This is a genomic window from uncultured Chitinophaga sp., assembly GCF_937898475.1.
In the GTDB taxonomy this organism is placed as follows: Bacteria; Bacteroidota; Bacteroidia; order Chitinophagales; family Chitinophagaceae; genus Chitinophaga.
In genome coordinates this window covers 1-57,671 of sequence record NZ_CALEJS010000042.1, presented here as the reverse complement: position 1 = coordinate 57,671, position 57,671 = coordinate 1, and the positions used below count along the sequence as shown (strand labels likewise).

The following is a 57,671-nucleotide window of genomic DNA, read 5'->3' as shown; positions in this document are numbered from 1 at the left end:
AGGTTCTGCCATGGGGATAGCACGCTTACAGAAAAGGTAAAAGCCTGCCTGGAAGAAGAAGCACAAACTCATCCTGACCATATTTATGCCGAGATCATACACCTGCCCGAAGCAAGGGCCGGGAACATCTTGCTACGGCCCAAACTGAGGGAGTATGAGATAGTATACCTTGGCAACGGCAGCGTAGACCCGGCACACCAGCTACCGGTAGCAGACCTCATGGTGAGCATACAGCCGGATAATACCATTATGCTCCGTTCAAAAAAGCTGAACAAGCGGGTCATTCCCCGTTTAAGCACCGCACATAACTACCGCGCCGGCGGCTTGCCCATCTACAAATTCCTGTGCGACCTGCAATTTCAGCAACTCAACACCGGTCTCGGATGGCATTGGGAGCACCTGGGCAATGAACCCTTTTTACCAAGGGTACGCTACGGAAAGATCATTCTCAGCAAATGCACCTGGGTATTGCAAAAAAAGGACTACCCTGAATTAACGACAAAAGATAAAAAAGGAGGTCCGGCCACTTCTTACGCTCCCCTGCTCCGTAAAATAAGGGAACAGTTGCAGTTGCCGCGCCACCTGGTAATTGCAGAAGGGGATAACGAGCTGCTCATTGATATGGACAATGAAGTCTGCTTGCAGATACTGGGCGCTACCCTCGTAAAGAAGGAACGGGTGGTATTACAGGAGTTCCTGCATACAGACGGTCAATGCTGGGTAGAAGGCGAAGGAGGCCGCTATACCAATGAAGTGATCATCCCGCTGAAAAGTACCCAGACCAGGTCACAACCCGCAGCCATTGTTCCTGCCCGTGTGGCACAGCTGCCTCAAAGACGGTTTGTTACCGGCAGCGAATGGCTGTACGTAAAAGTATACTGTGGCACAAGCAGCGCTGAAAGGATATTAAAAACCGCCATCAGGCCCCTGACGAAGGAGCTGGTTGAGGAAGGAATAATTGACAAATGGTTCTTTTTACGCTACGCCGATCCGGAACACCATATCCGGATCAGGTTCCATCATGCCAGCGATAAAGGATTCTGGAAAATAGTGCTGGAAAGGCTATACACAGCGCTCCGGCAGGACCTGGACAGCGGAGTGGCCTATAAAGTACAAACCGATACCTATGAGCGGGAGATTGAGCGTTACGGCGCCGCTACCATGGAATTAAGCGAGGATATCTTCTACTACGACAGTGAAGCCGTACTGGACACGATCGACCTGCTGGAAGGCGAAGAAGGCGAACATTACCGCTGGCTGCTGGCCACCAGGGGCATTGACATGCTCCTGCAGGATGCGGGCTATACGCTGAATACCAAAGCGGCATTGCTGAAAAGGATGCAGCAAAGCTTTTTCCAGGAATTTGGCGGCGACAAAGCCCTGCAGACTCAGCTGAACGATAAATACCGGGAACATATGCGGCAACTTGCCAGTTTCCTGGATCCGCAGCAAGACACAGAGAACAGCATAGAAGAGGTGACCGCCATTTTCACCCTACGCTCCATGCGAACAGTAAAAGCGCTGCAGGCGGCAGGCCTGCCCGTTCATGAGCAACTATCCAGCTATATCCACATGTTCCTGAACAGGATACTGCTCTCTAACCAGCGCAAACATGAGCTGGTGATCTATCATTGCCTGAGCCGGTATTACGAATCTCAGATCGCCATCCAGAAAAAACAACTACAGCAACAGCTCCGCAACCAGGGACTCCCTAATATATAAGCAGGCAGCCTAACCTGTTACCATCGCAGCCTGCATCCGGGTATACGAAAGAATATATCCGGAGCGGTGAAATATTGCATAATTTAGCAATTGCGGAAACGTTAATACATTGGTACGTTCATCTATTATCTAATCCATCACATTATGAAACTGAGGATAAAAAGGATCCTGATACTGGCCGCGCTCATTTTACCACAGGCATTGCAGGCGCAAACCAAGCTCACAGATGCGCTGATCAATGAATTTTCTGAAAAGGCGGCAGAGCGGTTCCAGCTGAAGAATGATCCTATACTGGTATTTATAACAGACCAGATGTCGCGTAGCGGGGCCGGCGGCCTGGAGGTAGACAAGACCATGGTAGAGCTGAAAAAAGACCCCGCTGCCCTGGATGCTGCATTGAAATACCTTTACCAGTATAGCGACTGTAACCGGCAACAACTGATTGCCAACCTGCGCTCCATGAATTTCGCCAGCAACAGCGTGTTTGCACTGGCTACCTATACTGTAAACAAGTTCAAGGGGGAAGCCAAAGACCTGATAGAGGAAAAGGCCACCCTGGCCAAAACCGGACAGATAGGCGCAACACCAACAGCCCCCGTTGTTCAAGCCGCACCGGCTGCCACAGCACCTGCTGCCGGCAATACCATTAGCACAGGCGCCAGTACGGCAGCAGCTACCACTTCCGCAACAGCCACCACCACTGCCGCAACACCGGCCCAGCCGGCGCCCGCAGAAGATCCTTACGACTGGGATGTACGTAATATATTCCCCATTACCAGCCAGGAACAGCTGGTAGCTAAATATGGCCAGGAAAACGTGGTTACCCGCGATGTATATGACCTGGAAGGTAATAACCTGGGCCAGGGCTACATTATTTTCCCGGATACGGATAACGAGATGGAGCTTTTCCTGGATGAAAACAAAGGGAAAGTGATCACCTTTACCAGGGAAAACTCTAAGTGGAAATCTCCCTTTGGTATCAAGGTGGGCGACCCGTTGGAAAAGATCGTAAAAGTTAACGGCCGCAACTTCCGCCTGAATGGCTTTGAGTGGGTGAACAGCGGTATGGTGTACAGCTGGGACGGCGGAGCCATGGACGGTAAAGGCGTGAGCCTAGTATTCAAGGCGTTTAACAGCGGCGACCCGAAATTATATGACCAGGTAACCGGTGATAAGAAAGTAAAAACCGATCAATCTGTATTAAAAAAACTGGGGGTTACAGTGGAAAAAGTTTCCTTTAAAACTACACCTCCCCAACCTTAACCGTTACCATCAGACTTGTTATTCCAGGTGCCGGCGCTATTGCAGCCGGCATCATTCATTTTAGCATGTTTTTGTCGTGTTTACTGACATAAACCTGAAAGGACTGAAAAGTTTCCTGCGTCCATTCTTCTTATCTAGCTTACCTGTTCTTGTTGGGTCCTCATCCTTTTCTAATCCCTCAATCGGTTGCAGGCATTATGCGGTATAACACTTATGTTGCATTTCCTGGGCTCCAGCCTACCTTCTGTCCATCATTATTTGCTAAATCGTTTTATGGTATATATATTGAGCAAAATTTTTTTCAACCAGTAATGCGTAAAAATTTCACTATGATTTAAACACGTCGGTAGTAAAAATTAAGGCAGATTTTCATTAAAAGTTAAAACTAAAACAAGAGAGACAAACACAGGGACAATTTGTAGTCAACCAATAATCTGGCGGAGCTGGGCCACGTTTTTAGCTTCCACCAGGATTTACTTTTTCTATCATTATTCTACAGCAATAGCTGCCATTATTCACTCTCAATCGTAAACAACAATCTATGAAAAGATTACTGATCTTTTTATGCCTGTTCTTATCTGCGTACCAAATGGTATCAGCTCAGGAGAAACGAGGCGTCACGGGTACTGTGAGGGACGCAGAAGGAAATCCCTTACCCGGTATCACTGTTCTTGAAAAAGGAACTAACAATGGCGCCGTATCAGATGGCGCCGGTAGCTTCAAATTACAGGTGAGCCCTGATGCCACCCTGGTATTATCAGGCATCGGCTTTGTAGCCCAGGAAATCCCTGTATCTGGCAAAACAAGTGTCGACGCAAGAATGGCGGTTGACAACAAGAACCTGGGCGAGGTGGTTGTAACCGCCCTGGGTATCAAACGTGAAAAGAAATCACTGGGCTATGCGCTCCAGGAAGTAAGCGGCGAATCGCTGACCAATGCCAGGGAAACCAACATTACCAATGCACTTACCGGTAAAGTGGCCGGTTTGCAGGTAGTACGCTCCAGCAATGGCCCTGCAGGGTCTTCCAAGATCGTGTTGCGTGGTTTTAATTCACTTACCGGTGATAACCAGCCGCTGATCGTGGTGGATGGTGTGCCTATTAACAACACTACCGGCGCTACCAACAATGACTACTGGAATCCTTCCAAGGATATGGGTAACGGCCTGCAGGACATCAACCCTGAAGATATTGAGAGCATGTCTGTGCTGAAAGGCCCCAGCGCGGCAGCCCTTTATGGCACCCGTGGTGGTAACGGCGTGATCCTGATCACTACCAAGACCGGTAAAAAACAAAACGGGCTGGGTATCACCTACTCTTCCCAGATAGGTTACTCAGAACTGTTTACTACGCCTAAAAAACAACGTTCCTTTGCACAAGGTACAGAAGGTGTATTTGACCCTGCTTCAGAAAACTCATGGGGCCCTCAGATCAGCGGACAAAATGTAACCGACTGGTCTGGCAAGCAGGTACAACTGCAGGCTTATGACAACACGGAGGCATACCTGAATAAAGGCCTTAATTTCAAAAACACCATCTCTTTTCAGCAGCAGGTAAGTAACGGAACTTCCATCTACACCTCCATTACGCACCTCACTGATAAGGGTATCATCCCCGGTAGCAAATTAGACCGTACCAACCTGACTGCCCGCGCGGTATCCCGCTTTGGCAAGGGTGACCGCTGGACAACAGATACCAAGATCCAGTACATCAATTCAAGGGCAAAAAACCGCCCGGCCACCGGTAACAACAATAGCAACGTGTTCAACACGCTGTATATGCTGCCTGTAAACCTGAATATCCGCGACTTCAGCGGTGCTACCAGGGACAACGGCAAGATGCTGTGGTATGGTTCCAGCCAGAAAGTGAATCCTTACTGGAGCCAGAGGTATGATCTGAATGAAGACGCCAGGGACCGTTTCATCATGAGCGGGTCACTGAAATATGACTTAACCTCCTGGCTGAATGCCGAAGTGCGTGCTGGTGCGGACATCTATACCACCAACTATGAAGCGAAGCTTTATTCCGGCAGCCCCTCTCCTGCCAATGGCAACTACAGCAACGGTAAGCAAACCTTCAACGAAACCAACTACAGTGCATTGATCAACGCGCGGAAAGATAACCTGTTTGGTAAATTAGGTGGATCTGCTTCTGTAGGTGGTAACCTGATGCGGCAAAAGAACAGCCGCCTGGACGCCAGCGCCGGGGAACTGCAGATACCCAACCTCTTTGCAATCAACAACAGCAAAAATAATCCTACCATCGACGAAAGGTATTCCGAGAAAAGGATCAATTCAGTGTACGGTACTGTTGGACTGAACTGGGATGCCTACTGGTTTGTGGACGCAACATTCCGCAATGACTGGTCATCAGCCCTGGCGCCTGCCAACCGCTCCTTCTTCTATCCTTCAGTGAGTACCTCTGTGATCGTAACTGATATGATAGACCGCTTAGGCGGCGAGGTTCCTGCCTGGATCAGCTATGGAAAGGTACGTGCTTCTTATGCACAAGCTGGTAACGACATGGCCCCTTATCAGTTGTACAACACATTCGAGGTTTCAAAAGACCCTAACGGTAACACCGTTATCAAAAGAAAGAATGTGCTGTTCGATGAAACTGTGAAAAATGAACTGATCAAATCCATTGAAGTAGGTGCTGAGATCAGGTTCTTTAACAACCGTGTAGGCCTGGACGCAACCTGGTACAAATCCAATGCTACCAACCAGCTGATTGACCTGCCGATGGACCCGCTGAGCGGCTATACCGCCAGGAAGATCAACGCGGGTAACATCCAGAATAAGGGTTATGAGATCATGTTGAACGGTCGTGTACTGGATCAGCCAACCGGCCTTACCTGGGATATGACTGTAAACTACTCATCTAACAAAAACACTGTTCTGGAACTGACTGACGGTATCACCTTATACCCGCTTGGTGGTTTTGATGATGTGCAGATCTACGGTTCTGCCGGTCAGAGATATGGTGAGATATGGGGTACTGCCTACCGTCGCGTAGAAGATGCAAGCAGCCCTTATTTTGGAAAAATCATCGTAGATGAGAATGGTTTGCCAACGTCTACAAGCGACAAAGTAAGACTGGGTAACCAACAGGCAAGCGGCTTGCTGGGTGTTACCAACACCTTCCAGTATAAAGGTATCTCCCTGGGCTTCCAGGTAGACGCCCGTTTTGGCGGAAAGATCTTCTCCGGTTCAATCAACTCTATGCAAAGAAGCGGCACATGGGAAGGCACTGTTGTGAACGGACAGCGTAATGAATTTGTGGTAGACGGTGTAACTTATGATGACAATACAAAAACCTATACTCCCAATACTACTGCCGTTGCTCCCCAGCAGTACTGGGTGAATGCCATTGGCAGAAACAACGTAGGTATCGTGGAAGCCAATCTCTATGACGCATCTAACGTGCGCCTGAGAAATGTGCAGTTAGGCTACTCACTTCCGGCTAAATTACTGGCCCGTACCCCCATTCAGCGTGCCAGCATCGGTTTCTCCTGCAACAACGTATGGATGATATCCAGCCATGCAAAAGGAATCGATCCGGAATCTGTATTTGCCACTAATACCAATGCGGTTGGTTTTGAAAATGGAAGCGCGCCAACTTTCCGCACCTTCCTGTTCAACTTAAACGTTACATTCTAATTGCTGAAAAAGAATCGTATGAAAAGTATCATAAAAAGTGCGTGTTTATTGCTTACAAGCGCCATGCTTGTGCAATCATGCTCAAAATTCGACGAGCTTGGCACAGATCCTAAATCTGCCAGTGAGAGCCAGTCAGAAGTAGAATATGCCCTTAACGGCTCCATTATAGGCGCTCAGATGAACCCTGACGTGGCCGAACGTTCCTTTGTACTGTACTGGAAAACTGCCGGCCGCCAACACAGGCAGGGTGGCTTATCCAGCGGCGGATATGATGACGGCTGGACAACCGCCTATTACAACCAGGTATCAGGCTGGCTGAATGGTGTTAACCTGGCTATTGAACTGGCGCAGAAAAAGGCCGCCAATGGTACCGCACAGCCTCACAATAACAACCTGCTGCAGGTAGCCCGCATATGGCGCGCTTACCTGATGAGTGAAGCTTCTGATAACTTTGGTCCTATCCCGATCCAGGGTTTCCAGGGAGTAAACCCTGAGTTCTCCAGCGTAAAGGATGTATACTATGCTATCCTGAAAGAACTGACAGAAGCGGTAGCTGCGCTGGATGAGAATGTCGCAAATCCCTCAGGTCTGGATGCCTACGATCCGGCCTACGGATATAATTACAACAAATGGAAACGCTACGGTAACTCTCTGCGTTTACGCCTGGCGATGCGTTTGTCTGAAGTAGATCCTGCCAAAGCCAAATCAGAATTCGAGGCTGCAGCAGCTTCCAATCTTCTGATCACTGATGCAGATCACACCTTCAAAGTACAGGAGAGAGATGGATGGAATGATCTGTCCGGAGTAATGAGCCGTGAGTGGAATGCGCAGCAACTGTCTACCACCCTTAACAACCTATACATAGGTTTAGGTGGTATTCCCTCTCAGAATCAGCTACCGGATTCACTGCATCCTTATATCAAACCTGCCAATTACCTGGGTTTAAGATTCGCCAACCACATCACTACTATGACCAACGATCCTGTTGCAGGATACTGGCTGGATGGTTTGCCAAATACAATAGACCCTCGTGCATATAAAGCATTCATTATACCCGGTCAGTTCAACAACCCGAATTTCTCGCTGTATCCTACTTATACCAATGATGCCAGGACTGTTAAACGTAACATGGAAGGCTATGGAGAAGTAGACGCAACTTTCACATGGAATGCAGCTACCAGCGGCGACTGGGGTGACAAAGGCGCGAGGAACTTCCTGTACAGCTATATTGGTACCAACCCCAGGCTGAGCCAACAGTTCAGGAGGAGCAACAGTCAGCGTATCTTCTTTGCTCCCTGGGAAACTTACTTCCTGCTGGCTGAAGGCAGCTTAAGGGGCTGGGCTACTCCCATGGCAGCGCAGGCAGCCTATGAGGCAGGTATTGCCAGCAGCTTCGAGTACTGGGGCGTTAGCGAATTCCTGGGTTCTTATCTTACTTCTCAAAGCTACAGCAGAACAGGTACATCCGTTTCCTGGTCACACGTAGCAGAGCCGCCCGCTACTCACACCATGAATTTTACAGATGCGTATAATAACGCAGCTGGCACAGCTAACATCGCTTATCCGTCCAATACACTGTATAAAGGCGGTAGCGTGAAGAATGACCATCTGACTAAGATTATCACGCAGAAATTCCTCGCGCAAGTGCCCTGGTTACCGCTGGAAGCATGGAATGATCAGCGCAGGCTGGGTTTACCATTCTATGAAAACCCTGCCATAGAAAGGGCGCTGCCTAACCTGCCTGCTTTGAACAGCAGCAACTATATGACCAGCAATATCGCCTTCTTCCCGCAGCGTATCAGATATCCCAGCAGCCTTGCCAACAGCAACCCTGCAGGATACCAACAGGCAGTAGAACTGCTTGGCGGCGCAGATGCAGTGTTGACACCACTGTGGTGGGCAAAGCATTAATGCGGAGTATAACGTAAATAAAAAAACCGGCTGATACAGCCGGTTTTTTTATTTATAGCTAACGTTGTTATGTTTACTGTTCCGCCAGATGGGAGGTCCGGATAGATGGCACCAGCTCCGTTGGATACTTTTTCTCCAGCAGCCGCTTACCCATGAGTATAAATGGTTTCTCCAACGTTCTGTAAAGCACATAGCCCAAAACAAAGTTGATCGCCACAAAAAGGATCAGCGCTATGACCACCGTGGTAACTTTATCGAATCCCAATGCAATAGTGTAATGTAATATTGCCGGTAACAGTAGCATGTGCAGCAGGTAAAGTGAATAAGAAATATCAGCCCCAAACTTGCCAACCTTCCCGGAGAATATCTTTTTACAGGCTTCAATGGCATTATATATCCACGCAGGTACCCTTTCCTTCAGCTCATGGGTAAACATAAAGACGGTGATCAGCATTGTTACCGCAAAAGAAATAGGCGGAATAACGCGTACACTGAGTACCAGTATAAACAGCAGATAATAAGGATTTAACCGCTTCAGCAGCACCTGCGACAGCAACATCCCCACTATGAAATAAAGGAACTTATGTATGATCAGGGAAGGCGCTCCAAAATCAACCAGCCTGCCAGGCCGTGCCCAGTTGCCGAATAATTTGTCTGCCAACACATACAGCCCCACAGATACCAGGATCGTCAATGGAACCCTTAACTGCGGGCGTTTAGTAAAGAAGAGGAACAACAAAGGGAAAAGAATATAGAACTGCATCTCCAGCGACAAACTCCAGGCAGGGCCCAGTAAGCTTACATTACGGCCAGGTACAAACCCATGCAGGAAAGTAAGATGCAGGAAAACATCCCAGAAATCAGGATACTTGCCCGGATCATAGGTAGTGTCAAAACGGGGCGCATGTCCTGAAAGATGCTGATAGCTGTCATACAGGAAACCGTTATTGACACTGAACAGCAGGTAGTTTGCCAGTATGGCCAGCGAGTAAAGCGGGAACAGGCGGAAAAACCTCCTGAGATAAAATTTATTGATGGTGGATGCTGCAGTGGGTAACTCCTTATCTTCCCTTAATGTATAATGATACATCATCAGGAAACCGGTAATGACCATAAAGCCATCTACCGCCGGAGTGGCGTCCATAAAAGGCCTCATGAAATATGGAAGCTGTGCAAAGGAAGCCCCGCCGATGTATTTATAAAAGTGACCCAGGGCTACCCATAGTGCGAGGCAAAGTCTTATTCCGTCCAGGAATTTAGTATCGTGCTTCAAGGCTTGCAGGTTTTTTAATCAGATTGGTTTTTGTAAAAATACATGATTCCGCCTGAAGTTTGAAACGGGTTCAGCTTCAAAGGAATGGCACACACTTTGCAAAAACCAGACCGTTAAAGCATGCCAGCAACATTGAGTTTTTATCAGATATATAAACAAATGAACGTAAAACATCATTACATAGAGATGTCCGTGCAAAAGGCCACTATTACTTATTTCAGGAATATTGATGTACTTATTTCAGGAATAGTTAATACCGCCGGAATATGCCAACTTTAATATTACAATAACGTAGCTTTAATAGGAGTAATGGAAAAACCTAATTCAGTAAACCAGCCAACATTTGACACCGCATTTCTTAACGGACTAAGAATAATACTTGCCCTGTGGGTGGCACTAGGACACTTTTACTACTATATAGGTGCAGATGAAGTTTTTCCTCTGCCCGTATTAGGTAAAGTGCTTCACCACAACTCCTCAGCGGTTAGCGGGTTTATGATCATTACCGGCTTTCTGATGACTTTCCATTATACCCTGCGTGAAAGAAAAGAACTGCCGGAAAAAAGGGAAACCTTTATCAAATTCTGGCTGAGACGCTTCTTCAGGTTGTATCCCATCTATTTCATCGCTATCATGGTAGCATTCTTCCTGCTACCTGTTACCAGGGATTTTGCCCACGCCAATGTGCGCTTCTTTACCGGAGAAACACCTCATTTCAAGTGGACCTACGATCCGGCGCTGAGCCCCGGCCTTAAAGATCTTTTTTTACATCTTACCTTCCTGCATGGCTTTTTCCCTGTGATCAACGCCAGCATACTGGGCCCAGCCTGGAGTCTTTCTCCCGAAGTGCAGTTCTACATTATCTTTCCCCTGCTGTACCTGGTTTTCTTTTACAGCAAACGAAGCAGCTTCCTGAAGCTGCCTTTCATTGTATTAATTGCAGGCGCATTATATATATTATCGTACAAGCTTTTCGGAGACGCCTCCATGATAAGGAAAGCCCGTATAACAGACCTCGGCCTTCCAACACTGGTTACCTACCAGCTGATCTACTTTGTTACAGGTATGATCATGGCCAAAGTACTGATCAACAAAACCGGTTATTTCCATTTGTTCTTCTGCTCATTTATCTGTATCTGCCTGAAGGTAGACATCTTTACCATTGGTATACTGGCAGCCATCCTGGTCTTTATGTTCAGCGAAGAACTGAAAAGCAATATGCCCGGCTGGGTTTACCGTATCCTGATCTTCTTCAAGCGATTACTGGGCGGCAAAGTTGGTACCATGGGCGCTAATTTATCCTACTCTTTGTACCTGATACATAGTTTCACATTGCAGATCATACTCTTCTACTCCACCAAACTGCCGGCAGGCAAACCACTTATTGTACTGGTTGCGCTTATTGCTTTCCTTGTGATCAATCTGCTGCTGAGCTATGTGTTGTACCGGTGGGTGGAAGAGCCGTTCATTGTTATCGGCAAAAGGATAGTTGACCGCAAATATCCTGCTGAGGTAAAGGTTAAATATACGCCTGCTCCCTAAGCCACTCTCACTTCAATATAAAGGCCGGTGTTACGTTGCTTTGTAACACCGGCCTTGTTTATATCCAGCGCTTAGCGCCATGCTCCGTCATACGCCTTTGCAATCACGTTCATCGGATCGCCGATCACGGTTTTGCGGGAATTGGTATGCCAGGCCACCTGCACATTATTGGGGAAGTGCATAATCACCGTGAAAATGCCCCTGTCTTCTACATCGCTCCATGCCCCGTTCTTCCATACATAGCCGCCATGTACACCTGCAATGATGCCGTCAAAGCCCATCAGCTTTTCCTTCATGCGCTTTAACATGGATGCAGACACATATTTGTTCTTTTCTGCTGTAAGCATTACCTGTGCCACTTCGGGGGCATTCATATACCAGCCACCTGCACCGGCTTCGAGGTACGGTGTGTAGCGCATGATACCGTGCAGCACCGGCTTGGAATAGTTGTAATACAATGTCATGGTCCTGTCGGCCGATTTAGGGGAGATAGGGCCTAAATTGTTCCAGGGGCCAATATCAATCATATTGTAATCAGGCAATCCTGCCACCTTAAAGATCCTTTCGCGTACGTAGCTGCGGAAGAACTGGGAAACTGCTTCATCCGTGTCTATGTCTGACTTACCTTCAAAGGCAGATTTACCTTGCACGATGCAGGGCAGCAGCACACGGCACATCAGGAAGTTTACATTGTCATAATCATAAAAAGATGCATCATCGCCAAAACCGGTGCTGGGCGTTTGCATACATTTGCGCAGCGCAGCGTAGGTGAAGCCGAAATGTGTTAATCCTGCTTTGTGTGCCAGCAGATGTCCTACTGTAATGTTCCTGTTGGCCTGGGGAATGTTCCATGAAGGTGGCAGCAACTCCCACAGATAAGCGTTTTCATTCAGTCCTTTATCTTCAAGGGCCTGCAATACTGCCAGCGCGGTTATTGTTTTTGAACAGCTGCCTATGCCCTGCCGGGTAGTAGCCTGGTATTCAATTTCCGGCTGATCAATACCTCGTCTTGCAAGGCCCCCGTTATCATACCGGGCAATCTTTCCGTCTTTTGCGATGGCAAAGGCATAGCCCACCGTCTTGTCTTCAAAACTTTCTTTCAGCTTCTTGGCAAAAAGATCCACATCAAATCCTTTATTAACAAAGTCATCAGGCTTCTCGCAGGCCGTTAACAGGGCGCCCGTCAGTCCGAGCATCATACAGGTGTTCTTGAGTAAAGTTTTCATAATATTCAGTGCTTTGAGGTTTTATGCCCGCAAAGATGCGGCAGCGGTAAGCATGAAAAACACCTGCTTTAATGAATGGGGAACCTGGGTTAACGAAATGGTACAGGAGGTATATATTACACCAGTCTGCGCGACATTAACTGCATGAATTCTTCTTTCTTCTTGGGAGAGATAGCAATCATCGATTCATCCTGCATGATCACATAACCGCCATCGGTCTTGATCATTTTCTTCACTGATTTCAGATTAATGATATGGGAATTGTGTATGCGAAAGAAGCCATGACCGGTAAGCATTAATTCATACTCTTTCAGATGACGGCTAACCATTATCCTGCGGTTATCCTTTATGAAAAAGGTGGTGTAGGGACCATTGGCCTCTAAACGGGTGATGTTGCTCAACTGTATAAATTCAATGCCCTCGGAAGTGGACAGGCTGATAGAGAAATCCTCCCCTTCAGGACGTTGCAGGTTCTTTATTAACAGTTCCAGCTTCTTATCAGCATCTTTTTGCCGCAGGCTTTCAATGGCTGTAGCGACCGCCTGCTGTAGCTCTTCCAGGCTGATAGGCTTCAGCAGGTAGTCCACTGCACTGAACCTGATGGCTTTTATAGCATAATGATCATATGCGGTGGTGAAGATAACACGGAAGTTACGCTGCGCCACCTTCAGCAATACATCAAAGCCGGTGCCCGACTGCATCTCTATATCCATAAAAACTATATCCGGCAGATGGGCGTTGATGAATGATACCGCCTCTTCTACATTACCCGCCGTACCGATCACGTCTATACGCGGACAGAATTCTGTCAGCAGACTTTTGAGGAAATCCCTGCTAAGTACCTCGTCTTCTACGATCAATGCTTTATAGGTCATTGGTATTGGTTTTCATGGTGCCGGTAAGTTACGAAAATGACCCGTCAAATAATGGCTGCGGGATATACAGGCTGGTTCTGTTAAAACCTTCTTCGTTGTTGCCGCTGCCTGCAGTATACTGAAGATTGATCTTCCTGCTGCCCTGCCGGTTAAACAGGCGTATGCGCCTGGACAGCACACTTTCTTCTCCGGAGCTGATCCCCTTTCTCTTCTCCAGCTGGTCTGCACTTTCACGACTGATGCCGTTATCCGTTACTGCTACCCACAGTCCATCATCCTGTAAATTAAAGTCGATGTTTATTTTTCCTAACCTGTTATCTTTTATATTCAACACCCCTTTATATAAGGCGTCTTCCACCAGGCTATGTACTATCAGCGGGAGGATGGCGGCCTGCCGGGCATGCTCAGGCAATGTGATTTTATAATCAAATCTGCCCGGAAACCTGGTCTGCTCCAGCCAGAGATATTCTTCCAGCAAACTGGCTTCATCCTTGGAACTGATAGACAGCTCATCACCATAATGAATAATCTTCCTTAAGAAGGTGGAAAACTTACTGATATACTGAATGGATGCTTTTTTATTATCTGCTGTTATAAAGTACTGTATGGAATTAAGTGAATTGAAAAGAAAATGGGGGTTCATCCTTCCCTGCAACACTTTCAATTTCAGCAGCTGGTTCATTTGTTCTATCTGCTCGTTCTGTTTTACGATCAGCTGGTTCCGCTGGGCCAGTTGCTGCACCAGTTTCTTACGGGTATGATAGCGGCTATAGAACAGGGCTGCCAGCATCAGTATCACCACAGCTGCAATCAGCAGCAGGCCTTGCTGTATCCGCTGCCGTTCTACTACCAGTGCCGTATCTATCAATCGCTGTGTCACGATCTCCCGTTCTTTGGTCAGTAACTCTATATCACTTTTGCCAAGCCCAAGACTGTCTTTTGCTGAAATATCGAGAATAATATCCGCCACTTCTTCTCCAAGATATTTCCTGATCAGGGCGGATACCTGCATTTTTGCCCCGGTGCTGTTAAAATACCTGTTCACCGGTTCATCCCAGTCGCTGTTCTTAGGATAGATGGCTGCAAACCCTTCTCTTCTTACATCGAACAAACGTTGCCGCTTTACTTTAATACCACGCTGCAGCGCCACTACATATATGGATACCGGTACATACCCGATACCGCCGGGGTCTGCCGCAATATCTTTCAGTACTTCGTAGTCGTTAACAGGATTATACTTTACCGGCATCGCAGTAAAATAGCGTTCCCTGAGTGTCAGCAGGTCCTGTTCCATGGTAGTGCCGCCCAGCGTGTAGCCGGTCATCTTTTTCAAACCGGCTATCAGCTGCGGTCCCGATTCAAAAGCCGGCATGCTGTTATTGGATACCAGTACATTCAGATCGGGCATATAAGGCGGTGAGAACTTCACTTCCTTCTTTCTTTCCGCTGTGATGGAGTAATAAGACAAGGCAAACAGTCCGCTGGCATCCGAGCTGCGGATCTGGGGATAGATGTCTTTGAACTCCTTCGCCTTCACCCAGTTGATCTTTAACTGCACACCATACTCCTGCTCCACAAAGCCCCTGAATCCTTCCATCAGCTCATATTCAATGCCTACCAGCGCCCCTGACTTATCCAGGTAGATAAAAGGCTCTATTTCATCCCACAATACGGTAATTGTGCCGCTTTGCTGCTCCCTCACCTGCTTCCAGGAGTCTGTTCTCCAGCCGGGAGCAGCGACTGCCGCTACTACTATCCCCTGGCCAAGCAACAAAATGCCGATAATGTTAATCAAGCTCCTCATGCATAGGCTTTGATCTAAGATCAGGTATTTAACGGCGACCTGCGCTTTGACTTAACGAATGGAGCATTTGAGTTAACGGATACACCCCCGGGTTTTTGTTTAAGAGTCAGGTAACCATTACTTTTATTAAAACAATTGTTACGCCTATACTCCATACTGACCTTCCTCCTGGTATCCTGTTCAGGGCTATCTGCACAGGAACTCTCCTTCAGGCACCTGACCACTGCCGGCGGCCTGTTAAGCGACCTCGGACTGGTGCTTACAGAAGACCGGCAGGGCCGTTTGTGGATTGGAAGCGAAGAAGGGATCAATGTTTTTGACGGCTACCAGCTAAGCAGCTACCGTGTACCAGCCAATTCAGGCCTGATCAGCAATAACATCATCAACATACATTGCGATACCGCGGGTACCATCTGGATCTATACGCCGGCGGGTATTCAATATAAACGGGAGAATGACAGCCGCTTTCTCCAGTTCAGCTCCCGTATAGCCGGTAACTCCAAAGTGCTGTTCTTTGGTAACAGTCCGGACGGACAGCTCCTGCTGCTTTCATCCAGCCATCTATACCAGCTGGATGCCGACATGCAGCTAAAAACCCTCACCGGGCTCTCGCCGTTGTTGCAGCAGTATGGCGCACCGCTGACCTTTGAACATTTCCGGGACAACGAATGGTTGATCGGGTTCAGGGATAAGCTGGTGCTGATAGACAGCCGGCAACAATATCCCATAAAAGAATTTGCCTACGGAAAATGCTGGACCATCGGCAAGGTAAACGACAGCATCATACTGGCGGGTAGTTTCTCAAAAGACACCCTTGCATTGATCAACATGCGATCGGGTGCAATAACATGCATCAATAACTGGCCGGCTGACGATGGCAAACCGATAGGCGGGTATGCGGGCACTATCCGGGCCATTGGTAACAACAGATTTGCGGTAGCCTGCCGGTACGATGGCCTGTATATTATTGACCTGAACCAAAGAAAAGCTTATCACCACACGCACGATCCCGGAGATCACGCTTCTGTCAGTTCCACCTATTGCAGAAGCCTGCTGGTTACACGCAATGGTACGCTGTTCGTGCATTCCCGCGGGGTTTCCTATTCCACTTTATCTTCCCCCCAGTTCCGGCTGCAAAAACATCTGGTGAACAGTACAGGTCAGAAGTATGACGGCAGTTTCAATACATTCTGGCAGGACAGTAACAGACACCTGTGGATCGGTACCAACAGTCATCTGGCACGGCTGGACAGGCGAACGGGTGTCAGCGCCTATTATACCTACTATGATCCTGCAGGCGGCCCGCGTAAATACAAGACGATCCGCAGTATTGTGGCAGACAAGGCCAACAGGATATGGGCGGGTACCTTTGGCGGGGGTATGGGCATGCTGCAGGCCAACGGCACTTTTAAGCAATACAGGCGAAATGCACAGGACCCTGCCCACTCGCTTCCCGCTAATGACATACATGCCATTGTTACCGACAAACACGGCAATTTCATTATTTGCACACTTGGCGGCTTTGCCTACTTTAACCCGCTGACCCAACAGATGCAGACATTCTTCACGCATCACAGTCTCCGGGAAATTGCCCACCGTCCTACCTACTATGCCATGGCAGACAGCGCGGATAACTGGTGGCTGGGGCAGGCGGATGGCCTGTATTGTTATAACAGGCAAAAAGACAGCCTGCTCCCTGTTAAGTTGCCCCTGCGGGATGCAGATCATACCATCCGGGCCATAGCCACAGACAGTACCGGGATGATATATGCCGGGAGCTTTTCCGGCCTCTTTATCATATCGCCCCACACATTAACCGTACAAAAAGTGATAGACCGCCAGGACGGCCTTCCGAGTGATAACATCATGGGCCTGCTTTGTGATCAGGGAGGCAGGATGTGGATACTGGGCATCACAGGGCTATCCCGCTACGATCCGCAAAGCGGCTCAGTGGAAAGTTTTGATGCGCGCGATGGTCTTGAACAAAGCAATCATGGATTGTGCAATTTCTACATGGCGCCCGACGGAGAAATATTTACCGGCAGTGCAGCCGGCTTCAATCATTTCTATCCTGGGCAGATCAGTAGTAAAGTCACCCCTTTGCCGGTGTTCATTACTTCACTGGTATTAAGAGATACCACTATCAGCACCATCCGTAACAACAGTTACCGGCTGAAATACTACCAGAACAACTTATCGCTTTCTTACCTGGCAGTAGACTTTCAACTGGGCCCCTCCGTACAGTACCGTTATAAGCTCAGCGCCTTTGACACGGGCTACGTTTACGCCGGGCAACAGCGAATTGCCCGCTACACCAACCTGAAACCGGGTAACTACACATTCATTGCCGAAGCGTCTGTCAACGGTAAAGACTGGCATGCTGCACAGCATCCTATTAGGATAACGATTCCCAAAGCATTCTGGGCCACCGCGTGGTTCAGGTTACTGGCCGCATCCCTGCTACTGTTGCTGGTATACCTGCTTTACCGCTACAGGATCTGGCAGGTTAATAAAGAAGCCCGCTTAAGGAGCGACTATGAAATAAAATTAAATGAGCTGGAGAACAGCGCGCTGCGCACACAAATGAACCCGCATTTTATTTTCAACTCCCTTAACACAATCAATTCTTTTGTCAACAGTAATAACAGGGCCCAGTCTAACTTGTACATCAGCAAATTCTCGAAGCTTATCCGCTTGATACTTGATCATTCCCGGCAAAAGAAAATAACACTGCGTGATGAACTGGAAGTAGCCATGCTCTATATTCAACTGGAGCAGATCCGTTTTGAGCAGCGCTTTCAGTTCGATATCCAGGTGAGCGGGGCGGATCCGGATATTACTGAAGTACCTCCCCTGATCATTCAGCCATTTGTGGAAAATGCCATTCTGCATGGCCTGTTGCCCAAAAAACAGGACGGCAGACTGAAAGTAGAGATCATAAAACATGACGCCAGCCTTCGCTGCATTATTGAAGACAATGGCATTGGAAGAGCAGCCGCCCGCCATATCAGGGAAAGCACCGGTTATAAGCGCCGCTCCCACGGTATGGAGATCACGATCAAACGGATCTCATTATTCAACAAAGAGAACGGCCTCTCTGCTGCCATCCGCATCACCGATCTTGAAAATGAAAACGGCCAGGCCAGCGGCACAAGGGTAGAGATCCCACTGGCTTATACAGAATGCTTCTAACCGTACTTTTCAAGATCTGACCGTTCCTGTAAGGAGGCGCGTATTTGGGGGGATTTTCGTACTTTGTATAAATAGCATATTAATTCTCCTCCAACAAGATAGCTTCATGAAAAATAACCTGCTCTTACCGTTACTGCTCCTGTTTACGCTTGCGCAGGCGCAAACCAAACCCACTGTGGCCGACTGGCAGTACGATTTGCGTTTTCTACAGGAAACAATACATAAGGATCACCCTTTCCTGTTCCATAAGATAACGGCAGCGCAGTTTGATGCTGAAGTGAATAAACTTTACGAGGCAATGCCAGCCATGCAGGAACATGAACGTGCCGCAGGACTGGTACGCATAGTCTCCTTGTTAAAATACGGGCACACTGCACTTCCCTGGCGGGAATCCCCGTCAAAATATCATTCAGCGCCCATTAACTTTTACTGGTTCAGTGATGGGGTGTATGTAGAAGGAGTGAGTAAGAGCAATGCTGACCTGTTAGGCGCTAAACTGATCAAGGTAGAAGGCCTGCCGGTAATGCAGGCGCTGCAAGCGGTGAAGCCCCTGGTGCCTGCTGAGAATGACCAGTTCTTCAAGGCATACGGTCTTGATTACCTGGTTAACCCGGAAGCATTACATGCCCAGCGTGTAACCCCATCTCTGAAAAAAACAATTACCTACACTTTTGAGAAAGATGGCCGGTCATTTGAGCAGACAGTGGCAACACTGGATACCTTTGCCCCGCCACGCCAATATGGCTTTATACCGCCCGGTACAGATTGGCTGACGGTGCGTGATACAGGCAGCACGCCCTATTATCTGAAGCACCTGGACAAAATCTATTACTTTGAATACCTGCCCGCTGCCAAAACGGTATATGTGCGGCATAGCCAGATAGACGATGATCCGCAGGAAGCCACTCCCCTTTTCTACAAAAGGTTGTTTGACTTCATAGATCAGCATGAAGTGGAGCGACTGGTGCTGGATGTACGTTTGAATGGGGGTGGCGACAACTATAAGAACAAGCCCGTTGTTACCGGCATCATAGCCTGTAAAAAGATCAATCAGCCCGGGAAGCTGTTCGTTATTATCGGCAGAAGAACCTTCTCCGCCTGTCAGAACCTGGTAAATGAGCTCAGTAACTATACCAATGCCACGTTTGTGGGCGAGCCTACTGCAGAGAATATTAATTTTTATGGGGATAACAGGAGGTCAGTGCTGCCCAAAACGAAAACACCTGTTTACCTGTCCTTTGCCTGGTGGCAGGATAAAGCGCCCTGGGAGAATGGACCCTGGCTGGCGCCGCAACTGGCGGTAGATATGAGTTTTAATGACTACAAAACCAATAAGGATCCGGTGCTGGACGCCTGCCTTCAGATAACTGATAAAAATGCCATTAAAGACCCGGTTCGACACCTGAGGAAACTATTCCTGGCGGGAAAAAAGGACCAGCTGGAAGCAGACGCCCAGAAGTTCATACAAGATCCAAGATACCGCTACATTGCCCTGGAATACCAGTTAAACCAGTTTGGTCATCATCTTATCGATGTTGATCAACTGGAACCCGCTACCTGGTTATTCCAGCTAAATACCCGGCTTTACCCTGCTTCTCCCAATGCATGGAATAGCCTGGCAGAAATTTCTCTGAAAACGCATCAAACAGACAAAGCTATTGAATACTATAATAAGGCCATCAGCCTTGATCCTGACGGTATTACCGGCGAACATGCCAGGATAGCGCTGGAGCAGATCAAAGCAGGCCAAAACGGCCATCAGGCTTTCAGATAATTGAAATGAGCGGTTGTTTCTGCTATCAGCGACTGCATCAGCTGTTTAGCGCTCCTGTGTTTGAGCAGCGGCGCTATCTGTCCGCCCCAGAACAGGACCATATCCCACTGTTGCTGCTCTACCGCCGCCTTCCTGAGGGGTGACATGAACGTCGTTTGTAAAGGGAAGGGCAGGAACTGTTTCTCCCGGGCTATCAGGTCCCTGGCTATCCTGCTGGTAATGCCACGTCCCAGGCGGCCGGTAAATGCCCTTGACAAGGTAGTGTACCTGGCAGCCTCAGAAAATAACATGTGCCGGTGAATGGGCAGCGCATTCGATTCGTCTGTAGCCAGGAAGGCGGTTCCTACCTGAACGGCATCTGCGCCCAGTGTTAAGGCAGCGGCTATACCCCTGCCATCTGCAATACCTCCCGCGGCAATAACCGGGGTCTTTACCTTTTCCCTGATCAGCTGTACCAGTACAAAGGTACCGGTGGTAGAAGCTTCGGCAGCGGCCAGGAAAGATGGCCGGTGACCACCCGCTTCAAAACCGGAGGCAATGATCAGGTCTACCCCAGTCTGATCCAGGGCGATGGCTTCATCCAGGGTAGTGGCGGCGCCGATGGTTTTGATCCCCCGCTTACGCAGCTGGTCCAGCACGTCACCGGGCAGCAGCCCAAACATGAAGCTGAAAACCTCCGGGCGGATATCCAGCACCACCTGCAGCTGGTTCTCGAACCTGGACTTAAAAGGCGCCGGTTTCGCCGGTACCGGAATGCCCAGCTCATCGAAATAGGGCTGAAAGGTTTTCCTGGCCAGCTCATATTGTTCGTCGCTCACTGAGCCATCCGGGCCATCGGTATCAGACACCCACAGGTTCAGGTTGTAGGGTTTGGCAGTAGCGGCCCTGATCTGCTTATCTATGTCGTAAATCTCCTGCGGACTTAATGTATAGGCCCCATAGCCCCCCAGTCCGCCGGCATTGGATACCGTGGCCACCAGTTCAGCAGAAGAGAGTCCTCCGCCAAAGGGGCCCTGCAGGATGGGGTATTCAATACCTAATATTGCCTTTGCTTTTGTATTATACCACATGGTGTTACAATTTATACGTTGGTATCTGTAAGCATTTTGTTGACAATACGCCATTGACCATCTATCTTATGAAAAGACAGGAACTCATGATAGTGAAAATCATACATTTTCACCTTTAGCTCCGCTACTGCAATGGAATTTACCACCCTTATGTCCAGTATTTCTCCCTTAAAGGGCTTGTCTGCATCACGTGGGCTTTGGCGGTTTTTTACACCGTCCAGGTATTGATCCAGTGTTTTAGCGTAAGGTACACCCTTTACATCGCCAAAAAGCAGGATGCCGGGTTGATAGATAGCGTGCAGCGCGTTAAGATCGCCTTCATAAATACCTTTGAAATAATAGTCTTCCAATGCCTGTGAAATGGCTAAGACATCTGTTTGTTGCGTTTCCATTTTGCAAGGTTTTGAAGCGCTGACCCGAAAGTTCCAATAATAATACTATCGTAAAAAAACGTCCGAGCCTACGTGAAGCCTGGGAATAACCCGTTAAAATAGTATGCCCCTCCGAATCAGCGCTGATGAATGATTAGTTGAGATGATGCCCTGCACCTGCACCGCCATCAACGTGGATGATGGCGCCGGTGATGTAGTTACTTTTTGCAACCGTATAGACCATCTGCACAATATCCTCAATCTCCCCTACGCGGTTCAGCAGCTGCAGGCCTGCCATTTTATCTACATCATCCCCGTGCATGGGCGTACGCACGGTTCCCGCAGCGATGGTATTTACGCGGATGTTCTGCTTACCAAACTCGGCGGCCAGCTGCAGGGTAAGTGAATGAATGGCCCCTTTGCTTGACATAGCGGCACTGGCAGGCACCCCTGCCAGGGCATGGTGAACCAGCGGTGTTCCAATATTGATCACTACCCCGTCATGTTGTTTCAGCATCTGGGGGATAACCGCCTGGGTGGTAAAATAAGTACCTTTCAGGTTAGTATCCAGGAAACGGTCCAGGTAGGATGCTTCCACTTCCAGGAAAGGTTTGGTTTCAAATATACCTGCGTTGTTCACCAGCACATCTGCAGTGCCGAACTTTTCAACAGCAGTGGCTATCAGCCGGTCACCGGTGCGTTTATCGCTCACATCGCCGGCTACCATGGCCAGGTTCGGACCTGCGCCCAGCTCATGATACACCTGTTCCAGTTTTTCAGGTGTGGTAGAATTGATCACCACGTTATCTCCTTTTTCCAGGAAATACTGCGCTATCCCTTTACCGATCCCGGAGGATGCGCCTGTTACTATAATCGTTTGCTTTTTCATTTTTCAGTATTTTATTTTTTATCAGCAGTGATACCCTGTTCCCGCAGAACGGATACCTGGTCACCTGCGTATCCCCAGTCATCCAGCGCAATTTCCTGGATGACAACATGGGTGAGGTGGGGATCTTTATTCAGCACCTGGGTGATCAGGTCTGTCACACCTTTTATCAGCTGCTGTTTTTGCTCACGGGTGACGCCTTCGCGGGTCACTTCAATTTTTACGTATGGCATAGTAGTAGGTTTTATGCCAGAGACGGGGTTGCAAGGGCCCTGGCGGTGATACTTACGTTCAGATCAAAATCATTGTAGATAAGGGTGTCTCCCAGGTCTTTGAAGAAATTACCGGAGCGGAACCGGATACCGTACCGGGTACGGTCTACTACGATCTTACCGGATGCGGTAAGGGTATCGTTTGCCACGCTGACACTGGCTTTGAAGCTAACCGGCTGGCTGATGCCTTTGATGGTAAGATTGCCTTCCACCTGGTCATTATCCACCCTTGAGATTTCAAAGGTAGCTTCGGGGTAGCGGTCAATGGCAAAGAAATCGTCTGAAGCCAGGTGGCCGGCAAACTGGGCATTAGTGGCGGGATCCGTTACGTCCAGTATCTTAATGGAAGTAGTATCGATCACAAAGCTGCCGCCGGTCAGTTTACCGTCTTCCAGCGTAAGGTTGCCTTGTTTAATAGCGATAGTGCCATCATGTGCACCGGTTACTTTCCGGCCAACCCAGTGAATGTTGCTCTGGGAAACTACGATGTTGAATTGTTGCTTTTTCATATCCTTTGTGTTTTTATTGTTAATAATTACAACACAAAGGACGGACAGATTCGCGGGGTGATTACGTGACGTAGGTCACTTTCTGGAATGGGCGTTATACAAACGGCTCAAAGTCTCCCTGGAAACACCCAGGTAAGAGGCTATCAGGTGTTTGGGCACCAGCTCGTAAAGCTGGGGATAAAGGTTCATCAGTTCTTCATAGCGTGTTCTGACATCGTTGTTCATATAAGACAGGAGCCTTTTTTGTGAAGCTACATAGCCCCTGTTGGTACGCCAGCGAAAAAAATGCTCTACCTGGTGTATCTCACTGCAAAGTTTTTCACGGTCGGCATTGCCCAGGCTGAGCACTGTTGCATCGGTGATGCAGTCTACGTTGATAGTGGCCCTGGTTTGCGTATACAGCGCATTATAGTCCGAGGTCCACCAGGTGGGCATGGCAAACTGCAGGATGTACATTTTCACCTCGTCATTAATGTAGAATGATTTAAGGCAACCGGAAAGTACAAAGTATTCACAGTCTACCTTATCTCCTTCCCTGATCAGCACCTGGCCCTTTTTGAAACTAAGGGGCTGAAAATGGGAGAAGAAGTAGGCAAACTCCTCATCGTTTAATGAGGCAGTTCTGGCAATATGTCCTTTCAAGATGGCTGCTGGTTCCATGTTCTCCAAAATTAAAAAATTATAGCCGGCAAAAGGCCGGCTATAATATATAGGTATAACACATTGATGAACGTCGGGATCTTAGTTCCATCCGCCTCCCAATGCCTGGTAGATATTTACCATGGCATTCATCTGCTGTTTTTTGGTTTCTATCAGCTCAAATTTCGACTCCAGTGCATCTCGTTGGGTGAGCAGCACTTCCATATAATCGGCCCTTGCAGATTTGAAAAGGTCGTTGGAGATGTTGATAGACAGCACCAGTGCATCCACTTCCTTGGTTTTCAGGTCATAACTCTGCTGCAGGTTGCTGATCTTAGACAGCTGGTTGGCCACTTCAACATACGCATTCAGGATAGTACGCTCATAGTTGTAAGCCGCCTGTACCTGTTTGGCGTTAGCGCTGTAGTAGGCGGCCTTGATGGCGTTCTTGTTGACCAGGGGCGCCATCAGGTCTCCCGCAACAGAATACAGCATAGATTCCGGCGTTCTCAGCAAATAAGACGGGTTGAATGCATTGTAACCAAAGGAGGCGGAAATACCCAGTGATGGATAGAACAGCGATTTGGCCACTTTGATATCCAGCCGGGCTGCCGCCAGATCCAGTTCGGCCTGTTTAATATCCGGACGGTTAGCCAGCAGCTGCGAAGGAATACCGGCGTGAATAGCTGCAGGAACGGCATTGCTCAAAGCCTGGGCATCTCTTTGAATGGGCTGCGGATACCTGCCCACCAGGAAATTGATCTTATTTTCCGTTTCTATGATCTGCTGCTGGATATTGAACTGCAGGCTTCTGGTGTTGAGCACTTCGGCTTCAAACTTCTTTACCGCCAGCTCAGTTGTTCGTGCCGCTTCTTTCTGTTGTTTCACTATTTCCAGTGCATTGCTCTGTATTTCGATATTCTGCTTTACAATATCCAGCTGGTTATCCAGCGCCAGCAGCTCGTAATAAGAATTGGCAATCTCAGCGATCAGGTTGGTCACCAGGAAGTTCCTTCCTTCAACGGTAGACAGGTAGCGGGCCACTGCTGCTTTTTTTGCATTGTGCAGTTTATTCCAGATATCCACCTCCCAGTTGGCATACAGTCCTACCAGGAAGTCTGGCAGGGGATCCGGCATTTCTTTTCCGGGCTTAATATCAGTGGTGGCTTCACTGGCGCCGCGGCTGGTGTACCGCCCTACTTTTTCAAGACCGGCAGATCCCCTAACCCCGATAAAGGGCAGGTACTCCCCTTTCCTGGCTTTCACTTCATTCCGCGCAATCGCTATCTCCTGTAAAGTGATGTTCAGTTCCTGGTTGTTCTTCAGCGCCGTATCTATCAGCGCAGTGAGGTAAGGATCTGTAAAATACTCCCGCCATTTAACGGTGGCCGTATTGGTGCTGTCCTGCGAGTCGTTATAACCCGCAGGCACGGCTTTATTTTCTGTCTTTTCTACAAGCGCTGGCACTTTGCACGCCGCATAAATAAATGGGATGCAGGCAAGCCCTATGTATTTATATATACTTCTTCTAATCATTGTGATCAATTTCTTCAGTTAACGGATTTTCGTCTTCATCTCTAATGAGCTTCCGTTTTGCTGCCAGGACGCCAAACAGGTAGTACAAACCGGGAATGATGATCACCCCGAACACCGTTCCGATCAACATACCACCTGCAGAGGCGGAGCCAATAGTGCGGTTACCGATTGCGCCCGGACCTGTAGCAAACACCAGCGGAACCAAACCCGCTATAAACGCCAGTGAGGTCATTAATATGGGACGGAAACGCGTTTTGGCACCCTCAATAGCTGCCTCCAGCACGGTGGCGCCCGCACGGTGTTTCTGCACGGCAAATTCCACGATCAGCACGGCATTCTTACCCAGCAGACCAACCAGCATTACCAATCCCACCTGGGCATAGATGTCGTTTGACAGGCCCATTATCTTTACCAGCAGGAATGCGCCAAAAACACCGGCAGGAAGTGAAAGGATCACCGCCAGCGGCAGCAGGAAGCTTTCATACTGTGCAGCCAGGATCAGGTAAACAAAAGCCAGTACCACCAGGAAGATATAGAGCGCTTCATTACCGCGGCCTACTTCGTCTTTAGACAATCCCTCCCAGTCTATACCATATCCATGCGGCAATGTTTTGGCGGCTACTTCTTCAATTATCCGGATGGCCTCGCCGCTGCTGTAACCGGGCGCAGGCTCACCCCTGATGGCGGATGAGGTGTACATATTATACCGGGTGATCTCGTTCAGGCCATGCGTCTTTTTGATAGACATAAAAGCGGAGTAAGGCACCATCTCATCACGGTTGTTTTTCACATACAACTTCATCAGGTCATCCGGGAGGGCCCTGTATTCCGGAGAAGCCTGTACGAACACCTTCGAGAAAGTACCGAAGCGGATAAAGCCCAGCTCGTAGGTACTACCTATTAAAATGGAAAGGTTGTCCATCGCCTTACCAATAGAAACACCTTTCTGCATGGCCGCCTGGTTGTCTATCACCAGCTCATACTGGGGATAGTTGGCGCTGAAGAAGGTGAATAACCCTTTCAGCTCCTTACGTTTGCTCAATGCAGCCATGAAATCGTCGTTCACTTTCTCCAGCTCCCTGTAGTCATCGTTATTGGTCTTATCAAGGAGACGCAGGGCAAAACCGCCTGCAGCGCCATATCCGGGTACTGCCGGTGGTCCGAAGAATTCAATGGTGGCGCCGGGAATATCCTTACATTTTTCTTCCAGTTCGCGGATCACCTCATTTACAGAATGCTTACGTTCTGACCAGTCTTTCAGGTTGATCAGACAGGTGCCTGCGTTAGAGCCGCGTCCTTCTGTCAATACTTCGTAGCCTGCCAAAGCAGAAACAGATTGAATGCCTTCTACATGCTCCGCAATTTCCTGTACCCTCTTGGCAATGTCATTGGTCCTTTCCAGGGTAGATCCCGGCGGTGTTTGCACAATGGCATAGATCATGCCCTGGTCTTCACTCGGAATAAAGCCGGAGGCCAGGTTCTTACTAATCCCAAATATGCCGAAACAGAAGGCCAGCAGCAGGGCAAAGGTGATGAGCCTGCGGTTCACGATCACTTCCAGCAGGCGTGTATACCTGCCGGTGAGTTTCTCAAATGCCCTGTTAAAGGCGTCAATGAATTTATCCACCGGCGATTTCTTACGCGGCTTTCCATGGTTGTTCTTTAATATAATGGCGCAGAGCACAGGTGTAAGCGTCAGCGCCACTACACCCGAAAGAACGATGGCCGTTGCCATGGTAATGGAGAACTGCCGGTAGAATATTCCTACGGGGCCCGACATAAATGCCACCGGAATAAATACCGCTGTCATTACAAAGGTGATGGCCACAATAGCGCCCGCAATCTCATGCAATACCTGTTTGGTGGCCTGGTAGGGTGATAAATGCTTCTCTTCCATTTTGGCATGCACCGCCTCTATCACCACGATGGCATTGTCTACCACGATACCGATGGCCAGTACCAATGCAAACAGGGTGATGAGGTTGATGGTAAGCCCGAAGAGCTGCATGAAGAAAAAGGATCCTACCAGTGATACAGGAACCGCCAGTGTGGGAATAAGTGTAGAGCGCCAGTCGCCCAGGAACAGGAACACCACTATAGCCACCAGCACAAACGCTTCTCCCAGTGTATGCAGTACTTTTTCAATAGATGCATTCAGGAACGCAGACACGTCATAGCTGATCTCATATTCCATCCCCGGAGGGAAAGACGCTTTGAGCTCTTCCAGCTTAGCCTTCACTTCCTTGATCACCTGGCTGGCATTACTGCCGTATGTTTGCTTCAATACGATCGCTGCGGAAGGATGGTTATTCAGGTTGGAATAGATATCATAGAATTCGCTGCCCAGCTCCACCTCCGCGATGTCTTTCAAATGGAGCAGCTCACCGTTGGGATTGGCGCGGATAATAACGTCTTTATACTGCTGCGGCTGATTGTACCGTCCCTGGTAGGTCAGTACATATTCCAGCGATTGAGATTCCTTACCATCAGCCCTTCCCAGCCTGCCGGGGGAGCCGATGATACTCTGGCTGCCCAGCGCCTCCATCACTTCTTCTGTGGATACATTGTAGGCCCGCATCCGGTCTGGTTTCAGCCAGATACGCATAGCATACTGGCGGCTACCCAGGATCTGGGCATTACCAATCCCCTTTACCCTTTTCAGCTCATTGAGGATGTTAACGTTCGAATAGTTGTAAAGGAATTTCTCATTTGCCTGAGGATCTTTACTGTAAACGTTCACATACATCAGCATGTTGGGCTGCAGGATGTTCACCACGATACCTTCACGTTGCACCAGTACGGGCAACCTGTTGGTTACCTGCTCAATACGGTTCTTAACATTTACTACGGCCTGGTTAGGATCAGTGCCCAGGTCAAACACCACCTGTATATTGGCTTCACCCGCGCTGGTGGCATCTGAGGTCATGTACTTCATACCGGGCACGCCGTTCACCGCCCTTTCCATGGGGATGAGTACGGATTGCACCAGTACATCAGCGCTGGCTCCCGGGTAAGCTACACTCACTATTACCCTTGGCGGCGCAATTGACGGGAACTGCGATGTGGGAAGGGTATTAATAGCCAGTATGCCCATGAAGACAATGACAATTGATATCACTATCGCGAAGACAGGCCGCTTCATGAATATATTAAACATGTTCTTTCCTTTTTAGTCTTTATATTATTCGGTTGGTATCTTTAAATGTGCGATTACCGACCGGGGCTCTTCATAATCATATTCGATCTTATCATTGTCTTTTACTTTACGCAGGCCTTCCAGCAGTATCTTCTCATTCTCATTCAGGCCGCTTTTCACCACATATATATCCGGCATTTCAACATCGATGGTAATAGGCCGCAGCTTCACCACGTTGTCTTTATTTACCACGTACACATACTTTTTGTCCATGATTTCCATGGTGGCTTTCTGAGGGATCACAACGGCATCTTTCAATTGTGCCTCCATCAGTATGCTGCCTGTTTCTCCGTGCCTGAGCAGTTTCTCCGGGTTGGGGAATGTTGCCCTGAAAGCAATATTGCCGGTTTCGTTATCGAACTCGCCTTCTATGGTCTCTACGATGCCGGGTTGTTTGAACAGCTCTTTGTTGGCCATCAGCAGGTTTACTTTAGGCTTACCCTGGCTTTTTACAGTAGCTTCATAGTTGAGGTATTCCGGTTCGGATACGTTGAAGTACACCCACATGTGGCTGTTGTCAGACAGGGTAGTGAGCAGGTCTCCTTCTCCTACCAGGCTGCCGAGCTTTAAATGAAGTTTATCTATAATACCGTCGAAGGGAGCCCTTATTTCAGTAAAGGCCAGGTGCGCTTTGGCGAGTGCCAGTTCTGCCTTTGCTTTTTCAAATTTGGCATTGGCCATTGCCAGTTCATTTTTGGATACCACGTTGCGGTCTGCCAGGGCTTTGGTATTCTGCAATTCTATTTCAGTGGCTTTTGCCTCTGCTTCCGCTTTGTTGGCTTCCGCCTCGTAAATGGTGGGCATAATCTTGAACATCAGTTGCCCGGCCTTTACAAACTGGCCTTCATCAACATAAATGCCCTGCAGATAGCCTTTTTCCTGCGCCCTTACTTCAATGTTGCGGATGGAGCGGATCTGGCACACATACGCTTTCGTGTAGGCCGTGTCCATTTTTATTGCGCTGGTAACGAGAAATTTAGTGGAAGCTTCTTTTTCTTCCTCCTTTTGTTTACAGCCTGTGTGGCACAGCAAAGCCCACGAGCCAGCAAGCATGAGAATTCTTTTCATGATATATTATGTGTTCTTGATTCGGATTTCCTGGCAATTCTTTCCTGCATCGGGCATGACATAGAGATCCGCTATAGCGGCACGCGCTATGCAGGAAGAACTGTAAATGTATTGGTGGAGCTTATCAGGCAATGTTAGCTGCCTGTGTGTAAATGCAAAATCAAATCCTGATCACCAGGTGGATAATAAACTTGTAGGAAGAGAAGTAAGAAAAATGTTCACAGAAAGGCAATGCGCCTTCAAAAGAGGGGTAGACAGATGTGGGGATATGTGTGTTAATAAAGGCTATGAGGGTATTTCCGGTCTCTGAATATTTTCTGAAAAGGGTTGGGTCTTCGTCTTCTTCCTCTATTTCTATGGCCTTTATTTTTTCCCTGCCCTTCTTGGTTTTGGGGGGCGGGGTCTTGCTGACCTGGGCCTCCTCATATCGTGAGCAGGTGTAATGGATGTGGGGGCTTTTGTCAAACACCTTCTTCGGATAGTATCCGGTGGTATTGTGGCAGCTGAGGGCGTACCCTCCCAGGAGCAGCACACAGATTGACAGTAAAAGTTTAATTAATACCCTCATCATTCAGCTTCAAAAATACAATGAAGTTTATTAAATAGGTATATCGATCTCATTACGCTCAATAAAATAAAAGCTTTCCCCATGTAGTGGAAAGCCGGAAATCCCCCATGCTACATGTAGTAACAGGAGCCGTAAAATTAATAACAAAGTCGGCAACCTGCAAGCCCGGCACGCCAATTCCCCGCAATTTTAAGGAAGCTTTAAGGTGAATGGATATTTCCGTATTTTCATCATACGTATGAAACAACATCTCCTCAGCAGGCCGGAAGCCAGGAAGATCATCCTCCATGCGGCAGGATTGTCTAAAAGGGCGCAATTTGGAAAGGGCCGCGAGGCGGTCTTTAAAGTGATAGACCATCTCGGCTTTATCCAGATCGATACCAACTATGTTGTGGAACGTGCCCACCATCACGCACTTGCATCACGAGTACCTGATTATAAGCCCGAATGGCTGCAGGAACTACAGGAAGACGGAAGGATCTATGAGTTCCTGACGGCAGATTCCGGGTTCCTCCCCATGCATAATTTCCGCTATTCATTGCCGGTGAAGCAGGGCTTTTTAGCAGGCAGGAAACCACTTACAACGGCGGAGACTAATCTCATGAACCGGGTACTGGACAGGATAGCACGTGAAGGCCCGCTGATGGTGAAGGACTTTGAGAACGACCGCCAGGAGCCAAGTGCAGGCTGGTGGGACTGGCGACCGTCCAAAATGGCGCTTGAACGCCTGTACCTGGAAGGAAGCCTGATGGCTACGCGCACAAAGGAGTTCCTGAAAGTATATGATCTGCCCAAGAATATCGTTCCCCCGGATATTGATACTACTGTGCCCACACCGGAAGAATATGCAAGGCATGTCATCCGGCGCGAATTAACGGCCCTTGGTATTGCCTACGCAAAAGAGCTGGCCTGGCGTACCCGCCGCGTAAAAGACAACCTGGTAAAAAAGGAACTGGCCCGCATGGTGGAAGAGGGCGAGGTATCCCCTGTTGCAATAGATGGGCTCAAAACAGCCCCGCTCTTCATGCTCCCGGAATATAAAAACAAAAAGATCCAGCTATCGGGCGATGCGTTCATTCTTTCGCCCTTTGATGTCTTAAATGTATTCAGGCATCGTTTAAGGGATTTCTTTGATTTCGACTATCAGATAGAATGTTTTGTGCCGGAGGCCAAGCGTAAGTATGGGTATTTTTCCCTGCCCGTATTGGTGGGAGATACTTTTGTGGCCAGGATGGATGCAAAAGCAGACCGTAAACAGCGGGTACTGATCGTACATAATCTCCACTTTGAGCCGGTAAAATTAAACGAAGAGACGGTTGACCAGGTAGCTGATGCCATTAAAGCATTTGCTGCATTCAACCGGTGCCAGGAGATCAGCATTACCAAATCAAACAGCAGGCAGTATCTCAAGGGGATCAGGAATAGCCTGTAATCAGTCAGGCAGGTACTTTCCTGATCTCTTTAAAGATATATTGCTTGGCAAGAAAGATGGTAAGGAACCACATAAAAATGGTGACTATCAGATTAGAGAATTCCGGACCATAATTTACGGGCATCATATCATCCAGCTCCCGCTTGTAGATCACGGGCAGCAGATCCTGTGGGCGTAGTTTTTCATAGTCTGCAGCTTCAATAGGGATCACCCGCTGTCCTTTACCAAACTGCACCGTAGCCCTATAGGTAGACCATCCTTCACTGTTGCTGGACCGCACATTATAATCAGTGCTGAGCACTTTAACGCTTATCTGGTTGCCAGACTTTACGCGCTGGTAGTAGTGAAAATATTCCAGTGTGTTAAAGGTGAAATATAAAGTTCCGGTGAGCACCAGCACCACCATGATGGAAGGGCCTACCCATTTCAGCCAGGGTAAGCGTACAATGCTGGTCAGCATACCAAACAATAGTATTGCGAATAAGGTAGACAGTGCGAGGCCAAGTACCTGCCACTTGCGTTGATCGCTCCACATACTGGCAATAGTAAAATCTATCAGGCGGGAGTGATCGCTGAATGGTGAAGCAAAATGAATACGCTTACCCGGCTGCCGGAAAGCCCCCACCTGCGGATGATATAACAAGGTAACTTTATCCCCTTCACTCACCCAGCCGGAGTCCTGCGTATAGCGTGCAGCATAGGAACGTCCCAGATGCTTGAACGTAATATAAACATGGTTGGTAAACTGATCATACCAGAAATGGTTCCCACGATCAGTAGCTGTTACCTGTACGGTTACCAGTTTGCCTTCCCTTGCAAATTTGCGGGACACTACTTCGTTCTCATACAATTGCCAGCTGCCCCAGGCGGCAAAGCCAACCAGGGCTGTCAGCAACAACGTTACGAAGAGCCTGACAAAAGATCTGATAGACAGGTTGATCGGGTGTTTCATAGATAAAAGAATGAGCTCACCTTCTCAATAAGAAGGTGAGTGATTTGATTGACACATCATCTCTTCCCAGGGCCTACCCATACCTGGAGATTGCTTTTGTGGTTGTTGCATAGCCTTTTATTTATCGTTAATGAATGATATCATTATCGTAAAGCCAGCTCCTTAAAAACAAATCGGTAGGTGAATCACGGAAAAATAAACATGATCGCCGAAGGGGAAACTAAGATCCTGTTGCAGCACAATTTACAAAAACTTTGGGAATAAGCCTTGCCTCCACAGCCCGCTTTCAGGCAGGCCTGATGACAAATGCCTTTAATTCAGCCATTTTGCCCTCACGAAATTCCCATACATCGCAGTACAAGTACAGAACTTCGCCGCCATCTTCATCTTTTATGGTGATGTGCCCCAGCGCCGTCACAAACTCCCCTTCTGCGATCAGGTTGGTGACCGTAAACTTTGGCGGCTCTTTATAGGCTGTTGCCATATAGCGGCGGACCGCCTCTTTTCCTTTCAGTGTCTGCTCTCCTACAAAGGTCCAGGTAGTGTCTTCAGTGCAAAAAGACAGGAAGCCTTCATAGTCGCCCCGGGTAATGGCAGCGTTGGCTTTTTCTAATACTGCTTTATTGTTTGCGGGCGTTTGCATAAGCTTTGATCTTTTAAATCATATACTTTGTGAAAGATACGGAAAAAGCGCATCTGCGGAAACCCCGCGGAGCGCTCACTGCAGTTAGCTTTCACATCACTGCAAATTGAAATGCTGCATTACCCGGGCAGCCGGTTATCTATTGTAGACGGTGGCATACACTTCACTGGCAAATTCTTCCGCGCTGGTTGGAGTGGTAGTTGAATGATCTCTTTGCTGATAATTCATATACCCGGTTTTAATAGCCAGTGCCATTTCAATTACATTATCTGCAATATCTGCTGAGAGGCCGTTACTCAAAAATGCCTGTTTGGCTTGCTCAGCAGTGAATTGAACATAGGGCAGATCGGGCTTACCAATTGCGTTGCCTACAATGCCCGTAAACTCCCTCAAAGTATAATCCCTGGGACCCATAACGGCATGAACGCTTTTGCCTTTGAAATCAAGGTTCGCCAGGTGATCCGCTACTATTCTGGCAACGTCCTTTGTTGCTACCATCGGAATAGCATGATCGCCGTCTGCCGCAGTACCATTGAATCCCATTTTCTTGACCACCGGAATTGTTCGCAGGAAATTCTCCATAAAGTAGGCAGAACGGATGTGCAATACATTTACATCGCTCAACTGGTTTAACCTGACTTCCTGTTCGGCTGTGCCACCCATTATGCCATTCCCTTCGTGCATGTGAGAACCAACACTGCTCATGTTTACGATGTACTTAATGCCGGATCTTTCAATGGCTTCGATCAGCTTACCACTTACCTGCCGCTGATATGCCCGTGTGTTTTCAGCCTTAACATTGTCAGGGAGCAATATAAATGCACTGTCAGCATTTTTGAAGGCATTTGTAAGTGTTTTCACATCGTTTACATCGCCCGCAATTATTGTTGCTCCCATTTCGCGATATTTTTCCAGCCCTTCGGTGCGCCTTGCTACCAGGGTAACCTGGTGACGGCCTTCGTTTACAAGCATCTCAGAAATTTTGCTGCCCACAGTTCCTGTGGCGCCGAGCACTACTATTTTCCTTTTCATCTTATTTAGTATTTAATTTTTATTGTTTGTTTCCTTACAAAGATCTTTCAATGTAAGCGGGTAAACTTGTATCAGATCACTGTTTATATGTTGGTTATTATTGCAGATTTCCACTGTACATTCCCTCATCAAAATGCACAGCACTTGTCTGGGTAATGAATAATACGATGTCGCTCGTGTCAAGTGCATGGAATAGCGGGCTTTCCTTTTCAACCAGCAGGCTTTCTCCCGTAGTAAGCAGTGTGTCTCCGTTTACCTGTAGCTTCCCGGCAAATACATAGAAGAGAAAGGCCACATTTTCAGCAGGGGCATCAGGCAACATACCTTCCCCGCCTTTTTGCAGACGCATATCCATTAACCAGGTATTACTTCTTACCTGCAACGGATAGTCTGCTCCTCTCCCGGCGATTTTGCGCCATTGATTGGTACTGTATATGTTCCCTAACTGGTGAAACTGTACCTGCGGTGATAAGCCCTTCGTCTCCGGTCTGATAAAGATCTGAAGACCTTCCAATACGCCTCCTTCCTCCAATACCAACTCTTCATGGGAAAGACCTTCGCCTGCATTCATCATCATCAATTGCTGATTTGAAATAATACTTGTATAGCCTTCGGAGTCAAGGTGCTTTACTTTGCCGCTTCTCAGGTAGGTAAGTATTTCATCATCACGGTGCGGGTGCATGGGGATAAGCGTTCCTGGGGTTATCCTGGCCTGGTCTATTCTCCCTATTGTAGAAAAACCGGAATCATTCAATTGCGGACGGATAAGCCCGGGATATAAGATCTGTATTCCAAATCCGCCATGGCGTTTACCATACTTAATGCTGGTATCAATTTTCGTTAACATGTTTCTTAATTTTATTGCTTACAGGACAGGAGTGTTCAGTCTAATTCCACAGCTACTTTGCCTATATAGCCGCCTTGTTCAGCATATTGATATGCTTCTTTGGATTGGGCAAATGAAAATACTTTGCTTACCTCAACCTGCAGCCCATCGGCAATAGCGTTTAGTACAACATTTACTTTGTCTGCAGCGGGACTGGCAATTATGACAATGTGCTTTTTGCCGGTGAACAGATTCCTGATAATCGAGGTGGGTATTTCAATGGGGCTGGGTGTAGGGTTTAAAAACAGGGCCTTGGGTTTCATTATCTGCCTGGCATTTGCATAGCCCATTTTGCCTGATAGATCAATAACAATATCGTAGGTAATGTGCTGAGAAAGCACATTTTCTTTTGTATAGTCTATCACGATATCTGCGCCCCATGTTTTTGCAAACGCTGCGGCCTTTGTGTTGGTAACTGCTGTGCCGCTTGCCCCTCGTTGCTTTAGTAATTGCAGCAAAAACATACCGAAACCACCTGTTGCACCATTTATCAAAATGCTGGTATTGGCATTAATGGTCCCCATCTTCTGCAAAGCGGTAACTGCCGCCGTTCCTGCTACCGGGATAGCTGCGGCCTGGGCAAAGCTGACGTACGCAGGTTTCTTCCAGGCTAAAGATGCATCCACTACAATGTATTCGGCCAATGCACCTTCCTTCATCATGTTCTTTACTACACCAAAAACCTCATCTCCGGTTTTGAGATCAGTTACTGCAGTTCCGGTGTCTGCTATAATACCAGAAAAATCAGCCCCTGTGCTCCGGGGAAACCTGGAACCAGACATTAATTTCATTTCGCCTTTTCTGATCTTCCAGTCCAGCGGATTGATAGAAACTGCTTTTACTTTTACCAGTACCTGGTTGGAACGAAGGGTAGGTTTGGCCACTTCTACAGTTTGTAAAACATCTGTACTTCCGAATTGTTGGTATGCTATTGCTTTCATTGTGCTATTTTTTAATTGTTTAAAATGATAGCACAAAGTTTGAAATAGCCCGGCTAATAAACTTGTATCAGATCACTATTATGTTTTAAAGCCTTTGGTGGCATACCCAACATTTCATACATATACTTATTCAGCTGAGGCAGATCATAAAAGCCTGTGTCATAAGCAATATCCGTGAGGCTTCTGTTTTTGTCGGAGAGTGTGAGGTAAACCACCTGGCGTAATCTTGTCCACAATAAATATTTTGACAAACTACTCCCCGTTTGTTTTTTGAAGAGGGATGCCAGGCGGGAAGGAGAAAGAAAAACCAGATCAGCAAATGTTTGTGGGGTTATGCCCTGCTCAGCATAATTGGCTTTTATATACTCAACTATCTTTGTTACTCTTTCATCAAAATGACTGGCCGGTAGTTGTGCCAGCAAAGCATTGATAAGGGTGTAGATATCAAAGGTGTCTTTACCTGTCTGAAAAAATGTACTTGTTTCTGACGGGGAGTTAAAAACAATGCTGTCCTGATGCTCATCAAACCTGGCAGCCAGCGCCAAACCAACGTTTGAGTAAGGTTCTATGTTCAAAACATTTATACTGCCTTTTTCGGCAACGCAGAAATGCGGAACCTGTGGTTTGATCAGAAATCCGTGGATACGCTCAAACAATAGTCCGCCAATGGTGGAAGTAAAAGGCGTATCATTCGACAATACGATCTGGTAGGCCGAATGGTGGTGAATTTCTACAGAAAGGTTGTAGGCTTTAAGGGCAAGTATGAAGGGATTGTTAATACGTTCGGCGGCCATAGATATATAACTGTTTAGTACATATGCTGGAAACTTACTTCCCGATACAAAACTTACTGAATATAAAATCCAGCTGATCCTCATTGGTGATCTCCCCTGTTATCTCTCCCAGGAAATGTAAACACCGCCTGATATCCAGCGCCAGCAGATCTCCCGGCAGGCCGTTATCCATTCCCTGTTTCACATCTTCCAGGGACTGCAGTACAGATTGCAAAGCTGCATAGTGCCGGGCGTTCGTCACAATAGTAGACTCCGTATTGACATCCCCGCTCATCACCCGCTGTACCAGCCTTTGTTTCAAGGTATCAATATGGTCATGCGCCTTCGCAGAAATGAACAGTATATCAGGAATATCCTTAAACTTTTTCCGCACCACAGCCTCTCCGGGGATATCCACCTTATTGCCTGCGAGCAAATAGTTGATCCCGTCCTGTTCAAAAAGATCAACCTGCCTGCGCAGCTCTTCTGCACTCTCTTCGTTCACATCAAACAGGTAGATCACTACCCCTGCTTCTTTTATTTTCTCCAGTGTTTTCTGTACCCCGATACTTTCAATGGTATCGGCACTTTCCCGTATGCCCGCTGTATCAATCAACCTGAAAAGCACGCCTTCTATATTCAGCACCTCTTCAATGGTATCACGGGTGGTGCCGGCTATATCACTCACAATAGCCCGGTTCTCATTCAGCAGGGTATTCAGCAGTGTGGATTTTCCTGCGTTCGGCTTACCAACGATCGCGGTATTCACCCCGTTCTTGATCACATTCCCCATACGGAAAGAATCCGCCAGGTGCTTCACCACTTCTGTTGCTGTTTTGATCAGGGCATATAACTGGGTACGGTCTGCAAATTCTACGTCCTCCTGGCTGAAGTCCAGCTCCAGCTCTATCAGGGCAGAAAAGCGGATCAGCTGTTCCCGTAAGGCCTGCAGTTCTTTGGAGAAACCGCCGCGCATCTGTTGCATGGCTGTCTGGTGACTGGCGGCAGAATGGCTGGCAATCAAGTCTGCCACTGATTCTGCCTGGGCAAGGTCTAATTTACCGTTCAGGAAAGCCCGCTGGGTGAACTCACCCGGCTTTGCCATACGGGCGCCCGCCTGTATACAGGCATCAATCAGCTGTTGCTGGATATAGGGGGAACCGTGGCAGGACAACTCCACTACATTTTCCCCGGTGTAGGAACGGGGCCCTTTGAACAGGCTGACCACTACTTCGTCAATGATCCTGCCATGGCTCACAATATTGCCAACATGCAGGGTATGACTGGCCTGCTGCAGCAGGTCTTTGGAGGGGAAAAGGTCGTTACAGATGGAAATGGCCTGTGGTCCGCTTAACCGTATCACTGCAATAGCCCCTATGCCCGGGGCAGTAGCCAGGGCCACAATCGTTTCATCGTATCCTGTAAGTTTTGCCGACATAAGGCAGCAATATAGTACAAATAAAAATTCCTCACCGGCGTACCGGTGAGGAATTGAAAGAATATTGTTAACAGTACTACTCCTGTAAAGTAAAGCGGATGGGCAGGTTGAACTGTACGGATACCTGACGGCCGTTCTGCTTACCAGGTTTCCATTTGGGCATGGTTTTCACCACACGTACAGCTTCTTCTTCCAGACCACCACCTTTTGCGGCGCCCACTGTTTTAACATCTTTGATGGTGCCTTCAGAGTCTACCACGAATTGCACAAACACTGTTCCGGAAATACCGTTCTCCTGTGCTACGCGCGGATAACGGATGTTCTTGCTCAGGTATTTGGCCAGGGCTTCCTCACCACCCGGGAAGGTAGGAGGCTGCTCCACGAAGGTGAAGATCTCTTCTTTCGGAGGCGGCGGCGGTGCTTCAACTACACCGGAACCTTTGCTATCTTCCAGCAATCCCGGGTCGATACCGTTGGGATCACCTTCCATAGTTTTGGTACTTACCGCTTTGTCCTTTATTTCTTCCACTTTTGGTGGTTCTTCTTCCGGTGGTACTTCCGCATCTTTTTTAATTACAGGCGGAGTGAATTGTACAGAGGGTTTTACCGGCGGCGGCGGAGCAGGCGGCGGAGGCGGAGGAGGCGGCGTCTTCGGATCGTCCGGCAACTTGATATCCTCCATCTTGATCTGCTCTATAACGGGCTTCTTGGGGTTTTTAGACTCAATACCCTTTATAATGTTGCTAGCTACATAACCACCGATCGCCAGAAGAGTTACGGCGGCAGTGCCGATGAGGGCATTGCGCACACGTTTCTCGTATTTTCTTCTCAGTTCATAAGCGCCATAATCTTTATTCCTGCCCTCAAACAGGATGTCAAGAAAATCGGCTTTTAGTACTTTAGCTGAATCCATTGTTGCTTGTTTATGGATGGATGCAAAAAATTAGATAATTCCACAATTTACTGTGAGCCACCAGCATTCGCTGATTCGGTCTGCTTGATCCATGCTTTATCCTGGTCGCTGATGTCAACAGTAGCATAACGCTGGATCCGGTTAATGGCCATTTCGTCTATGATGTCCACGAAATTCTTGTAAGTAGCATCATCGTCTGCTTTAATGATCACTACCACATCTTCCGGTTCACCTTTGGCGTTCCTGAGTTGTGAAACTTCATCTCTCTTTTTAATGATCACATCCCGTATGCCATCTTTGTTGGCAAAACTGGTTGCCTTAAAGAAGTCCGGATTAGCGGATGCGTTCGGGTCCTGGGCCAGGCCCTCGTAATAGAAAACCCTGTTATTTTTTCCAAGCAGTATGGTAAGCGCTGTACTCTCCTTTACCTTGTTCTGTTCCTTCTCATCTTTGGTATCTTTCGGCATGATCAAGTCCATTGTTTTGGGCTTGGACATGGTTGTCGTCAGCATGAAGAAGGTAATAAGGAGAAAACCTAAGTCCACCATTGGCGTCATATCCACACGGGTAGAAAGTTTCTTCGATTTCGTACCCTGGTGTTTTTTTCCACCACCACTACTGCTGGTATCCATTTCTGCCATAGTAGCTCTTTTTTTTGGTTTTTAATTGGCAGCGTCCTTTCCGCAGAACGAACCTGCCGTTTACTTAAATATTATTCTCCGCTTTTCTTAGCTGCACCTTGTTGCCTTTGGAACTCTGCAGCTGCAGATCCCGGAGGTGCGTCTTCCAGGTTAGTTACCAGGTTCAGCTTCTGTATCTTCAGATCCTTAAATGTCTGCATGATCTGCTTGATCGTAGGATAAGGCGTTCCGTTGTCGGCCTTGATACAGTACTGCAGCCTGGGGTTTCCTCCCTGGGCAGTTCTGGCGTAGTTGATCCAGGTTGCCAGTTCATTATTGGCAGAGTCAACAGGAATACCGGTTTCAACGCCGGAAGTTTTCCGCTGCTCCATCTTCAGATTGAGGTAACTGTTCAGGTTCTTTAATTCAGTACCTACAATTGCACCAACTATGAAGTTATTCATCGCCTTCTGGTCCAGATTGAGTTTGAACTGGGAGTTCAGATCCTCGATCAGTTTCTTTCTCTTGGGCTGCCCGTCCATGCTAAAGAATATCCTGCCATCCTTGCCAACAGTAAGTAATATTACGTCGGAGTCGGGAAGGATCTTGGTATTAATAGAAGACGGAGTAACCACAGTTACCGGTTCCTCCGGCTTAAAACTGGTGGCCAGCATGAAGAACGTGAGCAACAGGAACGCAACGTCACACATTGCGGTCATGTCGATCATGGTGCTCTTACGGGCCATTTTAACTTTTGGCATGTTTACTCCTTTTTGGTTTGTACTTTAATTAGATTCAGTATTACTGATTTTCCACACGAATAATCAAAAAATTATTTGTGGTTGGCAGCAAAGCTCTGAGTTAAAGTAAAGCCAGACTCGTCGATAGCATAAGTGATGCTGTCGATATTGGTAGTGAAATAGTTATACATAATGATCGCGATCGCAGAAGTACCGATACCCAGAGCGGTATTGATCAGGGCCTCAGAGATACCACCTGCCAGCTGAGCAGAGTCAGGAGCACCGCCGGTTGCCATCGCAGAGAACGCGCGGATCATACCCAATACTGTACCGAACAGACCAATCAGGGTAGCGATAGAAGCAATGGTAGACAGGAACACCAGGTTCTTTTCCATCATCGGCAGTTCGAGCGCAGTAGTTTCTTCGATCTCGTTCTTAATAGACAGGATCTTCTGATCAGTATCCAACTCAGTGTTGGTGATCATTTCCTTGTATTTTTTCAGACCTGCTTTCAGTACGTTACCAACAGAACCTTTCTGCTTGTCGCACTCAGCCAGTGCAGCGTCTACATTCTTGTTAGCCAGGTGATATTGTACTTTCCTTACCAGCTCACTGCCGCTGAATTTACCTTTGGCTTTGGACAGATAAAGGAAACGCTCGATCACGAAAGTCAAGCAAATTAATAATACAGAAATCAGAACAGGTACAACCGGTCCGCCCATATAAACCGTGCCAAACCATTTACCAATGCCTTCCTCAACTGGATGCGCTCCATGGCCTGTATGTCCTCCCTGGAAGTTTGCCGGATTACCTAATACAAAAATGTAGAAGAGAATCGCAATCGCCAGGCAGATAGGAACCGCCAACGCTGCAAAGAGGTTGGATGACTTTTTAGGTTGATGAGAAGAAGCGGTCGATTTGGCAGCAGCTGCAGTCACAGTTGTTTTAGTCTCAGCCATGTTGATTGAATTTTAGTGTTAAAAATTAAACTATGGTTTTTTTGTATTTCCGTTTAAAAAATTAAAATAAATGTAACGCCTACAATTACTATAACCCGAATTCGCAAATATTGTACGGTTGCCTTAAAAAAACAAGTGCTGCTCAAAAAATCTCACAAAATTTAACCTCCTCACAAAAGCCCGACTGAAAGGACTTCTTTCCAATTTATTGAGCATACACTTTAAACACAAAAACGAGTAGCAACAAAGCAGTGGCTATTCAAAACCTCTATCGTTACTGTCCTTGAAAATCGAAATTTATTGATTTTTTTTCAAAGTTGGACGCACAATTTAAGGAAATTTTTAAATGTTCCAACAAATTTTATAACTATTCGTTTTCAAATGTTTTTAGCCACAGTAGCAGGTCTTAACTTATAAGCCCGGCAAAACATACGTTGCTCCTGTATTCAAAGCCCATGATCCCACCATCAGCACCGGTTTAGCAATTATATATCAAGAACAATATCCATATAAAAACTGACAAATCAATACATTCCCCTATTTTCCTTCCATTCTTAAGATAATTATAACGTTTATGGAATTTCCTGATAAGTTACTGCTTTATATATTTATTTGCAACTGCTGTCAAAAAAGGCAGCCAGATCAAAGATCAACCCTCGTACAAACACTATGAACATGCATGTAAAAAGCAGATTTGTTGCGGTTGCGGCAGGTATACTCTGCACAGGTATACTCCTTGGAACCCAGGCCTCTGCACAAAGGAAAAAGAAGAAACAGTCCGAAGCCGCCGCCACCGCCGCCGCTAAAGACACGACCGTAAAACCACCTATGATACCGCCCCAGGGCACCCCTAAGGCTAATCCCAAACAGTTCGGAGAGTTCATTCCTGCCAGAAGCAAGGCTGACTCCGGCCTGTTCAATATATATAAGGTGGATGATAAGGTCTATTTCGAAATTGCCGACTCCCTGCTGGGCCGCGATATATTGGTAGTGAACCGTATCTCCAAATCAGCTGCAGGCCTGCGCGCCATGTTCTACGGCTACAGCGGCGACCAGATCGGCGAAAACCTGATCCGCTTCGAAAAAGGACCCAATAACCGCATCTTCCTGAAGAACATTTCCTACAGCGAAATATCAAAGGACAGCACCCAACCCATGTTCCATGCGGTGATGAACTCCAATATACAGCCCATCGCAGCCGCATTTGACATCAAAGCCTTTTCAAAGGACAGTAACGGCTGCCTGATCGACTTTACCGACTATATCAACGGCGACAACGATATCCTCTTCTTTGACCAGCGCATGAAAACCCGGCTTCGGCTGGGCAGCGTACAACCGGATAAGTCCTATATCGTTGACATCCGCTCCTACCCTATCAACACCGAGATCAAAACCGTAAAGACCTATTCCAAAAGCAGTGGCGGCAGCCCCGGCTCCGGTCCCGGCGGAAACGCTACCCTGGAACTGAACAGCTCCCTGGTACTGTTGCCCAAAGTTCCCATGCAGGCCCGCTATTTTGATCCCCGTATCGGGTACTTTACCACCAGCGTAACCGACTTCGACGCCGATCCCCAGGGAGTGAAACGCGTACAGATGATCACCCGCTGGCGACTGGAACCCAAACCGGAAGACATGGAGAAATATAAACGAGGCGAACTGGTAGAACCTAAAAAACCGATCATCTTCTATATAGACCCGGCCACTCCCGCCAAATGGCGTAAATACCTCATACAGGGGGTGAACGACTGGCAACCCGCCTTTGAACAGGCCGGCTTCAAAAACGCCATCATCGCCAAACAGGCGCCTACCCAACAGGAAGATTCTACCTGGTCACTGGAAGACGCCCGCTTTTCCGCCATTGTGTACAAACCTTCCGATATCGCCAATGCCAGTGGCCCCCACGTTCATGATCCCCGCTCCGGCGAGATCCTGGAAAGCCATATCAACTGGTATCACAACGTTATGCGCCTGCTGCGCAACTGGTACTTTGTACAATGTGCGCCCAACGATCCGCGTGCACGCACCATGGAATTTGATGATGAGCTGATGGGTGAGCTGATCCGATTTGTTTCCTCCCACGAAGTAGGGCATACCCTCGGTTTACGCCATAACTATGGCTCCAGCTCCGCTTACCCGGTAGAGAAACTGCGCGACAGATCCTGGGTACAGAAAAACGGCCACGCGCCTTCTATTATGGATTATGCCCGATTCAACTACGTAGCGCAGCCTGAAGACAGCATTACAGGGGCAGACCTCTACCCCCGTATCAACTACTACGACAAATGGGCCATTGAATGGGGTTACCGCCAGATACCCGGCGTACACACTCCTGAAGAAGAAAAGGCCACACTTAATAAATGGACCATTAACCGCCTGAAAGACAAACGCTACTGGTTTGGCACCGAAAGCAACCCGGATGATCCCCGCTCTCAGAGCGAAGACCTCGGCGATGATGCCATGAAAGCCAGTTATTACGGCATTAAGAACCTCCAACGCATCGTTCCCAACCTGATGGCCTGGACACGCGAGGCCAATGAAGGATATTCCAACCTGGGCGACCTCTACCGGGAAGTGACCGGGCAATTTGGCCGCTATATGAACCACGTTGCCAAAAATGTAGGCGGTATCCTGGAAACGCCCAAAACTGTAGAGCAGGAAGGCGCTGTGTATGAAAGTGTGCCCAAAGCCACCCAACGGTCAGCCGTACAGTTCCTCAACCAGCAACTGTTCAACACACCACAGTGGCTGCTGAATAAAGATATCCTGAGCCGCACCGGAAACGACGCCACCAACGTTGTGCTGGCACGCCAGGATCCCGTACTGGGAAGGTTGCTGAGCACCAATACCCTGAACAAACTGCTGAACGCTTCCGCCATGGAAGGCAGCAAAGCCTACCAGGCCACCGAACTCCTGAACGACCTGAAAAAAGGTATCTTCAGCGAAGTATATGCCCACAAGCCGATCGATATCTTCCGCAGGAACCTGCAGAAGGCCTATGTAAGACATCTGTCCGAATTACTGTCTCCCGGCGGCGGCTCCGGCAGCAGCAGCGGCGGTATGGTGATCATGTTCGGCACACCGCCACCAGATCCCACCCACACTGATGTAAGCAGCATTGCCCGCGCACAGCTTACCTCCCTCCGGAATGAAATGCGCAGCGCGGCAGCCTCCATGCCCGACAACATGAGCCGCTACCACCTGAACGATCTCGTGGAAAGGATCAACAGGGCACTGGCGCCTAAATAATATTCAGTTTAAGACTTTGAACGTTTGAGGGTTTGAAGGCGTCCCATTATTCCGGGCACCTTCAAACCCTTAAACTTTAAAACCATCAAACGTTCAAACTTTTCAAACCATCAAACTTTCAGACTAACCGCTACTTCTTCCGCCCCGTCGTCCACCTTCTTTCCTTTCCACCAGGTAGCCAGCGCAGATCCCGTAATATTCATCAAAGGACCGAATACAGCCGGCGCCAGGCCCACCGTTGCCAGCTTGCCCATTTTCAACGCCAGGCCGGATGCAAGGCCACCGTTCTGCATACCCACTTCCAGCGCCACTGTCCGGCAGTCCCTTTCAGGCATGCGGAACAGGCGCGCACTCCAGTAACCAAGGCAATAGCCAGACAGGTTATGCAGCAAGGCAGCAAAGATCAGTAATGGCCCAACCTTTAACAGGCTATCCCGCCCGCTGGCAGTTACCACTACAATGATCAGTGCAATACCGCCCATGGACAGCAAAGGCATGGCATCATCCAGCCACTTGAACTTGCCGCGTAAGAAATGATTGAAAGCCAAACCTGCCACAATAGGCAGTATCACGATCTGTACAATGTCCCACATCATCTGCCAGAGCGCCACTTCCACATACTGACCTGCCAACGCTTTCATCCATAACGGAGTAATAACAGGAGCAAGCAGTGTAACCATCACCGTTATGGAGACAGATAAGGCCAGGTTAGCCCCCGCCAGGTAAGACATCACATTGGAGGCCAGCCCGCTGGGACAAGAACCGATCAGTATAACGCCTGCTGCAATCTCAGGAGGAAAATTGAACAAACGGGTAATAACAAAACCTACCAGCGGCATAATAGAATACTGCGCTATTACGCCAACACCAATACTTTTGGGCGTTTTAGCCAGCTGCTGAAAGTCCGCCCACCGTAAACCGGTACCCATACCGAACATAATGATCTGCAGCAAAGGCAGGATCAGCTTTGACAGTTTAAAGTCTCCTACAGCAATGAAATGTTGCGGATAATACATGGCCAGGCTAACAGCGGCGAAGATCATTACTGTATATGAAAATCCTTTCAGCAGGACATTCCCCCGGAAAGCAAATGCCAGGAATGCGAAGAAAAGCATCAGGAGCCAGCCTCCTACCTGGTGCCATTGCAGCACAGTAATGACGATGTAGGCAATCAGGGCCGCTATGGCCAGAAAGGCGGATAATTTGTATGTATTCATAAGTGGTATTGCTTTAACTCCAGAGGCGATCCCAGGAACGGCTCTCGTTCCAGTCAGGCGTTGGAGCGAAATAACTTTTATCTTCCGGCGCCAGGTGCTTTTTGATCTCATCATCATTCAGCTCAATACCCAATCCCGGCTTATCAGGTACAATGGCGAAACCTTTTTCTATGAGCGGATGGTCTGTCTTCACCAGGTTGTTCCAGTAAGGCACGTCCAGTGAATGATGTTCCATCGCTACAAAATTCTGTGTGGCGGCCGCACAATGCACATTGGCCATAAATGAAATGGGCAGGCCTGCAAAGTGCATGGCCATCGCCACTCCTTTCTCCTCGCCATAATCGCCGATGCGTTTTGTTTCCAGGATGCCGCCCGCTGTGGCAAGATCAGGATGCACCAGGTCTACCGCGTGCGCGTCTATTAATTTAATGAATTCTTCCTTCAGATAGATATCCTCGCCCGTAAGTGTGGGAGTTTCAATGGCATTGGTGATCTGTTTCCACTGTTCAGTAAACTTCCAGGGAATGAGGTCTTCCAGCCAGGCCAGGCGATAGGGTTCTACGGCTTTCCCCAGGCGGATGGCGTTGTTATGGTCAAAATGACCGTAGTGATCGGAAGCCAGGGGTATTTCATAACCTACGGCTTCCCTGACCCTCGCAATACGTTCTGCCAGTATGTCCAGGCCTTTGGGCGTGATCTGCACCTGGGTAAAGAGATGCTCAGTAGCGCCGTAGGTCATGGGTTCGTTGGTCCACTGGCGGCCTACATCCCAGAACTTGTTATTCACCAGGGCGCCGGGCGTATTCTTCAGCAGCTCGATACCGAAATCCATTTTCAGGAAAGTATATCCCTTGTTTTCAAGCCGGTCTTTCAACTTGGCGGTGAACTCCCCTGCGTCTTCCACTTCAGGGGTGTCTGCATACAGCCTTACGCGGTCGCGGTATTTGCCGCCCAGCAGCTGGTACACCGGCACGCCGTAGGCTTTACCCGCCAGATCCCAGAGGGCCATTTCCACACCGGATACCCCTCCGCCCTGGCGGCCATGAAAGCCGAACTGCTTAATACGTTTGAATATCATCTCCACGTTGCAGGGGTTCATACCCAGGATGCGGCTTTTGAGGAACAAGGCGTAACGCCAGCTGGCGCCATCCCTTACTTCTCCCAGTCCGTAAATGCCCTGGTTGGTGTCTATACGGATAATAGGGCAACGCCCGGTGGAATTCATACACACGGCATAGCGCATATCCGTGATTTTGAGGTCTGACGGGGCAGACAGGCGGTTCACTTTGGAGGTAGCATGCGCCAGGGTATCTCCCAGCGGAGAGAACATAAACCCGCCCAGGGCCAGGCCGCCTAGTGCAGTCTTTTTGAGGAAGGAACGGCGATCGTTTTCCTGGGTCACTTCCGTGTTGGGGGCGCTTTCCTGTACGCCTAATTTCGAGAGGAATTTTTCTGAAGGTGTCATTGGAGAAAAGTTTAAGCGTTTACCATGTTCTGTTTTTCATGAATTGATCGAGCTCCTGCCTGCTCATGGGCAGTTTATCACCCTGGCTGTCCAGCCATTGCAGGAAGTCTTTTTTGATAGCGTCCGTCCACTGGGTGTCTATCTCACCGGGCGTATATTTGCCTTCCCGCAGGCGCTGGTGCCCAAACTGATCCCGCAGCCCAATGAACTCTGCGTTCAGCACCACCTCTTCCAGCAGGTGGGCGGGAATGAAAATCACACCGCCTTTTTTAGCCAGCACCACATCTCCCGGCAATACGGTGGCGCGGCCAATGCGGATGGGCACATTGATACCCGCCAGCATCATCTGCTGGATGTAAGAAGGATCGTAACCCTTCACCCAGGCTGTGAATCCGTCAATCGCTTCCAGGCCTTCCATATCGCGGACAGACCCATAGAAGATGACGCCGTTCTTTGATTTGGCATAAATGGAATTACCCAGGTTATCTCCGATCAGGGTGCCATCTGCTACTTTGCCGTAGCTGTCTGCCACGTATACATCGCCGTTGCTGAGCACATCTATCGGCCAGGAATTGGTACCGCCAATGCGGCCTTCCGCCTTGCCTTTGTCTTTGATCAGCTGGTCCATATCCGGACGCAGCGGCATGTATTGGGCCGTTACCACCCGGCCTGTCATCACCTGGTTGGGCCGCAGCAGCATCCACTCGCCTTCAAACTGGTTCTGGTAACCTTTGTTACGGAGAATGCCCCAGGCCTCCTCGATAGAGATGTTCTTCAGGCGTTGCAGCAGCGCATCCGGCGCCTTGGGCCTTCCGTCGGCGCTGCGTTCACCTTTCCAGGCGGGTGTCATCGCCCTGATCTGATCGGGCGTAAGGGTAACCTGCTGCGCACGGGCGCCGCCTGCCTGATACAGGCCGCCCAGCAACAGGCAGTACATGAGGAATTTGTTCATATAGTATCACTTTTACTTCCATACTATTGCACATCCCACCACATGCGGACATTGAGCTCATCGGGCCCCTGGCGCGAAAGCGCTTCCCTGTAATGTGTGGTGTTCAGTGATATTTCCGTGTCGGGATAGCGCAGGCGGCGAATGCTCTGTCCACCCGGGATATCCTGTGTTGCATAGGTGTTGGCCGGTATAACGGGAAAGCCTGTACGCCTCCAGTTGGCATAGGCCTCTGTTCCGTTCATCAGACAAGCCACCCAGTATTCCGTATTGATCTGTTCCAGGCCCCTGGCAGCGTCATAGCTGTGCGTTGCCCAATAGCTGTTGATACTGTCATCCGGTACCGCTGCAGTACCACCGTATGCCGCCAGCTGCTGCATGTGTGCGCTGACGCCCTGCCGATAAAATGCCGCAGGATCGCCGGCTATCCATCCGCGCTGCGCCGCTTCCGCCAGCAGCAATTGTGTCTGCGCATACGTAACATGAAAACAGGGCGCGGTGATGTTCCCCAATGTCAGGCGGTCTATCTGTGAATACCTGTATAAAGAGCCGGGATATCCCGGCGCGGAAGCAATCGTGGTGTTATCATAACCGGTGGGCATGCCTGTCTGCCGGGCGGGATCTTTATCCTGCAGGGTCTGTGCAGGATCTTTGGTAGCATCTCCATAGATCACGGCAATGGCTTTTAAACGCGGATCATTATTGCGCTGCAGGTAGTTAACGAATGTCTGGTTCAGGTAGTAGTTCGCTTTTTCCGCACCATTCAGCTGGTTGCCCAATGCGTTTGTATAGGTGGCAGAATGCGGCATCACACAGTTATCTGCATTGGACGTCATCACGCCGCCCTGGAAAGCCTGCAGGGCATAGGTCTGCGCTTTTGCAGCATCTGCTTTTGACAGCCGCATGGCAATGCGCAGCAACAATGAATTGCCCAGGCGTTTCCATTTACCAATATCACCGCCATAGAAAAGATCGTTCGTTGCCATTGCTTTTGCAGGATCAAGCCCTTTCACCGCTTCCGTCACTTCCCTCAGCAGATCGTTATAGATCTGCTGCTGGGGATCATATACCGGGAAATACTGCGATGCAGGAAAACCCACCCCTGCCTGTGTGTAGGGAATATCTCCGTAAGTATCGGTGAGCACCTGGAAAAGATATGCCCTCCAGATACGCGTCATGTGATAGAGATTGCTGCGCGTGCTGTCGTTCCTGGTTTTGCCGATGATGTCTGCCACATTGCGGACCAGCGGATAATACTGATCCCACTGCTGTCTCTCTACTGCCGGGTTCTTCTGGTTTACATTACCACCAGCCAGCACGCCCAGGAAGGGATGCATGGTATGTTGTACGATAGCGCTCTGGTACGTAAGGGTGCCTGATTCCCAGGAGGCATTCAGCTCCGCCTGCGCCAGTAAATAGGCAGGATCCAGTGAAGATGGCAATACAGGATTGGTATTGATCTTTTCAAAGTTCTTATCGCAACCGCTTATTACAAACAGGCAGACAATCCGGATCATCATCAGATATCGCTTCATACCCATCAGAATTTAACATGTACATTAATACCCATACTGCGTGTCATGGGAAGCCCTCCAGACTCCAGGCCCTGCAGGTTATCGCTGGCAGCCGTAACCATCTCCGGGTCTATATTGGGTGTATGTTTGCTCAGCACCGCTACATTATTGGCTACGAATGCTACCGTTAGTCCTTTGATCACCTGCTGTTTCTCCAGCATTTTTTTAAAATCGTAGCCAATGGTGATCTGCCGCAGCTTGATAAAACTGGCGTCATACACAAACTCTTCTGCTATATTGTTATTGCTTCTTACAGATTCATAATAGGTCTGCACAGGTACCTGTATGGTATTGGGAATATACTTCCCGGGCGCAGCAGGGTCTTCCATCACGCCTTTGCCTACTACAAAACCTTCCGCCCTGCCTGCCAGTGTAGCCTTATGGAGGCCATGCCGCCAGAGATTGAAATTGGTATTGGATATCAGCCGGTGACCAAACTTGCCATCTATCAACGCAGCGATCCTGACGCCTTTAACAGTGAATGTATTGGTGATACCACCGGTCCAGGTGGGAATAGCGCTCCCGAATGTTTTTACCACATCATTGGCCGGACGGCCGTTCCTGTATATGATCTGTCCGTCGGGTGCGCGCAGGTAGGCAGTGCCCTGCAGGGAAGCCATGGGTTTGCCTACCTCATGCGCCAGGCGCCCTGTATACTCACCGGTGCCTACAATGATGACTGGCTGACCAGCCGCCAGCTCCAGTACCCGGCTGCTGTTATGTGCGCCGTTAAGGCTTACTTCCCAGCACAGCTCCTTACGGTCTACCGGTATGCCGGTGAGCAGCATTTCAACACCCTGGTTACGCAGCCGCCCCACATTCACCAGTGTAGCGCTGTAACCGGTAGCGCCGGAGATCTGTACAGACAGTATCTCATCTATTGTATTCTTTCGGTACCAGGCCGCATCAAAACCGATACGGCCCCCGAACAGCCTGCCTTCCATCCCCGTTTCAAACTCCTTTACCTTCAGGGGACGCAGGTTGGGATTAGGACTGAGCGTACCGGATATACCGCCCAATGCCACGCCCATATGCGCATTGGTATTAATAATGTAGTACAGGTTGTTCTGGTAAGGATCTGTGTCTCCTCCTACTGCCGCATAGGCTACCCGCAGTTTCCCAAACGTACACCAGGCAGGTAGTGTAAAGGCATCGGTAAATACAAAGCTGGAACTTATGGATGGATAGAGGTAGTTATTGGAGCGTGGGTTCAACGTAGAGAACCAGTCATTACGTGCCGTGAGGTTCAAAAAAAGATAATTCTTCCATGACAGCTCTGCTGCGCCGTAGAGCGAGTTTACGCGCTTTTCAGTGTAACGGTATTGCGGATCCTTGATCTGCCCGTTCTGCACCGTGTACAGGTCGCGGATAAAGAAATTGTCTGCCTGCACATTATTGTTCTCTGTGATCTGCACCATCTGGTTGCCGCCCAGTGTAAGATCTATGTCTATGTTGCCGGACTGCCTGTTGGCGCCCAGCAGGAAATCATAGTTGCGCTCCCTGAACTTCACTACTTCCTGGTAATATTGCCCATTGAAACCGGTGGTAACTGGTCCCAGGAAACGGGTGCCCGTTGGCACATTATAATCCTGCGAACGGGTAAAATGATCCTGGCCAATACGTCCCTGTACGTACAGCCATGGCAGCAGCTCATAGCGGATAGAGGCATTGCCTATCAGGCGGTCGCGCGAAATATTTTCAAAGCGCTCATAAGCGATCCAGTAAGGGTTGGCGCGGGGGGTAAAACGGGAGATATTCCTTTCGTTCCCGTTCTCATCTTTGCGGTGATCTTTCAGGTCATTGAAGTCGATCGTATTGGCCAGCGTATATACGGTGGTGTTAGCATTGTATTGCTGAACAAATACGTTAGGCGGGTTCCGGTGCTTTTCATGCGAGTAGTTGGCAAACACATTCACCTGCAGCTTTGAGGTAATGTTGTAATGCAGCCCCAGGTTAACAGACTGCCGCCTGTAGGTGGAGTTAGGCATGACAGACTGGTTATTCATATCAGACAGGGAGAGGTTGAAGCTGCCCTGTTCATTACCACCGGACATAGACACCGTATTGCTCCAGGTAGAACCGGTACGATAGAATTTATTGATACGGCCTTTCACGGCTGTATAAGGTTTTATCTGCCCGTCAAACTGGATTGTAGGCTGACCATCTATCCGTTCTCCAAAGCTCCAGGTGCCTGTATTGCCTGCTTCGAGGATAGTGGCAGGACGTTTCCCCTGTTCGCCCTGCCCGTATTCATACTGGAAATCGGTTTGATCAACAGGGCGGTCCACCACAAAATTGCTGTTCACTTCCACCCCGATGCCCTGGTTCCTGTTACCGGAGCGGGTGGTGATCACGATAGCGCCGTCTTTTGCACGGAAGCCGTACAAAGCAGCAGCAGCGGCGCCTTTGAGTACATTGATAGATTCGATATCATCCGGGTTTATGCTGAGCAAACCATCGCCGCCGTCTGTATAAGATTCAGCTCTCGAAGTATTGCCTTCTGCATCATTCTTACGCGCCCCATAGCTGTTGTTATTGATAGGCATACCATTCAGGATGATCAGGGGAGTATTATTGCCTTTGAAAGACGATGCACCACGTATACGGATCCTGCTGGAACCACCGGCGCCTGTATTCACTGCGCTCACATTGAGACCCGCCACTTTTCCCTGCAGGCTATTACCAACATTCGGCGTTCTGTTCACCGCCACATCTCCGCCCTTTATAGTAGTTGCGGCATATCCCAGCTGCCGCGCCTCCTTATGTATACCCAGCGCGGTCACTACTACTTCTCCCAGTTTGGTAAGGTCTTCCACCATTTGTACATCCAGTGTGGTGCGGCCGTTCACCGCCACTTCCTGTGAAACGTAGCCGATAAAGCTGAACATCAGTACGGGGTTGTCATCATCTACACGGAGGCGGTAATGACCGTCGGCATCAGAGATGGCGCCTGCTTTTTGTCCTTTCAGAACTATGCTGACACCCTGCAACGCTGCACCCCGGGCATCTGTAATAGTCCCGCTGACGCTTAGTGGCGGTGGCGGACTATTAGCCCTTGCAGGCGGAGAAAAAACATGTGCGATGATAATTGTCTTGTCTACAATATTGAACCGTAGCTGATGTCCTTTCAGGCACTGCGCCATGATCTGGGGCACCGTAGCTTTCACTACATCTACTGATACCAGCGTATCCCTGATATCATCATCGTTGTACAAAAATTGATAGTCGCTGTTGCGTTGGATAATGTCAAATAGCTTATCCAGCTTCACCCCTTTCAGTTGCAGGGTAAGCTTCACTTCCTGGGAATAACCGCTGGCATGTAATAACAGGATACATACCAACATGAGAAAGGTAGTGATACGCATAGCAAACAAAATAACGGTACTGTTCTTCAAATGCGGTATTAAGGGCAGGCGGTCCCATAACGCGGAATCAATATGAGAACAGTTGGCTGTTGATTATTGGTTGTCAGCTTTCAGCACGGTGACACGCTTATCATCCATCCTGAATGTTACTTTCTGAGTCAGCGCAAGCATTTTCAATACCTGCTGGATAGAGGCATACTTCCGGATAGTGCCTGTAAAACGGATATTGCTCAGGGAAGTATCCGGGTACTTTACCTCCACATCATACCAGCGGCTCAGCTTACGCATAATGCTGCCTACCGGCTCGCTGCGGAAAACAAATAAACCGTTCTTCCAGGCCAGCGCTTCTTCCAGGTAAGCTTCCTTTACAGTCATCCTGCTGTCTGCCCACACAGCTTGGTAGCCAGGCCGAAGCAGTACCGGTTTGGCGCCGGGATGTACGGTTGTTCTCAGCTCCACACCTCCTTCCACCAATGTAGTATTTATATAAGGTTCATCCGGATAACCTTTTATGTTGAATTGTGTGCCTGTAACGGTTATGGATATATTATTGATGTTAACAATAAAGGGTTTGCTTTTATTCTCAGCCACCTCAAAATACGCTTCCCCTGAAAGATCCACCTCGCGCCGGTTTCCATTGAACCTGGTCAGGAAGCGCAGGGAGGAAGCGGCGTTCATCCATACCACTGAACTATCCGGCAGCATTACCTTGTACTCTCCCCCGCGTGGAATTTCCAGGGTGTTGTACACCGGCGCAGCGGCAGCACTGCCGGGTGAATATGAAAGCAAAGTTCCGCTGGTGGTGATGCGGGTACCATCTTCTTCCGTAAAGGTCTGCTCTTCCTCATTTTTCAGTGCTATCACCTTACCATTGCCTAATATCAAACGGGCCTTGCTACGGCTGTGAACGTCCGGTGTTGCCGCCGGCGCGTTGACCTCAGCAACGGCAGCCGGGGCGGCATTGTCGGGGCGATGCAGCATCAGGTACACCAATCCGCCTGCTCCCAGCAGCATGCCCGCAATAGCAGCCGCGTAGAGGAAGACCCGGTAGGCGATATGAGGACGTGGTCTTTCGGCCACCAGCCTGGGCTGCAGCCGTCTCCAGGCATCTCCTGTACTGCCGGTATCCGGCATAGCGAGCATCTGTTCACGCAGTTTGGCATCATCGTTCAGTTGCTCCCACAGGCGTTGATGGTCCGCAGCGGCATTGATCCATGCCTCCAGTTCGGCGGCTTCGTGCGCTGTCTGCCTGCCATTGAAATGTTTAGCGATCAGGTCGGCTATTTCCAGATGTTCGTTTACCGGATCCATGTGTATATTAAAACAACCCAGTTAAAAAAGCGGGTGAAAAGAAACAGGAAAAATTTGCAGGAAAGTTCATTACAACAGCAAAAGCAGGATGCCGATGGCCTTGAACCATCCTTTCAACAGGTAGAGGCCGCGGGCTTTCTGTGTCTTGATGGTGTTGACCGATACCCTGAGCTGGCTGGCGATCTCATGATTCCGCATGCCTTCCAGGTAGCCCAGTTCTACCACCTGCCTGCAGCCGGGTGGTAATTTATTCAGCGCCTCCCGCAGCTGTCCGGCTACTTCTGCCTCGATCAGGCGGTGGGCCACGGTAAGCTCATCTGCTGCTTCCGCCTGCAGGCCGGCTCCATGGCGGTGTACCACCCGCTGGTGCTTCAGGATGTTGAGGCAGGCATGCCGGGCGCTGATATACAAAAAGGACCGCACAGCAGCAAAACTGTTGAATTGCTGCCGGTGGCGCCATAGCTTCATAAAGGCTTCCTGCACAACGTCTTCCGCTTCCATATCATGCTGGAGGATTCCCCGGGCAAAGTAACATAAGCGTGGATACAGCTGCTCAAACAGTTGGCGCAAGGCAGCCTCTTCGCCCTTTTTTAGTGCGGCAATGAGATCAGTTTCTTTCATGTAAACCGGATCTTAAACGAGCCTGAAATCAGTTTTTCCGTGGAACCTTATCAATCAGTCTCAAAATTTATGAATAATTCGCCGCTTTTTCAAGCCTACAAGAAAGGAAGTTTTGATTTACTGCAACAAACGATGGATTGCAATGTGAATGAAAGTTTCAATTGTAATATAAATTGCTTAATATAGCCTATTATTTGTCATTATTGAAGCCTCAAAAAAAGTGAAAGAACGCAATAAGATAACCATATATGACATTGCACAGGCGTTGAACCTGTCAGCCTCTACGGTATCCAGGGCATTACAGAACAATCCGCTGATCAACGATGAAACACGCGACAAGGTGCAGAAGGCTGCGCAGGAGATGGGTTATGTGCCCAACTGGATTGCCTCGAGCCTGCGGAAGAAACGTTCCAATATCATCGGGCTCATCGTTCCGCGCACTTCCATGTACTTCCAGAGTACCGCTATCAGCGGTATTCAGCACGAAGCGCATAAATACGGCTTCAGTATCATGATCGGGCAGTCTGATGAAACGGTGGCGATGGAGAAGGAGCTGGTGCACACCTTCTTTTCCCTGCGTGTAGACGGATTACTGGCGGTGGCTTCTATGTTCACCACCAATTACGAGCATTTCAGTCCGTTTATAAAGAACAACATCCCCCTGGTGTTCTACGACCGCGTACCTATCGATTTCCCGGGCTATTCCATTACCGGGGATGACTTCACCGGGGGCTTCCTGGCTACTGAGCACCTGATCAAACAGGGTTGCAAACGTATTGCGCATTTCTCCGGCGTGCTCACCTGTAATCTCTATCAACACCGCCTGGCCGGCTACAAGGCCGCCCTGGCCAAGTATAATATTCCCTTTGACGAACGGCTGCTGTATATCCATAACCTGACCACCGATGCGGCTACCAATGCGGCACAGCAGCTGCTCACCAGCGATCCGCTGCCGGATGGTCTCTTTGCCGCCAATGATACCTCTGCAGTAGCATTTATACAGGAGGCCAGGCGCAGGAATATCGGCATACCGAAACAGATCAAAGTAGTGGGTTATTCCAATGACCTGTCTTCCCGTATCATCTCTCCCTCCCTCAGCACCATTGAGCAATCCGGTTACCGGATGGGCCAGAAGGCCGTAGAAACCGTTATCCAGCTGATCAACCAGGACGATACCGTTAAAGTGACCAGGAATTTCGTGTTCCCTGTTGAGCTGATGGAAAGAGAATCAACACAAGCGCTATAAAAGCTGTTTGCTGTCAGCTGTCAGCAGCTGGCAGCTGATCGTTCATAGCTTACAAACACCTACAACATGAAAAAACCTCTGGGACTTCCCTGTTTGCTGGCAGCAAGCCTATTCCTTGCCTCCTGCAACAAGTACATCTATGTGCCGAATACCGTGAATGCACCTCTGCTGAAAGAAAAACACGAGCTGAAGGCCAGTATCTCACCTACCAATTACCAGGCGGCTTTTGCAGTGGCCAATAAGATAGCCATCATGGCGAATGGCCAGTATGTATACCGCTGGGATCTGAATGACAATGATACCAGGAGCAATGATGACGACCTGTTCCTGGACAAGCACACCCGTGGCGGTGTATTTGAAGGGGCAGTGGGTTTCTTCCAGCCGCTGGACACAAAGAAGCGGATGATATTCGACACTTATGCCGGATTTGGCGCCGGGCGTTTCAAAACCCTGGATCGCGCTTTCAATGACGATGGCAGCACCGGTATAGTGAACGACTACCAGTTAACCACCCGCTTCAGTAAGTTCTTTGTGCAGCCCAGTATCGGTTTTGTGCACCCGGTATTTGAAGCGGTGTTCAGCAGCCGGGTATCTGTATTGAATTTCTACGGGATGGGGGCAGGCGACAAAGCGTTTGCAGGACAGGAAACCCAGCGGGCAGAGTTTCTGCGGATCAGTAACGGTACACATGCCTTACTGGAGCCTGCCTTTACGTTCAGGGTAGGATATAAATATGTGAAGTTCCAGTCGCAGTTCTCATTTATGCTGCCTTTTGATGATGCTACCTACGGCGGTTATGAGTTGAATGAATATTTTCAGCCGGTATCCGTGGGAATGGGGGTGAGTATTAATATTGGGCAGTGGTATAATAAGCAATAGCTGTTAGCTTTTAGCTGCTAGTAGCTAAAAGGCCAATAGCCAACAGGTAAAAAAAAAGGCGCTGATCAAATGATCAGCGCCTTTTCTAATAAATACGGCGGCTACCTACTCTCC

The 57,671-nt window shown here is 48.8% G+C and carries 43 protein-coding genes (1 of these 43 running past the window's edge); 11 read left to right on the top strand and 32 right to left on the bottom strand.

Annotated elements, in window-relative coordinates; genetic code table 11:
- The 4 genes from Q0577_RS25850 to Q0577_RS25835 all read left to right on the top strand — a co-directional run.
- Positions 1 to 1,722, top strand: partial view of a lantibiotic dehydratase gene (locus tag Q0577_RS25850; RefSeq protein WP_298741529.1) — the 3' portion only. Its footprint begins 1,443 nt before the window's first position; 1,722 of the gene's 3,165 nt are visible here — the last part of the coding sequence; the start codon falls outside the window, past its left edge; it ends in the stop codon at positions 1,720 to 1,722.
- 144 nt (positions 1,723 to 1,866) lie between these two features.
- Positions 1,867 to 2,985 carry a hypothetical protein gene (locus Q0577_RS25845; RefSeq protein ID WP_298741528.1) on the top strand — a complete coding sequence of 373 codons (1,119 nt, stop codon included), beginning with the start codon at positions 1,867 to 1,869 and terminating at the stop codon, positions 2,983 to 2,985.
- Positions 2,986 to 3,526: 541 nt separating this feature from the next.
- Positions 3,527 to 6,643 (top strand): SusC/RagA family TonB-linked outer membrane protein, encoded by a 3,117-nt coding sequence (locus Q0577_RS25840; RefSeq protein ID WP_298741526.1) that lies wholly within the window; start codon positions 3,527 to 3,529, stop codon positions 6,641 to 6,643.
- Positions 6,644 to 6,661: 18 nt separating this feature from the next.
- Positions 6,662 to 8,554 carry a SusD/RagB family nutrient-binding outer membrane lipoprotein gene (locus Q0577_RS25835; RefSeq protein ID WP_298741524.1) on the top strand — a complete coding sequence of 631 codons (1,893 nt, stop codon included), beginning with the start codon at positions 6,662 to 6,664 and terminating at the stop codon, positions 8,552 to 8,554.
- Positions 8,555 to 8,627: 73 nt separating this feature from the next.
- Here Q0577_RS25835 and Q0577_RS25830 read toward each other — a convergent pair whose 3' ends face one another.
- A complete protein-coding gene (locus Q0577_RS25830) occupies positions 8,628 to 9,827 on the bottom strand; it encodes an acyltransferase (protein ID WP_298741522.1) in 1,200 nt (399 codons plus the stop codon).
- A 309-nt stretch (positions 9,828 to 10,136) separates the two neighbouring features.
- Between Q0577_RS25830 and Q0577_RS25825 the strand changes: the two genes are divergently transcribed.
- Positions 10,137 to 11,369: an acyltransferase gene (locus Q0577_RS25825; RefSeq protein WP_298741520.1), complete on the top strand. Its 1,233-nt coding sequence runs from the start codon at positions 10,137 to 10,139 to the stop codon at positions 11,367 to 11,369.
- A gap of 71 nt (positions 11,370 to 11,440) precedes the next feature.
- Here Q0577_RS25825 and Q0577_RS25820 read toward each other — a convergent pair whose 3' ends face one another.
- From Q0577_RS25820 to Q0577_RS25810, 3 genes are all read right to left on the bottom strand, one after another.
- Entirely contained in the window at positions 11,441 to 12,595 is a 1,155-nt protein-coding gene (locus tag Q0577_RS25820; protein ID WP_298741518.1) for a serine hydrolase domain-containing protein, read from the bottom strand.
- A 116-nt stretch (positions 12,596 to 12,711) separates the two neighbouring features.
- Positions 12,712 to 13,470, bottom strand: coding sequence for a LytTR family DNA-binding domain-containing protein (locus Q0577_RS25815; RefSeq protein WP_298741516.1), 759 nt, complete (start codon positions 13,468 to 13,470; stop codon positions 12,712 to 12,714).
- Positions 13,471 to 13,498: 28 nt separating this feature from the next.
- Positions 13,499 to 15,274 carry a histidine kinase gene (locus tag Q0577_RS25810; RefSeq protein WP_298741514.1) on the bottom strand — a complete coding sequence of 592 codons (1,776 nt, stop codon included), beginning with the start codon at positions 15,272 to 15,274 and terminating at the stop codon, positions 13,499 to 13,501.
- A 135-nt stretch (positions 15,275 to 15,409) separates the two neighbouring features.
- Between Q0577_RS25810 and Q0577_RS25805 the strand changes: the two genes are divergently transcribed.
- Positions 15,410 to 18,466 carry a sensor histidine kinase gene (locus Q0577_RS25805; protein WP_298741513.1) on the top strand — a complete coding sequence of 1,019 codons (3,057 nt, stop codon included), beginning with the start codon at positions 15,410 to 15,412 and terminating at the stop codon, positions 18,464 to 18,466.
- A gap of 106 nt (positions 18,467 to 18,572) precedes the next feature.
- A complete protein-coding gene (locus Q0577_RS25800; protein ID WP_298741511.1) occupies positions 18,573 to 20,240 on the top strand; it encodes a tetratricopeptide repeat protein in 1,668 nt (555 codons plus the stop codon).
- Here Q0577_RS25800 and Q0577_RS25795 read toward each other — a convergent pair.
- The 10 genes from Q0577_RS25795 to Q0577_RS25750 all read right to left on the bottom strand — a co-directional run bounded on the left by Q0577_RS25795 (position 20,225) and on the right by Q0577_RS25750 (position 30,358).
- Entirely contained in the window at positions 20,225 to 21,310 is a 1,086-nt protein-coding gene (locus Q0577_RS25795; RefSeq protein WP_298741509.1) for a nitronate monooxygenase, read from the bottom strand. The two genes, Q0577_RS25800 and Q0577_RS25795, sit on opposite strands and share 16 nt — an antisense overlap.
- Positions 21,311 to 21,321: 11 nt before the next feature.
- On the bottom strand, positions 21,322 to 21,702 hold the full coding sequence (locus tag Q0577_RS25790) for a nuclear transport factor 2 family protein (RefSeq protein WP_298741508.1): 381 nt from the start codon (positions 21,700 to 21,702) through the stop codon (positions 21,322 to 21,324).
- A gap of 133 nt (positions 21,703 to 21,835) precedes the next feature.
- Positions 21,836 to 22,570 (bottom strand): SDR family oxidoreductase, encoded by a 735-nt coding sequence (locus Q0577_RS25785; protein WP_298741506.1) that lies wholly within the window; start codon positions 22,568 to 22,570, stop codon positions 21,836 to 21,838.
- Positions 22,571 to 22,581: 11 nt separating this feature from the next.
- A complete protein-coding gene (locus Q0577_RS25780; protein ID WP_298741504.1) occupies positions 22,582 to 22,800 on the bottom strand; it encodes a 4-oxalocrotonate tautomerase family protein in 219 nt (72 codons plus the stop codon).
- Between the two features lie 11 nt (positions 22,801 to 22,811).
- The gene (locus tag Q0577_RS25775) at positions 22,812 to 23,348 is read right to left on the bottom strand and encodes a YceI family protein (RefSeq protein WP_298741502.1); all 537 of its coding nucleotides are present in this window, start codon (positions 23,346 to 23,348) and stop codon (positions 22,812 to 22,814) included.
- Between the two features lie 75 nt (positions 23,349 to 23,423).
- Positions 23,424 to 24,008: a Crp/Fnr family transcriptional regulator gene (locus Q0577_RS25770; protein ID WP_298741500.1), complete on the bottom strand. Its 585-nt coding sequence runs from the start codon at positions 24,006 to 24,008 to the stop codon at positions 23,424 to 23,426.
- A gap of 81 nt (positions 24,009 to 24,089) precedes the next feature.
- Positions 24,090 to 25,454 carry a TolC family protein gene (locus Q0577_RS25765; protein ID WP_298741498.1) on the bottom strand — a complete coding sequence of 455 codons (1,365 nt, stop codon included), beginning with the start codon at positions 25,452 to 25,454 and terminating at the stop codon, positions 24,090 to 24,092.
- A gap of 61 nt (positions 25,455 to 25,515) precedes the next feature.
- Positions 25,516 to 28,680 (bottom strand): efflux RND transporter permease subunit, encoded by a 3,165-nt coding sequence (locus tag Q0577_RS25760; protein ID WP_298741496.1) that lies wholly within the window; start codon positions 28,678 to 28,680, stop codon positions 25,516 to 25,518.
- A 24-nt stretch (positions 28,681 to 28,704) separates the two neighbouring features.
- Positions 28,705 to 29,787, bottom strand: coding sequence for an efflux RND transporter periplasmic adaptor subunit (locus Q0577_RS25755; RefSeq protein WP_298741494.1), 1,083 nt, complete (start codon positions 29,785 to 29,787; stop codon positions 28,705 to 28,707).
- A gap of 160 nt (positions 29,788 to 29,947) precedes the next feature.
- Positions 29,948 to 30,358 carry a hypothetical protein gene (locus Q0577_RS25750; RefSeq protein WP_298741492.1) on the bottom strand — a complete coding sequence of 137 codons (411 nt, stop codon included), beginning with the start codon at positions 30,356 to 30,358 and terminating at the stop codon, positions 29,948 to 29,950.
- Between the two features lie 235 nt (positions 30,359 to 30,593).
- Here Q0577_RS25750 and Q0577_RS25745 point away from each other — a divergent pair, with 235 nt between their 5' ends.
- On the top strand, positions 30,594 to 31,787 hold the full coding sequence (locus Q0577_RS25745) for a crosslink repair DNA glycosylase YcaQ family protein (RefSeq protein ID WP_298741490.1): 1,194 nt from the start codon (positions 30,594 to 30,596) through the stop codon (positions 31,785 to 31,787).
- Between the two features lie 4 nt (positions 31,788 to 31,791).
- Here the strand turns inward: Q0577_RS25745 and Q0577_RS25740 are convergent, their stop codons facing one another.
- From Q0577_RS25740 to Q0577_RS25690, 11 genes are all read right to left on the bottom strand, one after another.
- On the bottom strand, positions 31,792 to 32,739 hold the full coding sequence (locus Q0577_RS25740) for a hypothetical protein (RefSeq protein ID WP_298741488.1): 948 nt from the start codon (positions 32,737 to 32,739) through the stop codon (positions 31,792 to 31,794).
- Positions 32,740 to 33,025: 286 nt separating this feature from the next.
- On the bottom strand, positions 33,026 to 33,382 hold the full coding sequence (locus tag Q0577_RS25735; protein ID WP_298741486.1) for a nuclear transport factor 2 family protein: 357 nt from the start codon (positions 33,380 to 33,382) through the stop codon (positions 33,026 to 33,028).
- 135 nt (positions 33,383 to 33,517) lie between these two features.
- The gene (locus tag Q0577_RS25730) at positions 33,518 to 34,414 is read right to left on the bottom strand and encodes an NAD(P)H-binding protein (RefSeq protein ID WP_298741484.1); all 897 of its coding nucleotides are present in this window, start codon (positions 34,412 to 34,414) and stop codon (positions 33,518 to 33,520) included.
- Positions 34,415 to 34,511: 97 nt separating this feature from the next.
- Complete coding sequence (locus Q0577_RS25725; RefSeq protein WP_298741482.1) at positions 34,512 to 35,261, bottom strand: pirin family protein; 750 nt, start codon at positions 35,259 to 35,261, stop codon at positions 34,512 to 34,514.
- Between the two features lie 35 nt (positions 35,262 to 35,296).
- Complete coding sequence (locus Q0577_RS25720; protein ID WP_298741480.1) at positions 35,297 to 36,241, bottom strand: NAD(P)-dependent alcohol dehydrogenase; 945 nt, start codon at positions 36,239 to 36,241, stop codon at positions 35,297 to 35,299.
- Positions 36,242 to 36,294: 53 nt separating this feature from the next.
- On the bottom strand, positions 36,295 to 37,035 hold the full coding sequence (locus Q0577_RS25715; protein ID WP_298741476.1) for an AraC family transcriptional regulator: 741 nt from the start codon (positions 37,033 to 37,035) through the stop codon (positions 36,295 to 36,297).
- Positions 37,036 to 37,069: 34 nt separating this feature from the next.
- Positions 37,070 to 38,452, bottom strand: coding sequence for a tRNA uridine-5-carboxymethylaminomethyl(34) synthesis GTPase MnmE (gene mnmE / locus Q0577_RS25710; protein WP_298741474.1), 1,383 nt, complete (start codon positions 38,450 to 38,452; stop codon positions 37,070 to 37,072).
- A 76-nt stretch (positions 38,453 to 38,528) separates the two neighbouring features.
- Positions 38,529 to 39,365: an energy transducer TonB gene (locus tag Q0577_RS25705; protein WP_298741472.1), complete on the bottom strand. Its 837-nt coding sequence runs from the start codon at positions 39,363 to 39,365 to the stop codon at positions 38,529 to 38,531.
- A gap of 47 nt (positions 39,366 to 39,412) precedes the next feature.
- Complete coding sequence (locus Q0577_RS25700) at positions 39,413 to 40,006, bottom strand: biopolymer transporter ExbD (RefSeq protein ID WP_298741470.1); 594 nt, start codon at positions 40,004 to 40,006, stop codon at positions 39,413 to 39,415.
- 71 nt (positions 40,007 to 40,077) lie between these two features.
- A complete protein-coding gene (locus Q0577_RS25695) occupies positions 40,078 to 40,746 on the bottom strand; it encodes a biopolymer transporter ExbD (RefSeq protein ID WP_298741468.1) in 669 nt (222 codons plus the stop codon).
- Positions 40,747 to 40,817: 71 nt separating this feature from the next.
- Positions 40,818 to 41,684: a MotA/TolQ/ExbB proton channel family protein gene (locus tag Q0577_RS25690; RefSeq protein ID WP_298741466.1), complete on the bottom strand. Its 867-nt coding sequence runs from the start codon at positions 41,682 to 41,684 to the stop codon at positions 40,818 to 40,820.
- 675 nt (positions 41,685 to 42,359) lie between these two features.
- Here Q0577_RS25690 and Q0577_RS25685 point away from each other — a divergent pair.
- A complete protein-coding gene (locus Q0577_RS25685) occupies positions 42,360 to 44,930 on the top strand; it encodes a zinc-dependent metalloprotease (RefSeq protein WP_298741464.1) in 2,571 nt (856 codons plus the stop codon).
- A 110-nt stretch (positions 44,931 to 45,040) separates the two neighbouring features.
- Here Q0577_RS25685 and Q0577_RS25680 read toward each other — a convergent pair whose 3' ends face one another.
- The 7 genes from Q0577_RS25680 to Q0577_RS25650 all read right to left on the bottom strand — a co-directional run bounded on the left by Q0577_RS25680 (position 45,041) and on the right by Q0577_RS25650 (position 55,432).
- Positions 45,041 to 46,147, bottom strand: a complete 1,107-nt coding sequence (locus Q0577_RS25680; RefSeq protein WP_298741463.1) for a bile acid:sodium symporter family protein — start codon at positions 46,145 to 46,147, stop codon at positions 45,041 to 45,043.
- Between the two features lie 13 nt (positions 46,148 to 46,160).
- Positions 46,161 to 47,612: a mandelate racemase/muconate lactonizing enzyme family protein gene (locus Q0577_RS25675; RefSeq protein WP_298741462.1), complete on the bottom strand. Its 1,452-nt coding sequence runs from the start codon at positions 47,610 to 47,612 to the stop codon at positions 46,161 to 46,163.
- 19 nt (positions 47,613 to 47,631) lie between these two features.
- Positions 47,632 to 48,564, bottom strand: coding sequence for an RraA family protein (locus Q0577_RS25670; protein ID WP_298741461.1), 933 nt, complete (start codon positions 48,562 to 48,564; stop codon positions 47,632 to 47,634).
- Positions 48,565 to 48,587: 23 nt separating this feature from the next.
- The gene (locus tag Q0577_RS25665; RefSeq protein ID WP_298741459.1) at positions 48,588 to 50,096 is read right to left on the bottom strand and encodes a SusD/RagB family nutrient-binding outer membrane lipoprotein; all 1,509 of its coding nucleotides are present in this window, start codon (positions 50,094 to 50,096) and stop codon (positions 48,588 to 48,590) included.
- 5 nt (positions 50,097 to 50,101) lie between these two features.
- A complete protein-coding gene (locus tag Q0577_RS25660) occupies positions 50,102 to 53,500 on the bottom strand; it encodes a SusC/RagA family TonB-linked outer membrane protein (protein ID WP_298741457.1) in 3,399 nt (1,132 codons plus the stop codon).
- Between the two features lie 93 nt (positions 53,501 to 53,593).
- Entirely contained in the window at positions 53,594 to 54,811 is a 1,218-nt protein-coding gene (locus Q0577_RS25655) for a FecR family protein (RefSeq protein WP_298741455.1), read from the bottom strand.
- Between the two features lie 69 nt (positions 54,812 to 54,880).
- On the bottom strand, positions 54,881 to 55,432 hold the full coding sequence (locus Q0577_RS25650) for an RNA polymerase sigma-70 factor (RefSeq protein WP_298741453.1): 552 nt from the start codon (positions 55,430 to 55,432) through the stop codon (positions 54,881 to 54,883).
- Positions 55,433 to 55,652: 220 nt separating this feature from the next.
- On the opposite strand from Q0577_RS25650, the gene Q0577_RS25645 reads away from it, so the two are divergent.
- Together Q0577_RS25645 and Q0577_RS25640 are read left to right on the top strand one after the other, a co-directional pair.
- Positions 55,653 to 56,678, top strand: a complete 1,026-nt coding sequence (locus Q0577_RS25645) for a LacI family DNA-binding transcriptional regulator (protein WP_298741451.1) — start codon at positions 55,653 to 55,655, stop codon at positions 56,676 to 56,678.
- Positions 56,679 to 56,744: 66 nt separating this feature from the next.
- Positions 56,745 to 57,557, top strand: a complete 813-nt coding sequence (locus tag Q0577_RS25640) for a hypothetical protein (protein ID WP_298741449.1) — start codon at positions 56,745 to 56,747, stop codon at positions 57,555 to 57,557.
- Positions 57,558 to 57,671 lie beyond the last annotated feature (114 nt).

What these genes read in the sequence shown, in the direction of transcription:
- Q0577_RS25845 (WP_298741528.1), top strand. Translation starts at nt 1,867, where the DNA reads ATGAAACTGAGGATAAAAAGGATCCTGATACTGGCCGCGCTCATTTTA.
- Q0577_RS25840 (WP_298741526.1), top strand. Translation starts at nt 3,527, where the DNA reads ATGAAAAGATTACTGATCTTTTTATGCCTGTTCTTATCTGCGTACCAA.
- Q0577_RS25835 (WP_298741524.1), top strand. Translation starts at nt 6,662, where the DNA reads ATGAAAAGTATCATAAAAAGTGCGTGTTTATTGCTTACAAGCGCCATG.
- Q0577_RS25825 (WP_298741520.1), top strand. Translation starts at nt 10,137, where the DNA reads ATGGAAAAACCTAATTCAGTAAACCAGCCAACATTTGACACCGCATTT.
- Q0577_RS25820 (WP_298741518.1), bottom strand. Translation starts at nt 12,595, where the DNA reads ATGAAAACTTTACTCAAGAACACCTGTATGATGCTCGGACTGACGGGC.
- Q0577_RS25815 (WP_298741516.1), bottom strand. Translation starts at nt 13,470, where the DNA reads ATGACCTATAAAGCATTGATCGTAGAAGACGAGGTACTTAGCAGGGAT.
- Q0577_RS25810 (WP_298741514.1), bottom strand. Translation starts at nt 15,274, where the DNA reads ATGAGGAGCTTGATTAACATTATCGGCATTTTGTTGCTTGGCCAGGGG.
- Q0577_RS25800 (WP_298741511.1), top strand. Translation starts at nt 18,573, where the DNA reads ATGAAAAATAACCTGCTCTTACCGTTACTGCTCCTGTTTACGCTTGCG.
- Q0577_RS25795 (WP_298741509.1), bottom strand. Translation starts at nt 21,310, where the DNA reads ATGTGGTATAATACAAAAGCAAAGGCAATATTAGGTATTGAATACCCC.
- Q0577_RS25790 (WP_298741508.1), bottom strand. Translation starts at nt 21,702, where the DNA reads ATGGAAACGCAACAAACAGATGTCTTAGCCATTTCACAGGCATTGGAA.
- Q0577_RS25785 (WP_298741506.1), bottom strand. Translation starts at nt 22,570, where the DNA reads ATGAAAAAGCAAACGATTATAGTAACAGGCGCATCCTCCGGGATCGGT.
- Q0577_RS25780 (WP_298741504.1), bottom strand. Translation starts at nt 22,800, where the DNA reads ATGCCATACGTAAAAATTGAAGTGACCCGCGAAGGCGTCACCCGTGAG.
- Q0577_RS25775 (WP_298741502.1), bottom strand. Translation starts at nt 23,348, where the DNA reads ATGAAAAAGCAACAATTCAACATCGTAGTTTCCCAGAGCAACATTCAC.
- Q0577_RS25770 (WP_298741500.1), bottom strand. Translation starts at nt 24,008, where the DNA reads ATGGAACCAGCAGCCATCTTGAAAGGACATATTGCCAGAACTGCCTCA.
- Q0577_RS25760 (WP_298741496.1), bottom strand. Translation starts at nt 28,680, where the DNA reads ATGTTTAATATATTCATGAAGCGGCCTGTCTTCGCGATAGTGATATCA.
- Q0577_RS25755 (WP_298741494.1), bottom strand. Translation starts at nt 29,787, where the DNA reads ATGAAAAGAATTCTCATGCTTGCTGGCTCGTGGGCTTTGCTGTGCCAC.
- Q0577_RS25750 (WP_298741492.1), bottom strand. Translation starts at nt 30,358, where the DNA reads ATGATGAGGGTATTAATTAAACTTTTACTGTCAATCTGTGTGCTGCTC.
- Q0577_RS25745 (WP_298741490.1), top strand. Translation starts at nt 30,594, where the DNA reads ATGAAACAACATCTCCTCAGCAGGCCGGAAGCCAGGAAGATCATCCTC.
- Q0577_RS25740 (WP_298741488.1), bottom strand. Translation starts at nt 32,739, where the DNA reads ATGAAACACCCGATCAACCTGTCTATCAGATCTTTTGTCAGGCTCTTC.
- Q0577_RS25735 (WP_298741486.1), bottom strand. Translation starts at nt 33,382, where the DNA reads ATGCAAACGCCCGCAAACAATAAAGCAGTATTAGAAAAAGCCAACGCT.
- Q0577_RS25730 (WP_298741484.1), bottom strand. Translation starts at nt 34,414, where the DNA reads ATGAAAAGGAAAATAGTAGTGCTCGGCGCCACAGGAACTGTGGGCAGC.
- Q0577_RS25725 (WP_298741482.1), bottom strand. Translation starts at nt 35,261, where the DNA reads ATGTTAACGAAAATTGATACCAGCATTAAGTATGGTAAACGCCATGGC.
- Q0577_RS25720 (WP_298741480.1), bottom strand. Translation starts at nt 36,241, where the DNA reads ATGAAAGCAATAGCATACCAACAATTCGGAAGTACAGATGTTTTACAA.
- Q0577_RS25715 (WP_298741476.1), bottom strand. Translation starts at nt 37,035, where the DNA reads ATGGCCGCCGAACGTATTAACAATCCCTTCATACTTGCCCTTAAAGCC.
- mnmE (WP_298741474.1), bottom strand. Translation starts at nt 38,452, where the DNA reads ATGTCGGCAAAACTTACAGGATACGATGAAACGATTGTGGCCCTGGCT.
- Q0577_RS25705 (WP_298741472.1), bottom strand. Translation starts at nt 39,365, where the DNA reads ATGGATTCAGCTAAAGTACTAAAAGCCGATTTTCTTGACATCCTGTTT.
- Q0577_RS25700 (WP_298741470.1), bottom strand. Translation starts at nt 40,006, where the DNA reads ATGGCAGAAATGGATACCAGCAGTAGTGGTGGTGGAAAAAAACACCAG.
- Q0577_RS25695 (WP_298741468.1), bottom strand. Translation starts at nt 40,746, where the DNA reads ATGCCAAAAGTTAAAATGGCCCGTAAGAGCACCATGATCGACATGACC.
- Q0577_RS25690 (WP_298741466.1), bottom strand. Translation starts at nt 41,684, where the DNA reads ATGGCTGAGACTAAAACAACTGTGACTGCAGCTGCTGCCAAATCGACC.
- Q0577_RS25685 (WP_298741464.1), top strand. Translation starts at nt 42,360, where the DNA reads ATGCATGTAAAAAGCAGATTTGTTGCGGTTGCGGCAGGTATACTCTGC.
- Q0577_RS25680 (WP_298741463.1), bottom strand. Translation starts at nt 46,147, where the DNA reads ATGAATACATACAAATTATCCGCCTTTCTGGCCATAGCGGCCCTGATT.
- Q0577_RS25675 (WP_298741462.1), bottom strand. Translation starts at nt 47,612, where the DNA reads ATGACACCTTCAGAAAAATTCCTCTCGAAATTAGGCGTACAGGAAAGC.
- Q0577_RS25670 (WP_298741461.1), bottom strand. Translation starts at nt 48,564, where the DNA reads ATGAACAAATTCCTCATGTACTGCCTGTTGCTGGGCGGCCTGTATCAG.
- Q0577_RS25665 (WP_298741459.1), bottom strand. Translation starts at nt 50,096, where the DNA reads ATGAAGCGATATCTGATGATGATCCGGATTGTCTGCCTGTTTGTAATA.
- Q0577_RS25660 (WP_298741457.1), bottom strand. Translation starts at nt 53,500, where the DNA reads ATGCGTATCACTACCTTTCTCATGTTGGTATGTATCCTGTTATTACAT.
- Q0577_RS25655 (WP_298741455.1), bottom strand. Translation starts at nt 54,811, where the DNA reads ATGGATCCGGTAAACGAACATCTGGAAATAGCCGACCTGATCGCTAAA.
- Q0577_RS25650 (WP_298741453.1), bottom strand. Translation starts at nt 55,432, where the DNA reads ATGAAAGAAACTGATCTCATTGCCGCACTAAAAAAGGGCGAAGAGGCT.
- Q0577_RS25640 (WP_298741449.1), top strand. Translation starts at nt 56,745, where the DNA reads ATGAAAAAACCTCTGGGACTTCCCTGTTTGCTGGCAGCAAGCCTATTC.